This is a genomic window from Bradyrhizobium sp. TM239, assembly GCF_036247985.1.
GTDB lineage: Bacteria > Pseudomonadota > Alphaproteobacteria > Rhizobiales > Xanthobacteraceae > Bradyrhizobium > Bradyrhizobium ottawaense.
Genome location: NZ_BTIR01000002.1, coordinates 1 through 55,191, shown reverse-complemented (window position 1 = coordinate 55,191; position 55,191 = coordinate 1). Strand labels below are relative to the sequence as shown.

The 55,191-nt window shown below is 65.2% G+C and carries 56 protein-coding genes and 1 tRNA gene (1 of these 57 only partly in view); 26 read left to right on the top strand and 31 right to left on the bottom strand.

Going from position 1 to position 55,191, the window contains the following annotated elements; translation table 11 throughout:
- Together AABA84_RS04505 and AABA84_RS04500 are read left to right on the top strand one after the other, a co-directional pair.
- Window positions 1-124, top strand: the 3' end of a protein-coding gene (locus tag AABA84_RS04505; protein ID WP_212248959.1) for a hypothetical protein. It extends 344 nt beyond the left edge of the window; the window shows 124 of its 468 coding nt (coding positions 345-468); its start codon lies beyond the left edge, outside the window; it ends in the stop codon at window positions 122-124.
- A 159-nt stretch (window positions 125-283) separates the two neighbouring features.
- A tRNA-Arg gene (locus AABA84_RS04500) sits at window positions 284-360 on the top strand.
- 81 nt (window positions 361-441) lie between these two features.
- On the opposite strand, the gene AABA84_RS04495 is transcribed toward AABA84_RS04500, so the two are convergent.
- The 3 genes from AABA84_RS04495 to AABA84_RS04485 all read right to left on the bottom strand — a co-directional run bounded on the left by AABA84_RS04495 (window position 442) and on the right by AABA84_RS04485 (window position 2,466).
- Window positions 442-594: a hypothetical protein gene (locus tag AABA84_RS04495; RefSeq protein WP_166469028.1), complete on the bottom strand. Its 153-nt coding sequence runs from the start codon at window positions 592-594 to the stop codon at window positions 442-444.
- Between the two features lie 163 nt (window positions 595-757).
- Window positions 758-1,723, bottom strand: a complete 966-nt coding sequence (locus tag AABA84_RS04490) for an AraC family transcriptional regulator (protein WP_338311505.1) — start codon at window positions 1,721-1,723, stop codon at window positions 758-760.
- Window positions 1,724-2,175: 452 nt separating this feature from the next.
- Window positions 2,176-2,466 (bottom strand): hypothetical protein, encoded by a 291-nt coding sequence (locus tag AABA84_RS04485; RefSeq protein WP_212248957.1) that lies wholly within the window; start codon window positions 2,464-2,466, stop codon window positions 2,176-2,178.
- A 310-nt stretch (window positions 2,467-2,776) separates the two neighbouring features.
- On the opposite strand from AABA84_RS04485, the gene AABA84_RS04480 reads away from it, so the two are divergent.
- On the top strand, window positions 2,777-3,238 hold the full coding sequence (locus AABA84_RS04480) for a host attachment protein (RefSeq protein WP_338311504.1): 462 nt from the start codon (window positions 2,777-2,779) through the stop codon (window positions 3,236-3,238).
- 86 nt (window positions 3,239-3,324) lie between these two features.
- Here AABA84_RS04480 and AABA84_RS04475 read toward each other — a convergent pair whose 3' ends face one another.
- Window positions 3,325-3,588 (bottom strand): hypothetical protein, encoded by a 264-nt coding sequence (locus tag AABA84_RS04475; protein WP_212248955.1) that lies wholly within the window; start codon window positions 3,586-3,588, stop codon window positions 3,325-3,327.
- Window positions 3,589-3,881: 293 nt separating this feature from the next.
- Here AABA84_RS04475 and AABA84_RS04470 point away from each other — a divergent pair, with 293 nt between their 5' ends.
- The 3 genes from AABA84_RS04470 to AABA84_RS04460 all read left to right on the top strand — a co-directional run bounded on the left by AABA84_RS04470 (window position 3,882) and on the right by AABA84_RS04460 (window position 6,142).
- Window positions 3,882-4,328 carry a hypothetical protein gene (locus AABA84_RS04470; RefSeq protein WP_063195042.1) on the top strand — a complete coding sequence of 149 codons (447 nt, stop codon included), beginning with the start codon at window positions 3,882-3,884 and terminating at the stop codon, window positions 4,326-4,328.
- Window positions 4,329-4,425: 97 nt separating this feature from the next.
- Window positions 4,426-5,298 (top strand): DMT family transporter, encoded by an 873-nt coding sequence (locus tag AABA84_RS04465; RefSeq protein WP_338311503.1) that lies wholly within the window; start codon window positions 4,426-4,428, stop codon window positions 5,296-5,298.
- Window positions 5,299-5,395: 97 nt separating this feature from the next.
- On the top strand, window positions 5,396-6,142 hold the full coding sequence (locus AABA84_RS04460; protein WP_338311502.1) for a hypothetical protein: 747 nt from the start codon (window positions 5,396-5,398) through the stop codon (window positions 6,140-6,142).
- 61 nt (window positions 6,143-6,203) lie between these two features.
- On the opposite strand, the gene AABA84_RS04455 is transcribed toward AABA84_RS04460, so the two are convergent.
- The gene (locus AABA84_RS04455) at window positions 6,204-6,521 is read right to left on the bottom strand and encodes a histone (protein ID WP_338311501.1); all 318 of its coding nucleotides are present in this window, start codon (window positions 6,519-6,521) and stop codon (window positions 6,204-6,206) included.
- A gap of 66 nt (window positions 6,522-6,587) precedes the next feature.
- The gene (locus AABA84_RS04450; protein ID WP_338311626.1) at window positions 6,588-7,979 is read right to left on the bottom strand and encodes a cryptochrome/photolyase family protein; all 1,392 of its coding nucleotides are present in this window, start codon (window positions 7,977-7,979) and stop codon (window positions 6,588-6,590) included.
- A gap of 166 nt (window positions 7,980-8,145) precedes the next feature.
- Here AABA84_RS04450 and AABA84_RS04445 point away from each other — a divergent pair, with 166 nt between their 5' ends.
- Complete coding sequence (locus AABA84_RS04445; RefSeq protein WP_338311500.1) at window positions 8,146-9,876, top strand: methyl-accepting chemotaxis protein; 1,731 nt, start codon at window positions 8,146-8,148, stop codon at window positions 9,874-9,876.
- Window positions 9,877-10,008: 132 nt separating this feature from the next.
- On the opposite strand, the gene AABA84_RS04440 is transcribed toward AABA84_RS04445, so the two are convergent.
- Entirely contained in the window at window positions 10,009-10,668 is a 660-nt protein-coding gene (locus AABA84_RS04440) for a peroxiredoxin (RefSeq protein ID WP_212248949.1), read from the bottom strand.
- Between the two features lie 393 nt (window positions 10,669-11,061).
- Between AABA84_RS04440 and AABA84_RS04435 the strand changes: the two genes are divergently transcribed.
- Window positions 11,062-11,634, top strand: coding sequence for a hypothetical protein (locus AABA84_RS04435; protein WP_212248948.1), 573 nt, complete (start codon window positions 11,062-11,064; stop codon window positions 11,632-11,634).
- 84 nt (window positions 11,635-11,718) lie between these two features.
- On the opposite strand, the gene AABA84_RS04430 is transcribed toward AABA84_RS04435, so the two are convergent.
- From AABA84_RS04430 to AABA84_RS04410, 5 genes are all read right to left on the bottom strand, one after another.
- Window positions 11,719-13,572 carry an alkaline phosphatase family protein gene (locus tag AABA84_RS04430; RefSeq protein ID WP_212248947.1) on the bottom strand — a complete coding sequence of 618 codons (1,854 nt, stop codon included), beginning with the start codon at window positions 13,570-13,572 and terminating at the stop codon, window positions 11,719-11,721.
- Window positions 13,573-14,793: 1,221 nt separating this feature from the next.
- Window positions 14,794-15,105 carry a response regulator transcription factor gene (locus AABA84_RS04425; protein WP_212253759.1) on the bottom strand — a complete coding sequence of 104 codons (312 nt, stop codon included), beginning with the start codon at window positions 15,103-15,105 and terminating at the stop codon, window positions 14,794-14,796.
- Window positions 15,106-15,156: 51 nt separating this feature from the next.
- On the bottom strand, window positions 15,157-16,380 hold the full coding sequence (locus tag AABA84_RS04420; RefSeq protein WP_338311499.1) for an ABC transporter permease: 1,224 nt from the start codon (window positions 16,378-16,380) through the stop codon (window positions 15,157-15,159).
- Window positions 16,377-17,102, bottom strand: a complete 726-nt coding sequence (locus AABA84_RS04415) for an ABC transporter ATP-binding protein (RefSeq protein WP_338307273.1) — start codon at window positions 17,100-17,102, stop codon at window positions 16,377-16,379. Before AABA84_RS04415 ends, AABA84_RS04420 begins: the two co-directional genes overlap by 4 nt.
- Window positions 17,099-18,526 (bottom strand): efflux RND transporter periplasmic adaptor subunit, encoded by a 1,428-nt coding sequence (locus AABA84_RS04410; protein ID WP_338311498.1) that lies wholly within the window; start codon window positions 18,524-18,526, stop codon window positions 17,099-17,101. The genes AABA84_RS04415 and AABA84_RS04410 overlap by 4 nt, the downstream gene beginning before the upstream one ends.
- A gap of 632 nt (window positions 18,527-19,158) precedes the next feature.
- Between AABA84_RS04410 and AABA84_RS04405 the strand changes: the two genes are divergently transcribed.
- The 7 genes from AABA84_RS04405 to AABA84_RS04375 all read left to right on the top strand — a co-directional run bounded on the left by AABA84_RS04405 (window position 19,159) and on the right by AABA84_RS04375 (window position 22,845).
- A complete protein-coding gene (locus tag AABA84_RS04405) occupies window positions 19,159-19,806 on the top strand; it encodes a response regulator transcription factor (RefSeq protein WP_212253763.1) in 648 nt (215 codons plus the stop codon).
- 179 nt (window positions 19,807-19,985) lie between these two features.
- Window positions 19,986-20,387, top strand: a complete 402-nt coding sequence (locus tag AABA84_RS04400; protein WP_212253764.1) for a curlin subunit CsgB — start codon at window positions 19,986-19,988, stop codon at window positions 20,385-20,387.
- A gap of 121 nt (window positions 20,388-20,508) precedes the next feature.
- Window positions 20,509-20,901: a curlin gene (locus AABA84_RS04395; RefSeq protein WP_338311497.1), complete on the top strand. Its 393-nt coding sequence runs from the start codon at window positions 20,509-20,511 to the stop codon at window positions 20,899-20,901.
- Window positions 20,902-20,927: 26 nt separating this feature from the next.
- A complete protein-coding gene (locus tag AABA84_RS04390; RefSeq protein ID WP_212253766.1) occupies window positions 20,928-21,338 on the top strand; it encodes a curlin in 411 nt (136 codons plus the stop codon).
- Between the two features lie 67 nt (window positions 21,339-21,405).
- Window positions 21,406-21,846, top strand: coding sequence for a curlin (locus AABA84_RS04385; protein WP_283814301.1), 441 nt, complete (start codon window positions 21,406-21,408; stop codon window positions 21,844-21,846).
- A 12-nt stretch (window positions 21,847-21,858) separates the two neighbouring features.
- Entirely contained in the window at window positions 21,859-22,152 is a 294-nt protein-coding gene (locus AABA84_RS04380; RefSeq protein WP_212253768.1) for a hypothetical protein, read from the top strand.
- 234 nt (window positions 22,153-22,386) lie between these two features.
- Window positions 22,387-22,845: a hypothetical protein gene (locus AABA84_RS04375; protein WP_338311496.1), complete on the top strand. Its 459-nt coding sequence runs from the start codon at window positions 22,387-22,389 to the stop codon at window positions 22,843-22,845.
- On the opposite strand, the gene AABA84_RS04370 is transcribed toward AABA84_RS04375, so the two are convergent.
- Window positions 22,842-23,684, bottom strand: a complete 843-nt coding sequence (locus AABA84_RS04370; RefSeq protein WP_212253769.1) for a GNAT family N-acetyltransferase — start codon at window positions 23,682-23,684, stop codon at window positions 22,842-22,844. The genes AABA84_RS04375 and AABA84_RS04370 overlap by 4 nt on opposite strands.
- Window positions 23,685-23,799: 115 nt before the next feature.
- Here AABA84_RS04370 and AABA84_RS04365 point away from each other — a divergent pair, with 115 nt between their 5' ends.
- Window positions 23,800-24,504, top strand: a complete 705-nt coding sequence (locus AABA84_RS04365) for an SDR family oxidoreductase (protein WP_212253770.1) — start codon at window positions 23,800-23,802, stop codon at window positions 24,502-24,504.
- A 258-nt stretch (window positions 24,505-24,762) separates the two neighbouring features.
- Window positions 24,763-25,587, top strand: a complete 825-nt coding sequence (locus AABA84_RS04360; RefSeq protein ID WP_212253771.1) for an outer membrane protein — start codon at window positions 24,763-24,765, stop codon at window positions 25,585-25,587.
- Window positions 25,588-25,667: 80 nt separating this feature from the next.
- On the opposite strand, the gene AABA84_RS04355 is transcribed toward AABA84_RS04360, so the two are convergent.
- Window positions 25,668-26,729 (bottom strand): serine hydrolase, encoded by a 1,062-nt coding sequence (locus AABA84_RS04355; RefSeq protein ID WP_338311495.1) that lies wholly within the window; start codon window positions 26,727-26,729, stop codon window positions 25,668-25,670.
- Window positions 26,730-27,012: 283 nt separating this feature from the next.
- Between AABA84_RS04355 and AABA84_RS04350 the strand changes: the two genes are divergently transcribed.
- From AABA84_RS04350 to AABA84_RS04340, 3 genes are all read left to right on the top strand, one after another.
- Complete coding sequence (locus AABA84_RS04350; protein WP_028140935.1) at window positions 27,013-27,402, top strand: ArsR/SmtB family transcription factor; 390 nt, start codon at window positions 27,013-27,015, stop codon at window positions 27,400-27,402.
- Complete coding sequence (locus tag AABA84_RS04345) at window positions 27,402-27,893, top strand: SRPBCC family protein (protein ID WP_212253773.1); 492 nt, start codon at window positions 27,402-27,404, stop codon at window positions 27,891-27,893. The genes AABA84_RS04350 and AABA84_RS04345 overlap by 1 nt, the downstream gene beginning before the upstream one ends.
- Window positions 27,894-28,118: 225 nt before the next feature.
- Complete coding sequence (locus AABA84_RS04340) at window positions 28,119-28,385, top strand: hypothetical protein (RefSeq protein ID WP_212253774.1); 267 nt, start codon at window positions 28,119-28,121, stop codon at window positions 28,383-28,385.
- A gap of 31 nt (window positions 28,386-28,416) precedes the next feature.
- On the opposite strand, the gene AABA84_RS04335 is transcribed toward AABA84_RS04340, so the two are convergent.
- Genes AABA84_RS04335 through AABA84_RS04320 form a run of 4 tightly spaced genes read right to left on the bottom strand, consistent with a single transcriptional unit; the run spans window position 28,417 to window position 32,779 of the window.
- Window positions 28,417-29,637 carry an ABC transporter substrate-binding protein gene (locus AABA84_RS04335; RefSeq protein ID WP_212253775.1) on the bottom strand — a complete coding sequence of 407 codons (1,221 nt, stop codon included), beginning with the start codon at window positions 29,635-29,637 and terminating at the stop codon, window positions 28,417-28,419.
- 19 nt (window positions 29,638-29,656) lie between these two features.
- Complete coding sequence (locus tag AABA84_RS04330; protein WP_212253776.1) at window positions 29,657-30,643, bottom strand: Bug family tripartite tricarboxylate transporter substrate binding protein; 987 nt, start codon at window positions 30,641-30,643, stop codon at window positions 29,657-29,659.
- 53 nt (window positions 30,644-30,696) lie between these two features.
- Window positions 30,697-31,893: a CaiB/BaiF CoA transferase family protein gene (locus AABA84_RS04325; protein ID WP_212253777.1), complete on the bottom strand. Its 1,197-nt coding sequence runs from the start codon at window positions 31,891-31,893 to the stop codon at window positions 30,697-30,699.
- 1 nt (window position 31,894) lies between these two features.
- Window positions 31,895-32,779 (bottom strand): IclR family transcriptional regulator, encoded by an 885-nt coding sequence (locus AABA84_RS04320; RefSeq protein ID WP_212253778.1) that lies wholly within the window; start codon window positions 32,777-32,779, stop codon window positions 31,895-31,897.
- A 213-nt stretch (window positions 32,780-32,992) separates the two neighbouring features.
- Here AABA84_RS04320 and AABA84_RS04315 point away from each other — a divergent pair, with 213 nt between their 5' ends.
- Window positions 32,993-33,835, top strand: a complete 843-nt coding sequence (locus AABA84_RS04315; protein WP_212253779.1) for a hypothetical protein — start codon at window positions 32,993-32,995, stop codon at window positions 33,833-33,835.
- Here the strand turns inward: AABA84_RS04315 and AABA84_RS04310 are convergent, their stop codons facing one another.
- The 4 genes from AABA84_RS04310 to AABA84_RS04295 all read right to left on the bottom strand — a co-directional run bounded on the left by AABA84_RS04310 (window position 33,836) and on the right by AABA84_RS04295 (window position 38,334).
- Window positions 33,836-35,047, bottom strand: a complete 1,212-nt coding sequence (locus AABA84_RS04310; protein WP_338307287.1) for an ABC transporter substrate-binding protein — start codon at window positions 35,045-35,047, stop codon at window positions 33,836-33,838.
- Between the two features lie 42 nt (window positions 35,048-35,089).
- On the bottom strand, window positions 35,090-35,941 hold the full coding sequence (locus AABA84_RS04305; protein WP_338311494.1) for a fumarylacetoacetate hydrolase family protein: 852 nt from the start codon (window positions 35,939-35,941) through the stop codon (window positions 35,090-35,092).
- A gap of 15 nt (window positions 35,942-35,956) precedes the next feature.
- Complete coding sequence (gene mhpA / locus AABA84_RS04300; RefSeq protein WP_338311493.1) at window positions 35,957-37,465, bottom strand: bifunctional 3-(3-hydroxy-phenyl)propionate/3-hydroxycinnamic acid hydroxylase MhpA; 1,509 nt, start codon at window positions 37,463-37,465, stop codon at window positions 35,957-35,959.
- Window positions 37,466-37,542: 77 nt separating this feature from the next.
- Window positions 37,543-38,334 carry a DNA-binding transcriptional regulator gene (locus tag AABA84_RS04295; protein ID WP_338311492.1) on the bottom strand — a complete coding sequence of 264 codons (792 nt, stop codon included), beginning with the start codon at window positions 38,332-38,334 and terminating at the stop codon, window positions 37,543-37,545.
- A gap of 144 nt (window positions 38,335-38,478) precedes the next feature.
- Here AABA84_RS04295 and AABA84_RS04290 point away from each other — a divergent pair, with 144 nt between their 5' ends.
- Window positions 38,479-39,462: a VOC family protein gene (locus AABA84_RS04290; protein WP_212253784.1), complete on the top strand. Its 984-nt coding sequence runs from the start codon at window positions 38,479-38,481 to the stop codon at window positions 39,460-39,462.
- Between the two features lie 21 nt (window positions 39,463-39,483).
- On the opposite strand, the gene AABA84_RS04285 is transcribed toward AABA84_RS04290, so the two are convergent.
- Both AABA84_RS04285 and AABA84_RS04280 read right to left on the bottom strand, forming a co-directional pair.
- Window positions 39,484-40,146, bottom strand: coding sequence for a response regulator (locus AABA84_RS04285; protein WP_038972910.1), 663 nt, complete (start codon window positions 40,144-40,146; stop codon window positions 39,484-39,486).
- Window positions 40,143-41,525 (bottom strand): sensor histidine kinase, encoded by a 1,383-nt coding sequence (locus AABA84_RS04280; protein WP_338307292.1) that lies wholly within the window; start codon window positions 41,523-41,525, stop codon window positions 40,143-40,145. The genes AABA84_RS04285 and AABA84_RS04280 overlap by 4 nt, the downstream gene beginning before the upstream one ends.
- Before the next feature lie 191 nt (window positions 41,526-41,716).
- On the opposite strand from AABA84_RS04280, the gene AABA84_RS04275 reads away from it, so the two are divergent.
- Window positions 41,717-42,631 (top strand): DUF3280 domain-containing protein, encoded by a 915-nt coding sequence (locus AABA84_RS04275; RefSeq protein ID WP_338311491.1) that lies wholly within the window; start codon window positions 41,717-41,719, stop codon window positions 42,629-42,631.
- Here AABA84_RS04275 and AABA84_RS04270 read toward each other — a convergent pair.
- From AABA84_RS04270 to AABA84_RS04260, 3 genes are read right to left on the bottom strand one after another with little or no spacing between them, the layout of a single operon-like run.
- Window positions 42,621-43,652: an L-idonate 5-dehydrogenase gene (locus AABA84_RS04270; protein ID WP_338311490.1), complete on the bottom strand. Its 1,032-nt coding sequence runs from the start codon at window positions 43,650-43,652 to the stop codon at window positions 42,621-42,623. The genes AABA84_RS04275 and AABA84_RS04270 overlap by 11 nt on opposite strands.
- A gap of 24 nt (window positions 43,653-43,676) precedes the next feature.
- Window positions 43,677-44,444 carry an SDR family oxidoreductase gene (locus AABA84_RS04265; RefSeq protein WP_338311489.1) on the bottom strand — a complete coding sequence of 256 codons (768 nt, stop codon included), beginning with the start codon at window positions 44,442-44,444 and terminating at the stop codon, window positions 43,677-43,679.
- 12 nt (window positions 44,445-44,456) lie between these two features.
- On the bottom strand, window positions 44,457-45,656 hold the full coding sequence (locus AABA84_RS04260) for a mandelate racemase/muconate lactonizing enzyme family protein (protein WP_338307296.1): 1,200 nt from the start codon (window positions 45,654-45,656) through the stop codon (window positions 44,457-44,459).
- 182 nt (window positions 45,657-45,838) lie between these two features.
- Here AABA84_RS04260 and AABA84_RS04255 point away from each other — a divergent pair, with 182 nt between their 5' ends.
- Window positions 45,839-46,606 carry a GntR family transcriptional regulator gene (locus tag AABA84_RS04255; protein WP_212253791.1) on the top strand — a complete coding sequence of 256 codons (768 nt, stop codon included), beginning with the start codon at window positions 45,839-45,841 and terminating at the stop codon, window positions 46,604-46,606.
- 24 nt (window positions 46,607-46,630) lie between these two features.
- Window positions 46,631-47,995 carry an MFS transporter gene (locus AABA84_RS04250; RefSeq protein WP_338307297.1) on the top strand — a complete coding sequence of 455 codons (1,365 nt, stop codon included), beginning with the start codon at window positions 46,631-46,633 and terminating at the stop codon, window positions 47,993-47,995.
- 68 nt (window positions 47,996-48,063) lie between these two features.
- Here the strand turns inward: AABA84_RS04250 and AABA84_RS04245 are convergent, their stop codons facing one another.
- The 4 genes from AABA84_RS04245 to AABA84_RS04230 all read right to left on the bottom strand — a co-directional run bounded on the left by AABA84_RS04245 (window position 48,064) and on the right by AABA84_RS04230 (window position 53,682).
- Window positions 48,064-48,300, bottom strand: coding sequence for a hypothetical protein (locus AABA84_RS04245; RefSeq protein ID WP_338311488.1), 237 nt, complete (start codon window positions 48,298-48,300; stop codon window positions 48,064-48,066).
- A gap of 127 nt (window positions 48,301-48,427) precedes the next feature.
- Window positions 48,428-49,678 carry an arsenic transporter gene (locus AABA84_RS04240; RefSeq protein WP_338311487.1) on the bottom strand — a complete coding sequence of 417 codons (1,251 nt, stop codon included), beginning with the start codon at window positions 49,676-49,678 and terminating at the stop codon, window positions 48,428-48,430.
- Window positions 49,679-49,703: 25 nt separating this feature from the next.
- A complete protein-coding gene (locus AABA84_RS04235) occupies window positions 49,704-50,978 on the bottom strand; it encodes an MFS transporter (protein ID WP_338311486.1) in 1,275 nt (424 codons plus the stop codon).
- A 226-nt stretch (window positions 50,979-51,204) separates the two neighbouring features.
- Window positions 51,205-53,682, bottom strand: coding sequence for a hybrid sensor histidine kinase/response regulator (locus AABA84_RS04230; protein WP_212253796.1), 2,478 nt, complete (start codon window positions 53,680-53,682; stop codon window positions 51,205-51,207).
- A 223-nt stretch (window positions 53,683-53,905) separates the two neighbouring features.
- Between AABA84_RS04230 and AABA84_RS04225 the strand changes: the two genes are divergently transcribed.
- The gene (locus AABA84_RS04225) at window positions 53,906-54,988 is read left to right on the top strand and encodes a zinc-binding metallopeptidase family protein (RefSeq protein ID WP_212253797.1); all 1,083 of its coding nucleotides are present in this window, start codon (window positions 53,906-53,908) and stop codon (window positions 54,986-54,988) included.
- Window positions 54,989-55,191: the final 203 nt, after the last annotated feature.

Sequence of the window (55,191 nt, the reverse complement as noted above, 5' to 3'; positions counted from 1 at the left end):
CGCCAAGCCTCCGGTTCAGCCCAAGCGCAAGGTCGCCAGGGCGCATCCGGCGCCGCAGCAGGGACGACCGATCATGCTGGTTGCCCAGCAGCCCCATTTCGGGCTCTTCAACACGACCTGGTGACAGCAGCCTTCGATCCGTCTCGAAACGAGGCGGGGAGGGCTTTTTATTGGTCGGCCTCTCTGCTAATTCGAACCCATCCCGAACCGCCGTCCGGTGCGCTGGCTCGTCAGCCGCCGGTCCGGCAAGTCTCGGTTTGTGGCCCGGTACCCCCGGGCCAGGGCGCTCGTAGCTCAGCTGGATAGAGCATCGGATTTCGATTCCGAGGGTCGGGAGTTCGAATCTCTCCGAGCGCGCCATTACCTTTGATGCTGATGCGGACCATGGAGCTCGACACTGGAGACTTCATGGCCTGGACTTGAGCTAACGTGTAGCGACGTCTATTTGCCCTGGATCTTCAGCCCGTTCGGTCCGACGTTGATTTGCAGTCCGTCCGGCTGCTTCTTTTCCTGGTAGAGATTGTAGCCAAGTACGCCCGCGGTGACGACCAGAGCGCCAATAATCAGAAACAGCACATTACGGTTGATAGACATTCTTTCCCCTGCACCACTGCGTCTACGGCGAGAAAAACCCCGCGCGTCGTCGTGCGGGGTGCTTCAGCTCGCCCCCGGTCTGGCTAGCGGCGAACTACTCTGACGGGGTAACGCAGTTTGACGGAACCGGTTCCCCTGGCTGCTGGGGTGCGCAGGGCGTCCGTCAGCCGGACGAGACACCGCCGTGCCGGCCCCGTGCCAGCGTGTCGGACGGCGCCTCGTGGAACGTCGCGCGGTAGGCTGCGGCAAATTCACCGAGATGATGGAAGCCCTGCGCGCGCGCACACGTGGCGACGGTGGCGCCGCCGCCCTTGAGCAGGCGGGCGCGGGTCGCCCACAGCCGCTTGAGGCGAATGTACTGGTGCAGGCTCATGCCGCGCACCTTGCTGACCGCGCCGCCGAGCGTCCGGATCGAGACGCCGAACTCACCGGCGAGATCGGCGGTATAGATCGGCACGGTCGGATGGGCTGCGACGTAATCGTCGATCCGCTGCACGAGCTTGATCGAACGCTCGCCCTGGACCGAGGCGCTCCGATCCGACATCGAATCGATCCGAAACAGATCGTCCAGTGCGAGCAGCAGGCCCTCCTGCAGATGGGCCGCCGCCTCGGTGGTCTCGAACAGGAGCGGCTGCATTGAGGCGGTTCGCAGGATGTCGAGCAGGAGTTGCCGCGTGTGGAGCAGGGCGGGCCGGTTCGCGACATGAGCCCGCAAATCGTCGGCGTGATCGAACCAGCCCCGGTCTCTCAGCTCGGGGGAGAAGATGATCATTGCATGATGATTGGTCTGAGGCTCGACGAAATGACATTCATCGTTGCCGCGGAGCGTCACGAAGAAGCGCGCGTCGAGATCCAGGCCCTTGAAGTTGACCTGGAGGTCGTCGGTCATGGACAGGATCACCATCCCGCCCGGCATCCGATAGGCGGTGTCGAGGATGCGCGCGAATGATCTCATCATGATGATGCGGCACGCCGGCAGGGAGACGACGGCACGGGCCGCGGCGAAGTTCGGGATGTCGAGCGGGATGCTCCTGGCGTCCTCCATCGTCTCGATCGGCCAAAACGCATCGACGTCGGCGAAGCCGATCAGTTGAAGGGCGGAGGACGGAGCGAGGGCGTCGAACAACATGGGGCTGGCCGGCTGCTGAAATGTGACAATCAAATGAACGTCGATACACCGCCATCAATGGCGAAACATCGCGTTTCAGTAAACCGAATTTCAGGCCGTAGTATTGCGGACATCATGCCATGACGTCCGTCCAGATCGATGTGACCGTCAACGTTCCCGGCTCATCGGTTGGCCGGAGGCGAGGTCGATGAAATGCAGCCGCGTGCAGGCGGGACAGGGGAAGGATGCAAAGCTCCGTCTCTCCTGTCTCAGCTGCTTCTCGAGATCCGTCTGTACGTTCATGCCCGTCTGAGGGCATCGAAAAACGATCAAATCCGCCATCACCGTAGAATGACGGTGCGGGCCGATTTCATCCTTGATCCAGATCAGTTTTGGAATGGCTCCAGGCCGGCGATGACCGCGCAAGCAATGATTTCGCAAAAGCGAAGGGGCCCCGAGGGCCCCTTCAGATGTCACCAGCGGCGATAGCGTGGGCCATAATAGCGTGGACCGTAACCGTAATAGCGCGGCCCATAATAGCGGGGGCCGTAATACGGCCGCGGCGCGTAATACCCATAGTAGTTCGGACGCCAAAAGCAGCGCCCCCAGGCGTCGCAGACCATGCGGACCTGCTCGACGCCGGACGCCTGCGGCGTCGCAGGCGCGGGCGCGATGGGCATGGCAGACGCCGCCGGCGATGTCGCCAAAGCACCAAACATGGCACCGAACAGGGCTGCGGCGACGAGGCCGATCTTGAGATTCATGATGTCTTCCTCCGCTTACGCGATCCAGGATATCGAACTTGTTCTGATCAAATTGTGGCGGAACCGAAATGTAATGCTGATGAACAAATCTTCAGCCGGTCCCCCGCAGGCCTGACCTCAACCTCGCCAGACTAGCCTAGGTTCGCGCGAGTGACCAATGCTGCGCCTGCGCAGCGATGGCCTCGCTGGACATCGATACCGTTCTTGATCCTGCGCAATCCGCCGTCGGGGCTTCGTTCGTAGTCTTGTTGCGTGGCCAGTCCTTCGACGAATTCGAAGGGCAAGCTCACAGGTTGCTTGGAGCTGTGCAATGGACAAGATGAGACTAGACAAGGGTGACTGGTTGGTCGTGTGCGATGGGCGCAAGGCGCTCATTCTGGAAAACCTCGGCGACGAGATGTTTCCGAACCTTCACACCAGGGAGGTGCACGAGCAGCCCAATCCCTCGACCAGCGCGCAAGGGAGCGACGCGCCGGGCCGCCTGCATGCCGCTGCCGGCGGCGTGCGCAGCTCGGCCGAGCAGACCGATTGGCACGATGAGGCCGAGCGCGCCTTCCTGCGCAGCCTCGCCGGCCGGCTCGATGCTGCCGTCACCTCGGGCGAGACTGCGGCCCTGACCATGGTCGCCTCGCCGCGCGCGCTCGGGATGATCCGCGCCGATTATTCGGACGTCATGCGCAAGGCGCTGCGGGGCGAGGTCGGCAAGGACCTCGTCAAGCTGCCGGTCTACGAGATCGAGAAGCAATTGCTGCTGTCGGGCGCCGCCAAATAGAGGCGCCCGCAGAGGCCGCGCCAGCACCCCCGGGGACGCGGTAGCGCCCCGGGGACGCGTAGCGCTCCGGGGACGCGTAGCGCCCCTCAGTAGCAGGGGTGTCGGCGGCGGTCCTGGCCGACATAGGCGGCCGCGCTCTGGTAGCAATGGTTGGTCGACGGGCCGTCATAAAAGGCGAAGGTGCCGGGGGTGAAGCCGGGGCCGTAATTGTGCAGATAGCTGATCGGGTAGGGCAGCGGATTGGCGTAATGGCGGTGGTGCCGGTGATGTCCCCGCGCCTCCGCGAGGCCAGGGGCTAGGATTGCGGCCGACAGGGCAGCAACCGCGGCTACAAGCGTCAACTTGCTCATCTCGATTCTCCGGAACCCGCGCGAAGTGGTCAGCCATCTATAGCCACTTCGCACCTCCAGGGCACCCGTCCGGCGCCCGGAAATCCGGGCCAATCCCGCAGATTCCCGGGTGGGTGTGACAGAATTGCCGGACATGTGGTCGAAGGCTGCCCATTTTTGGCCTTTTCGGGATGCTTAACGAATTCCCCACACAAGTATGACCAAAGAGTATTCGGTTAAGAATCCTGTCGCCGGCCTTTTGGGGCTCCCTTCGAGGCCGGTCCATTCCTGAAGGCTTTCGCCGTCACGCCGCCATGCGCATCACGCTTCTGAGCCTGCTGTTGCTCTGCCTCGCCGCCGCCACGCCGGCGCGGGCCGAGCTGCATATCACCCGCGACCACGGCGGCTATGTCGAGGAATACAAGACCAAGTACAAGCGGGTCCGCGAGAAGGGCGAGCGCGTCATCATCGACGGCATCTGCAACTCGGCCTGCACGCTGGTGCTCGGCATCGTGCCGATGAACAAGATCTGCGTGACGCCCCGCGCCAGCCTCGGCTTCCACCAGGCCTACTACGACAAGGCCTTCACCTTCGGCATCAAGGTCACCAGCTCCGAGGGGACGTCCGACCTGATGTCCTACTACCCGGATACGGTGAAGGACTGGATCCGCCGCAATGGCGGGCTCACCACCGACATGAAGAAGATCAAGAACGGTGTCGAGCTCTGGAAGATCATCGACCCCTGTCCGGAAGAATGGTGAGCGGCTGAGCTGAGCCGCCATCGTCCGTCGCAGCGCAGCATCGGCCGCACCAAATTCGCATTGCCGCATAGCCCCCGGTGGGGCAATGAGGGCGGCAATGAACCATAATCAAGAATCCTTTCCCGCCCGCGCCGCGCCGATCCTGTTCGTCCTGCTCTGGAGCACCGGATTCATCGGCACCAAATACGTCGTCGACAATGCCGATCCCTTGACCTACCTCGCCATCCGCATGGCGATCGTGGTCGGCCTGATGGCGATGATCGCGGCGATCGCGCGGCCGAAATGGCCCGATCGCACCGGCATCGCGCATAGCGCCGTCGCCGGCATTCTGGTCCACGGTTTCTATCTCGGCGGCACCGCGATCGCGATCGCGCATTCGATCCCGGCCGGGCTCTCCGCGCTGATCCCGGGCCTGCAGCCGATCCTGACCTCGACGATTGCCAACCGCTGGCTCGGCGAGAAGGTGACGCCGGTGCAATGGGCCGGGCTCGTGCTCGGCCTCGGCGGCGTGGTGATGATCCTGCACAACCGTCCCATGACGGGTGAAGCCGGGCTCGGCTGGCTTGCCTCCGTGGTCTCGCTGATCAGCATCACGCTCGGCACGCTCTATCAGCGCCGCTACTGCAACCAGATCGACTGGCGCGCCGGCAATCTCGTGCAATATGTGTCCGTCACCATCTTCTTCGCGATCGGGGCCTTCCTGTTCGAAGACCGCGTGGTGCACTGGACGCGGGAGTTCGTACTCGCGCTCGGCTGGCTCGCGGTGGCGCTCTCGATCGGATCGATCGGGCTGTTGTACTGGCTGATCCGCCACGCTGCGGCGACCTCGGTCGCGAGCCTGTTCTATCTGGTGCCTGCCGTGACCGCGCTGATGGCTTATCTGCTGTTCGGAGAGAAGCTCGACGCGCTGGCGATTGCCGGCATGGGGATGTGCGCGGCCGCGGTGTTCGTCGTCAACCGGCGCTTCTAGGCGGATGGAGCGGGGCGTCGAATACATCCCTGACGTGCGCGGCACGTTCGTGTTAGGCTGAACGAATTTCAGTTTCACCTTCAGAGCGGTGATTTCCATGAAGAAGGCGAGGCGCGCGCTGCTCGGCAGATCGTTGAAGCCGGTCCGGATTGCCTGCATCAACTACGCGGAGGAGATGATGAGCGACCGGATGATGGCCAAGCTCACGGCCGCGCTCCAGAAATGCTACGACGAGCATTTCCTCCCCGTCTGGGGCTACCCGGTCGATCTCGACGTCACCCGCAAGCCGAAGCCGACGGACTGGCAGCTCGTCTATTTCGACGACGCCAGCCACAAGAACTTCCTCGGACGGCACGAGCTGACGCATCGGGGACAGCCGATCTCGAAGATATTCCTGAAGACGCTGGGTGAGGACGATCCCGTCAGCCTGGCGGCATCGCACGAGCTGTTCGAGATGGTGCTGGACCCCATGGCCAATCTGTGGGCCGACAGGACCCGCCACACCCAATATGCCTACGAGGTCTGCGACGCCGTGGAGGAGGACTCTTTCCTCGTCAACGGCTTCCCGATGTCGAACTTCGTCTATCCGTCCTGGTTCGAGCCCTTCAAGCATCCCCGCGGCACCAAGTTCGACCATATGGGATCGCTCAAGGCGCCGTTCTCGATGACCGAGGGTGGCTACGTCATCAAGAAGGTCAACGGCAGGCGGCTGATCAAGCAGTTCGGCTCACTGGAAAAGCGGCGGCGCTTCAAGGCCGAGGACCGCCGCGGTCATCGCAGCGAATTCCGTGATCCGAAGGGAGAGCATCACCCGGGCCGGCGCGCATCCAAGCCGCGAGGGTAGGGTATCCCGGGAAGCTGTCTCCGGGCGCGCCCGCACCCGGAGACCTCTTTGAATGTTGCGATCAGCGCTTGGCCTTCCGAGCCTTCTTTTTCGACTTTGTGGCTTTCTTGGCGGTCTTCTTCGCGGACTTCTTTGCAGTTTTCTTGGTCGCTTTCTTGGCCGCTTTCTTCGACGACTTCTTTGCAGCCTTCTTCGAACTCTTCTTCGAGGCTTTCTTGGCCTTCTTCTTGGAAGCCTTCTTCGGCGCTACTTTCTTCGCGACCTTCTTGGCGGCTTTCCTGACCTTCTTGACGGCGATGACCGCCGCGTCCTTGGTCGCTTCCACGGCTGTGGTGATCGTCTCCATCGCCTGTTCGGTAATCGGCTTATCGTCGTCCATATCGTCCCCCGCGGTTTGATTGGAGCGATGACGATAGCGGGTTTCGAAATTGTGTCAAAGCAGCGCTCAACTTCTGCGGATCTTTGCGTAGGCGGCGAGCGCGCGCTCGCGTCCCCTGGCATGATCGACGATCGGCTGCGGGTAGGTCTTGCCGAGCGTGATGCCCGCGCTCGCGAGCTCGATCGGCGTGGCCTGCCAGGGCCGGTGGATCAGCTTGGTTGGCATGTCCTTCAACTCCGGCACCCAGCGCCGAACGTAGGTTCCATCCGGATCGAACTTCTCGCCCTGGAGCTGCGGGTTGAACACGCGGAAATAGGGTGCCGCGTCGGCGCCGCAGCCGGCGACCCATTGCCAGTTGGCGGGATTGCTGCCGGCATCCGCATCGACCAGCGTGTCCCAGAACCAGGCTTCGCCATCGCGCCAGTCGATCAAGAGGTGCTTGACCAGGAACGACGCCACCACCATCCGCACCCGGTTGTGCATCACGCCGGTGTGCCAGAGCTCGCGCAGTCCGGCATCGACGATCGGGTAGCCGGTGTGCCCGCGCTGCCAGGCCACGAGCGCTTTCTCGTCGCCTTTCCAGGGGAAGCCGTCGAAGCTCGTCTGCAGATTTTCGGTGGCGAGGTCGGGATGGTCGTGCAGCAGGTGACGGCAGAATTCGCGCCAGCCGAGCTCGCTCAGGAACTTTTCGATGCCGGGCCCGCGTGACGGATCCTCGGCCGCGGCGAACCGCGCCGCGTGCCAGACCTGGCGTGGGCTCAGCTCGCCGAAGCGCAGATGCGGTGACAGGCTTGAGGTGCCGTCCCGATCCGGCCGGTCGCGATCGCCGACATAGCGGCGCGCGGTGTGCTTGAGGAAATCGCGCAGGCGCGCCCGCGCGGAGGATTCGCCCGGGGTCCACGTCTCGCGCAGGCCACCCGCCCAATCCGGCCCGGCCGGCTCGAGCTCCCAGCTTTCCAGCTCATCGCTCGCAAGCCTCGGCGCAGGGCGCAGCTGCTTCGGTGCGGGCAAGGGCTTTGGCGGATCGCCGAGCGACAGCACCCGCCGCCAGAACGGCGTGAATACGCGCAAGCCCCGGCCTTCCTTGTTGCGGATCGCCGAGGGCTGGACGAGGAGGTCGCCGGGGAAGCTTTGCGAGTCGATGCCGAGCTTTGCCAGTGCGGCTTCGAGCTGCCTCTCAACTGCCTGATGCGGCGCCTGCGCAATTCCATTCCAGTGGACGGCGCGGGCACCGCTTTCGCGGGCCAATTCGGCGACGACCTTGGCCGCCGGTCCCCTGCGCAGGACGAGCGATCCGCCGCGCGTGGCGATCTCGGCGCCAAGCGCCCGCAACGACTGCGCCAGCCACCAGCGCGCCGCGCTGCCCGGCGGGCGCCCGGCGGCCTCGTCCAGCACATAGAGGCAGACCACCGGCGCGCCGGTTTTCACGGCAGCATGGAGGGCGGGATGGTCGGACAGACGAAGGTCATCGCGAAACCAGACGATGACAGGCGCGCTCGGCGTGGTCAGGGGCGTCCTCGTTTACACTTTGGAAAGCATGCCGCGTGCGGCGGTGTGAACCGTCGTTAATGGGACCGAAAGCGGGCTGCACGAATATGCAGGAATTACGGGGGTAGTTCCATCCATGTCCAAACTTTCGACGGCAAAGCGCCTGCCGCAATTCAAGCTCGGCACCAAGGCGGTCCTGTGCGCCGTACTGCTGATCGCCATGAACACCGCGCTCGTGGTCGGCGCCGGCTATTGGTCGTTGACATCCGCCTTCAACGATCGCGCCTTGCGCGACATCGAGGTCAATCTGCGCACGCTGGCACTGGCCTTTACCGAGACCGTCCCGGCCGCCAAGATCACGATGAGGGATGGCGCGGTGGCGCGCGCCGAGATCCCCAAGATGCCCGACTTCAAGGATCACGCCATCGTCGATCGCGCGGTGTCCTATGTCGGCGGCAATGCGACCCTGTTCGTGTTCGACGATGCGAGCGGGCAGTTCGTGCGACGCTCGACCAATGTGAAGAAAGAAAATGGCAACCGCGCCGTCGGCACCCAGCTTGCCGCCGACCATCCGGGGCAGGCGCCGCTGCGCCGTGGCGAGGCCTATAAGGGGCCGGCCACGCTGTTCGGCAAGTCGTTCATGACCGCCTATTTCCCGATCGTGGACGGGGCTGGCAAGGTCGCCGGCATCCTCTATGTCGGAATCCCCATGGCCCAGTACGAGAGCATGCTGGCCCAGGCGATCGAGAGCATGGCGGTGGCCGCGGGCCTCGCTGCGCTTCTGGTGCTGGTCCTGACCCTGCTGGTCGTCCGCCGCATCACCCGGCCGCTCACCTCGGTCACGCACTCGCTCACCGCGCTTGCCAACGGACAGAGCGACGTCGCGATCGAATGCGAGGATCGCGCCGACGAGATCGGCGAGATCGCCCGCACGGTCGCCGTGTTCAAGAGCAATTCGCTGGAGCGGGCGCGCATGCGCAGCGAGCAGGCGGCAGCCACGGCTGCGGCGGCCGAGCAGCGCAAATCCGACCTGCGCGGCTTCGTCGAGGAGTTCCGCGGCAGCGTCGGCGGCATCCTCGACAAGGTGCTGGCCTCGTCGGGCGAATTCGAGCGCGCGGCACGGCAACTGACCGACGTCGCACGCTCCACCGCCGATCTGTCGGCGCAGTCGGCGGGCGCGTCCGAAAACGCCTCCGAGCACGTGCGTTCGGCGGCGTCGGCCTCGGACGAGCTGTCTCAATCGATCTCCGAGATCACCCGGCGCGTGCAGGAATCCAACCAGATTTCCGCCGAGGCGGTGCAGCAGGCCGAGGCGACCGATCAGCGCATTGCGCAGCTCTCCGAGGCGGGCGCGCGCATCGGCGACGTCGTCAAGCTGATCACCTCGATCGCCGAGCAGACCAACCTGTTGGCACTGAACGCCACCATCGAGGCCGCGCGCGCGGGCGAGGCCGGTCGCGGCTTCGCGGTGGTGGCCCAGGAGGTCAAGACGCTGGCCGGCCAGACCGCCAAGGCAACCGACGAGATCTCGAACCAGATCGCCAGCATGCAGCTTGCGACCGAGGAATCGGTCGTCGCCATCAAGGCGATCAGCCAGACCATCGAGCGCATCAGCGGCATCGCCGGCTCGATCTCGGCTGCGGTCGAGCAGCAGAAAAGCGCGACCCACAACATCGTGGCGAGCGTTCGCGCCGCGGTCTCGGGCACGGCCGATGTCGCCGTCAATGTCCGATACGCCGCCAAGGGCGCCAGCGAGACCGGCGAGACTTCGAGCCGGATGTTTGCCTCGGCCCAGGCGTTGTCGGGCGAAAGCCTGCACCTGAAGGCCGAGGTCGACGGTTTTCTGGATCGCGTGCGGGCGGCGTAAAGCAGGGCTCGAAATTCACAGCGTCATTCCGGGGCGGCTCGCAGAGCCGAACCCGGAATCTCGAGATTCTCAGGTGCGCAAGTGCGCACCATAGTTCGGTGCTTCGCACCGCCCCGGAACGACAGTTCGTTGTTATTTCGGCTGCGGCACGATGCGGATGTAGGGCTTCGGCTCTTTCCAGCCCTGCGGATAGATCGTCTTGGCCTCGTCGTTGGAGACTGAGCCCGCGATGATCACGTCCTCGCCCTGGTTCCAGTCGGCCGGCGTCGCGACGCGATGCTTGGCGGTGAGCTGGAGCGAGTCGACGACACGCAGGATCTCCTGGAAGTTCCGCCCCGTTGTCATCGGATAGACCAGCACCAGCTTGATCTTCTTGTCCGGCCCGATGATGAAGACGTTGCGGACGGTCTGGTTGTCGGCGGCGGTGCGGGTGAGGGGATCGCCCGAGATCGCGGCCGGCAGCATGCCGTACAGCTTCGAGACATTGTAATCGGTGTCGCCGATCATCGGGTAGTTCGGAGCCGCGCCTTGCGTCTCCTTGATGTCTTCCGACCATTTGGCATGACGATCGACCGGGTCGACCGAAAGGCCCATCAGCTTGACGCCGCGCTTGTCGAATTCCGGCTTCAGCTTGGCGAGCGCGCCGAGCTCGGTCGTGCAAACCGGCGTGAAGTCCTTGGGGTGCGAGAACAAGAGCGCCCAGCTGTTGCCGATCCAGTCGTGGAACTTGATCTTCCCTTCGGTGGTCTCGGCTTCGAAGTCGGGTGCGGTGGTGCCGATCGGAAGTGTCATGGTTCTACCTCATCATATTGAATATACTGGAGAATTTGTCTCTAGCCGTCCCCCTCATTATAGGGGTCTTACAAGGCCAAGTGAACGCCAACTGAACCAGTTAAAGTAAAATGTGAATTCCTTCCTCGAAGGGCCGATTTTCTAGCAACTTATTGTTACACCGGCACCTGCGGCGAAACAGCCCCACCCGGGGTCACACGGTCTCGCTCGCCCCGATAATGCCTTTTATGACTTCCATCACGCTCGCCCGGCGCGTCCTAGAACCAAAATGGTCCTGACAGCGACCAATTGGCAACCATCTAGAAAAGTCGCGATCCCCGTATCGAATCGTTAACCACCCCTTTACGCCGGCATGAAAATGCTGGCCGATCAGAAGAAATCTGGAAGTGAACTATGTCTGCCGCTGCGCCTAAATCTGCTGAGTCGCCGTCCCTTGAACCGTCCTGCCGCGATACCGCGGCCCATGCACTCTCCATCGTGCGCGACGGCGTGATCACGGGCGAAGGCCCGACCACCAAGGGCCGGGTCCATTTCTCCCGCTCGCTCGATGCCGATGACACCGCCTGGTGCACGCGCATCCTGACCGCCACCGCCGTCAACGACCAGCCAATCAGCCGCACCGAGGCCGAGGTCCTGTTCGAGATCAACGAGGCCGCGACCGAACGCACCGATGGCGGCCGCTTCGACGACCTGCTCGCCAAGGCGGTTGCCCACTATGCCGCGAGCGCCTCTGGCCTCAAGGTGCCGCCGCGCAGCGTCGCGCTGTCGGCCGACACCGACATCGAGAGCTGGGCTCCGTCCTATGCCTCCAAGGTCAACAGCGAGATGCTGGAGTGGATCGCCGGCCAGATGCGCGGCAAGCGCCACAACAACCGCCGCCTGATGGCGATGGTGGCGACCTTCCTCGGCGCCACCGCGCTGCCCCTGGCGGGCCAATTGCCGAACGTGTTCGACATCGGCATGTAGAAGATCCGGGCATGTAAAAGATCCGGGCCTGTAACGACCGAGATGTTCTCGCGCCCCCTGCGGGGCGCGAGCGAAAGCGGCGGGTTATTTCCCCGCCGTTTTTTGTTTGCCCGCGTCGACCTCGAGCCCGAGCGTGCGGCCCGGGAAGCCGGCGGCGTCGAAATAGCGCTGGCTGCCGACGCGCTGGAAATTCAGCACGGTCATCAGGCCGCCCTCGGCAGGCCTGGACTTCTGCGTGCCAACATAGGCCTTCGGCACGATGCCGTTGGGCAGGGCCTCCGACATCACGCGGCCGACCAGGCCGCCGTTCTGTGCGCCGCGCAGACCCATGAGCTGGGCGGCCGTCATGCCGACGTCGGCATTGCTGACCGGCAGCTCGTCGACATAGCCGGCTTTGAAGTCCGGGCCGATCGCGGCCATGAAGTTCATGGTGTCGCCGCGGCTGAAGCTGCCATGCATGCCCTGGCCCTGGCGCAGCACGGTATCGGCGACCTGCACCGAACAGTTGGTCGGCGCCTCGCCGCAATTGCTGGCATAGGAGCGGAAGTTGACCACGATCGACGGCGTCGGCGTCGCTGCCTTGCCGCGCAGATTGATGCTCGACAGCGGCAGGGTGCCGGGGAAGCGGCCGAGCGAGTCCTCGACGAACAGGCCGGAAACATAGTCCTGCGCGAGCAGCGCCTTGATGGTCTTGGCCGCCAGCTTCTTGTCCTTGTTCGGGAGATAGACGAGGTCCGAGCCGCCATTGGTGGCGACGACGAGGTCGGGCTTTTCCGGATCCTTGCCGAGCACGCCGTTGCCGGCCTTGGGATGCTTGTTGCCCTCGATCTTCGCGTTCTTGTCGTTGGGGTCGAATAGCGGCAGGTCGAGCGCCTTGGCGAGGTCGAGCGCCAGGAAGCCCATCGGCAGGAAGTCCTTTGGCGTGTCGTCATAGCTGACCTTGGCTGAAGGGCTGGTCTTGCTCTCCTTGGAGATGGTGGAGAAGCCATGGTCGGCCGAGACGATGATGTTGGTCGAGGCCGCAAGCCCGAGCTCGTCCAGCGCCTTGCGAAGCTGGGCAAGGTTGGTGTCGGCGTTCTTGATGCCGGCCATCGAGGTCGGACCGTTGATGCCGGGCATGATCTGGTTGAGGCTGTCGCCGGTGTTGTGCTGGCTGCCATCGGGGTCGCGCGACCAGAACACCAGCACGAACGGCTTGTTGCGCGCCTTGAACATCGGCAGCACCACCTTGGCGGCGACGTCGGCGAAATAGGCCTGCTGCGGGACGTTGGCGGACGTCGTGCCGGGCGTCTTGGCATCGCCTGCCTTGGAATTGTCACCGCGCGGCGGCGTGGTGGTGGGCAGGCCGGCCTTGGTCAGGGCGTCCTTTACCTCGTCCGACAGCGCCACGCCGTTCTTGCCGCCGGTGGCGTCGTCGAACACGATCGAATGCAGGCCGGCTTTGTCAGGCTTGTCGGTGTGATCGAACTGATAGGTCGGACCGTGCTTGCCTAGCGCTGCGGTGCTGTACCCCTTGTCGCGGGCCAGCTTCAGGATGGTGTCCTCGTTGAGGTAGTTGCCCCTAAAATGCTCGTCGATGTCGCCGAGCACGGCGTCGTTCTCGATGAAGGGGACCACGGTGTCGCCGGCGGGGACGGAGGTGTAGTTGGTCCAGATCGTGTTGGAGAACACCCCGGTATCGCCGAGATAGTGACCGGTCGACATCGCCGAGCCGTTGGCCATGGTGAAGGTCGGGAACAGCGAGTGCGAGTTCTTGAAGTTGACGCCCTTGTCGCGGATTTCGGCCATGGCGGGCGCCGTGTCGGGGGTGACCTTCAGCGCGCGCAGACCGTCCGGAATGAACAGGATCAGATTGCGGGGCGTGTTGTTCTGGGCGGAGGCAAATCCGGTGGATAGCACTGTCAGTCCGGCGGACAGCAACACCAGTGAACGGCGCATCGAAATCTCCCTGCGAGGCGGCTTGGCCGCAACCCGCGGCCCCCGGGGCCGCAACCGCGGTCCCCGGTTCGTTTAGTTTCGCTGCATGACGGTTTTGTTACAAGGCCCGTCGCCGATGCAAGAGGGTTGGGGAGGGGAGCGGCCCCCACGCGAGTGTGAAGTACAGCATCCGCCACGCTCTTGTCCCGGACGCGCTGCAGCGTTCTTACGCTGCTGCGCAGAGCCGGGACCCAGGAAGCCACGGCACGTGCTGCTACATGGGCCCCGGCTCTGCAGCGCACCGCTAAACCGGACGATGCTTTGCATCGCCGGGAGAGCGCTGCGCTGCGTCCGGGGCACGAGACCTTGGTTTCGGCGCGCGAAGTCCAGCCATCCAGACTCTTTCCGCACGGACAGTATCCATTCCGTCATCCTGAGGTGCGAAGCGCGCGATGCGGATGCATCGCATGCTGAGCCTCGAAGGATGAGCGGCCGAGCTGGTGCAGCCGGGCCGTCGCCCTTCGAGGCTTGCTCTGCGACGCGGTCGCGCCGCAGCGCGCGCACCTCAGGGCGACGGTGACGGATAGAGCTTGCGGCGGCATTCGGCACTCGCATTCCACTTTGCAGACACACCTTCGCATCCTCGCGGCGCATTTCGCCCGAGCTTTGCTTGATCGCTTCACCCTCCATTGAAAGAGGGCGCAGGGAAGGCCGGGAGCCGGTTGGCTCCCATTGACCGCCATGCCAAGAGCAGACTGCGTGTGCTTCATGCATAGCGGGTAACAGGGCAACCGGAGCATCCCGGCCTTCCCTGCGCAGTGGGCTTACGGCTTATGTCGTGATCTCCCCGGGGAGCGTTGCACTATTGCCCCCGTCGCCTTGCGGATGGCTGACGGATGCGTCCGGTTGGACGACACCCATCACCACAAGACTTGGCGCACAGACCCCGGGCGCCAGGACCACACGATTTTGCCGTACGCGGATCACACCGGTCGTGTGCGCGATACTTTCGCTCACGGTTGCCCGCCCTGCGAAGTCCTTCGCGCCGATGTCACCCACGTCCACCGCCGCCCAGCCCGCGTTCGTGACGATCGCGATACGCCCCTCTTCCTTGGGCCGAGTTGCGCGACACATACGTTATTTCCGAAGTTCGGTAAAGTAGAATATTTTCGGCCGGGCGCGTTGACCGATACCTTGGGTGTTTTGCCCGTCGGGCAACGCAAGGGATTGTGGCCGGGACATTCAATCCGTCGCGGTCTGCACCCGTGGTGCAGGGGCTTGCGCGGGCTTTGTTGCCGTCGGATGGCGGTCGACCCGGGCAAGATCGCGGCGTAGCGAGGATGGCGCGGCGTGCAGGGCAAACACGATCGCGATCTGCGTCCGGTTCGAAAGCCGGTACTTGCGCATGATGTTGCCGATATGCGCCCGCACCGTATTCTCCGAGATCTTGAGCTCGTAGGCGATATTCTTGTTCTGCATTCCCCGTGCGATCAACATCATCAGCTCGCGCTCGCGCGGCGTCGGTGTAATCGAGTCCTGCGGATCTCGGCTCATGGCTGGCTCCTCCCTGGACTGCGGGTTGATGTGGCGACTCCCGGCATGTTGTCACTCCGTCTTGAGCGCCTCGATCGGGCTGAGCTTGGACGCCTTGTGGGCGGGATAGAAACCGAAGACGAGGCCGGTCGCGATCGAGAAGGCGAGGGCAAGGCCGATCGCTTGACCGTCGACCGAGGTGACCCATCCTGCCATACGGGCCACCGTCATCGAGAGCGTGACGCCGCCGGCGACGCCGATGGCGCCGCCGAGCAGGCAGAGCACGAGCGCCTCGCAGAGGAACTGCAGACGGATGTCCCGCATCCGCCCGCCCAGCGCGCGGCGGATGCCGATCTCCCGCGTGCGCTCGGTGACCGACACGATCATGACATTCATGATGCTGATGCCGCCAACGAGCAGCGAGACCGAGGCGATGGCGACGAGCAGGAGCGCGACGGTGCGGATCGCACCCTGCTGCGCTTCCATGGCGGCGGCCGGATCCTGGACCTTGAAATCGTCCTCCAGGCCGTCGGGAATGCGGTGGCGCTGCCGCAACAAATTCTCGATCTCCGATCGGGCCCCCGCCATCTGGCCGTCGCCGGCGACCTTGGCGATGATGTAGGCAACCGAATCCCGGTTGATGTTGCTGGCACTGCCGAGAAAGCGCAGCTTGGCGGTGGCGAGCGGCACGAAGGCCACGTCGTCCTGCGCGGGTCCCTTGCGATCGAGAACGCCGATCACTTCGAGCGGGACCTTCATGATCCGGATCTGCGCACCGATCGGGTCGTCGCCGGGGGCGAACAGCTCGCGTGCAACCGTGCTGCCGAGGATCACCACCTTGCCGGCTCCGGCCTCCTCGGTGCCCGAAAAATAGCGGCCGGTCGCGAGCTGCCAGTCGCGCACCATGAAGTGCCCCGTCGTCGTGCCGTTGATCGTCGTATTCCAGTTCTTGCCTTCGTGGATGACTTGTGCCGTTCCGGCGATCGAGCCGGCCGCGGCTTGCACTTCCGGAATCTGCTCGAGGATGGCCTGCACGTCACTCTCCGTCATCGTCAGCTTGCTGCCGTCCTTGAGACGCACGCCGCCCTGGTAGATCGCGCCGGGGGTGATCATCAGCACGTTGGCGCCGATCGAGCGGATCTGTTCCTGCAGGCGCAGCTGCGCGCCGGAACCGATCGCAAACACCGTCACGATGGAGGCGACGCCGATCACGATGCCGAGCATGGTCAGGAAGCTGCGCAGCGGATTGAGCCTGAGGGCGTGCAGGGCGATCTGGAATCCCTGGAGCATCGTCATGGCGCAGCGCTCCGTTTCGGCAGAGCCGGAGCCGGCGTCTCGTCAGCGACGAGCTCGCCGTCATGCAGGTGGATGGTGCGGCGGCACTGCGCCGCGATGCCGGGATCATGCGTGATCATCACGATGGTCTGGCCGGTCCGGTTGAGCGCGGCGAACAGCGCCAGGATCTCGGCGCCGGTACGGCTGTCGAGCGCGCCGGTCGGCTCGTCGGCAAGCACGATCAACGGGGAGGCGATCAGGGCGCGCGCAATCGCGACGCGCTGCTGCTCGCCGCCGGAGAGCTGCCGCGGAAAATGATGGGCCCGGTGCAACATGCCGACGGCCTGAAGGCTCGCTTCCGCGCGCGCCAGGCGTTCCCTGCGGCCGACACCGCAATAGACCAGCGGCAGCGCGACGTTCTCGATCGCATCGTGGCGCGCGAGCAGATTGTAGGACTGGAACACGAAGCCGATGCTGCGGGCGCGCAAGGACGACCGGCGATCTTCCGAGAGATCGGCGACATCGGCCCCTTCGAGATAGACCGCGCCCTCGCTCGGCAGGTCGAGCAGCCCGATCATGTTCATCAGCGTCGACTTGCCGGAGCCGGACGGTCCCATCACGGCGACGATCTCGCCTTGCGCGATGTCGAAGCTGACATTGCGGATGGCGGCGACCGCCACTCCGTCGGTGCGATAGGTCCTGCCTACCGACTGGAGGCTGATGAGCGGCGGGGAAGCGGTCATGATCCGAACCTGATTCCGAGAAATTCCATGCCCGCCGGACGGATGGCCTGGCCGACGGCAACCTGGCTGCCCTCGTCGAGATCTCCGCTCTTGAGGGCGACTTGTTCGGTGCCGGCCGCGCCGACCGTCACCGCGATGCGCTGAAGCGAGCCGCTTGCGGTGCGCAGCCACACCCCGCTGCGTGCAGCAGGATCCTGCCGCGCGCCGGAGGGCTGGAAGCGCAGTGCGGCGAGAGGCACCTTCAGAACGTCGTCCTGCCGCTCGATCACGATCTTCACCAGCGCAGTCATTCCGGGGAGCAGCGCGCCGTCGAGATTGGAGGTTGCCAGGACCACGGTGTAGGTGACGACGTGCTGCTGGGTCTGCGGCGCCTTGCGCACCTGCCGCACCACCGCCTCGAAGCGGCGGTCGGGGTAGGCATCCACCGTGAAATGGGCGCGCTGGCCGGGGGCGATGCGGCCGATATCGGCTTCGTCGACCTGCGCGTGAATCTCCATGTCCTCCAGGCGGTGGGCGACAACGAAGGTGGTGCGCGATTCCAGTCCGACCGCGAGCGTCTGGCCCTCGTTGACGAACCTGCCGACGACGACGCCGTCGATCGGCGAGCGGATCATTGTGCGGTCGAGATCGGCCTGGGCCGCGGCGAGAACGGCGGCCTTCTCCGGCACCGCCATGCGCGCCTGTTGCAGCTCCGCCTCGATCCTGCGGACGTCGGCCTGCGCGCCCTCTACCGAATAGGAGTTGAGGGACATCTGGACCTCGGCCTCGCGCTCCTGGGCGAGACGTGCGGTGAACTCGGTCTGCGCGTCGTCGACCGTCGTCGTCGCCACCACGTTCTGCGACTGCAGCGCCAGCTTCCGTTGCAAGGTCTTCTGCGCCGAGGTTTTGACCGCCTGCGCGCTCTCGAGCTTGGCGGCGAGCACGTCGCGGCTGCCTCTGGCGTTTTGCAGGTCGATCCTGGCGCGATCGAGCTTGGCCCTGGCGATGTCGACGAGCGAATTGGAGACGGCAAGGGCGGCCCTGGCTTCGTCGACCTTGGCTGCAAAGCTGCGCGGATCGATCAAGGCGAGCGGCTGATCCTTGGCGACGGTGTCGTTGAAATCGACATAGACCCGGGCGAGCTGCCCGGACAGCTGGGAACCGACCTCGATCGTCTTGACCGGCTGCAGGGCACCGGTGACGGTGACGGTCTGCTCGATGCTGCCGCGTTGAATCGAGGCATAGCGGAACACGGGCGAATCGGACCCGAATGTCTGAGCTTCACGCCCAGTGGGCACGAGCAGGCGCCTGGTCGATTCCAAGGCGTGCGCCGCCTTGTCCGCAGCCCTCCCGGTCGCGCCGGTGATGACAGCCGGCCCCACGGTGGTGACCGCGGCGAGGCTGCATGCAGTTCCAAGCAAGGCAATAACTGGCACAAATCGCATATCAAAACCCGCCTCGTTGAAATGGCTTCGTTGCGGCAGGAAAAAATGGCAAGCTCGCTATGGTTGTAAATCATCTAAGGTAGTATCGATCGTCAGTATGTCGTTCTCGTCGGGGCGTCGGTCGGGTGCGCCTGATGATCCAGTAGTAAAGGCGCAGGGGTGCGACTTTTCGTGATTTGCTGGAGATGCATACGAAGCGTATCGATATGACGCGCGCGGTATCGAACTCGATAAGCTGACTGAACGTCCCGTCTGCTCCGGCCGAAAGCGGCCGGCGCCCGGCGTTCAACTCGGCACATGAGTGATGATGCCATGATGCAGTTGGCGAGACCGCGATCACGCGACCGGACTCCACGCGACCGGACTCCACAACACCGGATTGCCGCATTCCCCGATATCGCACGCCGTCGCGACGCGAACGGAGGCGAGCTCAATTCCCTCCGATCACGAAGCCCGATGTGTGAACGCCTTCACTCGTCACGAGCGGGTGTTGGCTCTAAGACGTCGAACCGGTGGACCGATGCGCTTCGCCCGGACCCCGCGAATTCATCCAAGCACCTTGTCTGCGCTTGCAAGAAGAATGGATGGCTCGATGCCTGCTCATCGAGCCCCAAGACGAGGAGTCCGTTGCAATGGGTTCAGATCAAGCCATAGTTTATGTTGTTGACGACGAAATTCAGATTCGAACCGCGATCGGAAATCTCTGCGAGGAGACCGGACACCGGGTGAAGTTGTTCGCCTCGACGGAAGAGTTCCTCGCGGAAAGTATTTCGCCCGGGCCGTCGTGCCTCGTGCTCGACGTCCGCTTTCCCGGCACCTCGCCGACCGGCCTCGAGCTTCAGCGCCGGCTCGCCGAGACGGGCGTGCCGATTCCGATCGTCTTCATCAGCGGCCATTCCGACGTCCGCGTCTCGGTCGAGGCCATGAAGCGCGGCGCGGTCGAGTTTCTGCCAAAACCCTTTCGCGAGCAGGAGATCCTCGATGCGATCAGGCATGGCATCGAGCGCGACCGCAGGCGGCTGGAACGCGAGGATGTGGTGCGTGAAGCCCGCCAGCGCGTCGAGACGCTGACGGCGAGAGAGCGCGAGATCATGCTGCTGATGGCCGAAGGGCTGGTTGCCAAGCAGATCGCGGCCAGGCTCGGCGTGAGCGAGGTGACGGCAAAGGTCCATCGCGCCAGGATGATGCGGAAGCTGGAGCTGCGTACGCCGATCGAAGTGGTGCGGCTGATCGACAGCATGGGGCGCGAAGCGGAGACGATTCGCGCCGGCACGGGCTAGAGGCCGCTCTTGCGCTTCGATGCGCCGACATTTTTGCGCAATGTCTAGTCCGTACCGATTAGCATGAACTGCAGTCTGTCGCGCAGGCCACGATCGGTTCACAGTATTCCTACGATGTCGGCCTCTTCCAAGACGGCATCCGAACCCAGTCAGACAACTTGGCCAGAAAGGAATACTCCATGCGCAAATTGCTTATTGCTTCCGTTGCATTGTTTGCCCTGTCCTCCGCGGCGCAGGCCGCCAACACCTCGACCACGGTGCAGGTCGGCGTCGTGAACGGTTCGAGCGTCTCGCAGCAGGGCCTCACCAATGACACTTCCTCGACCAGCCAGCTCGGCATCGTGAACACTGCGACGACGATGCAGGGAACCAGCTCTGCCTCGCTCAACAACGGCAGCACGGTCAACCAGATCGGCGTGCAGAACACGGCGACCACCGGCCAGGTGGCGTTCGGCAACAACGGCAGCGCGATCACCCAGAACTCGTTCGGGCCTCCCGCGCTGCAGAACAACTCCGCCGCCGTCGGCCAGCTCAGCGTGTTCGGCGTCAACGGCAGCACCGTCTCGCAGACGGCGCACTGACCCAACGTACTCGTCGGCCGGGCGCACCCAGTTGCGGTGCGTCCGCGCCATTCTCGAATGCACCGCAATCCGGCCGGCTGATCAATTGCGATAGCCCGCCCATTGTCGCGGAGGAAATGACATGCGGATCACCTATTTCATTGCAACGGTCGTGGCGCTCGGTGCGCTGACGGCCGCCGATGCAAACGCCGGCAACACCGCCAGCGTGCTGCAATTCGGAACGACCAACACTTCGTTCATTTCGCAGAGCGGCGGCACCAGCAACAGCGCCACGACGATGCAGTTCGGCGCCACCAATACGGCGACCACCTTGCAGATGGGCTCGCTCCTGACCGTCAACAATTCGGTGATCGGGCAGGGCGGCACGACCGCGACGGCGTCCAACACCGCGCTGGCCGGCCAGGTCGGCGGCTCCAATTCGAGCCTGATCGGCCAGATCGGTGCGAACAATGCCGCCGGAGTTGGCCAGCTCGGAATCCTGAACGGCTCGACGATCATCCAGCAGGCTCCGTGAGCCGACCCGAAGTGACGAGGCATGTCATGAAACATCATTTGGGACGCGCGGGCGCCGTCGTGCTCGCTCTGTGCTCGGCGGGCACCGGATCAGCCGGTGCCCAGACCGCCGACATCAAGACCATCGTCTCTGTCGGCGGGCCGCCCGTGGTGCTGAACCAGAACAGTCAGCTCAACATGGCGGGCGTGTTCATGATCGGCGGCAGCACCAGCGCGACAGTGACGCAGAACGGCACCAACAATGCCACCGGCGTCCTGCAATTCGGCGGAACGAATTCCGCATCGATCGGGCAGGCCGGAACGAACAATCTCGCCTTCGTCGGTCAGGCCGGCCAGTCGACGGCGAGCCTGATATCGCAGCTCGGCACGATGAATGCGGGCACGGTGGCGCAATTCGGCGCGATCAACGCCTCGACGATCGTCCAGACCGGCCCGTAACAGGCGAAGCGAACGCGCCGGTGCCGGGAACGAACGGGGAAGCGCAATGCGATGCGGCGGACAAACCTTGAGGCGCACCTTGGCCCTGGCGGCGATGCTCGCCGCCATCGGCACGGCGACGCAGGCGAGCGCCGGGTCGATCCAGCGCAGCGTGACGAACCGGAACGTGACCATTGAAACGGTCGTGCAGTTCGGCGACAATGTTCAGCCCGTGACGATCGAAGAGAACAGCCGCATCAATATCGCGCGGGTGATCCAGATCGGCGGCACCGGAACGGTGGATGCGACCATCATCCAGAACGGCACGCGCAACTATGCCAATGTGATCCAGGTGGGCGGCACCACCAATGCGATCATCGGTCAATCCGGTGCGAGCAACACCGCCGAGATCACCCAGGTCGGAAATTCCACCAACGCGCTCCTGCTCCAGATCGGAGACATGAATACGGGAGCCGTAAGGCAGTTCGGGCGTTTCAACTGGCTGGCGATCTTTCAGTTCAGCCGATGATGGAGGTGTGACATGAGATTGCTCCTGCTCGCATCCGGAATAGGACTCATGAGCGTGGTCGCGATGGCGCCGGCCGGCGCCGGCGACGGTCACACCACGGTGGTCCAGGACGAGAACGGCACGTCGGTGATCACGCAGAGCGGCGATCCGGCGCAGGCCGAGGTCAAAATCGAGAAGGAGCCCGGGCGCACGACGGTCTACCGGCGCAGCGGCGGCAACACCGCCATCGTGACGCAGGGCACCGGCAGCGCGCCGGAAAACTTGCAGGACATGCTCGATTGGCTGCGCAAGCAGCAGGGCCGCTGACGCACGTTCCGGACGCATTCGGCTGGAACGATCAACTCGTCATGAAGCCGACACGCTGTGGAACGAAGTGTCTGAAATCAGCACAGAATCCCGGGCGTTCTGCCGCACCTGCTCCCCGGTTAATCCCGTGCCTTAACCAATAATTAATTATACGTTTGCGGGTGGGCGACGGCCGGGCCTAGCGTAGCTTTCGGGGAGCCGCTGTCGCTTAAGCCAAAAGAGTTGGTGCGTATCATGATGTCCAGATCCAATGGCAGATCAGTTGGGGCGCTATTCGCCTCGCTCAGCGCAGCCGCGCTGCTCCTTAGCCCCGTTGACAGTTTTGCCAGACCCGGCGGCGCCGCGCCGCACGGGATGACCGCCGCGCCTCCCGGCGCCATGGCGCGTGCGCCGATTGGGCCGGGAGCCCGATTCCATCGGCGGAATAGCCCTTTCGTCTACTGGCCGGGCGGCGGCGGGTTCTTCTACGACGGCGCCGGCTACAGCCAGCCCTTCGGCGATGCCGGGCAGCCGGTCTCCACCGATGTGCGCTACACCTACACCTATGATGTCCCGTGGGACTGGTCGCATCGCTTCCCGCCGAACGTGGTGCCGTCCGACCGGCCCTATGTGCCGAGCTGCCCGACGGAGCAGGTGACGGTACCCGGCCGCGGCGGCAGCGAGCATACCGTCAACATCACGCGCTGCTACTAACCCAACTCGAAGCTGGTCACGCCGAAGACGCGGTCGATGCGCAGCGGCGGGATCGCTCCCGTGTACATCCGCGCGGTCTCGAACACCGGCTTGAGGCCAAGCGCTTCCGCGAGCGCAATCGCCTCGCGATTGACGGCGGGGACGTCGAGGAAGATCTCGCCGACATCGGTGCTCGCAAGCAAAGCCTGCACGACCGCCTCCGCCGCCGCGCGGTCGTCGGCGACGAGCGGGCCGATCTTGCGGCCGGTCCGGCAAGGCCGGATCACGCCCCATGCTTCGAGCTTGCCGTCCCGCACCAGGGCGCGGCCGACATGGCCTGATGTGTCGAGCCAGGCGCGCAGGAAGGCGCTACGCCGGGCCGGGAAGACGGTGGCATCGTCGGCTTCCACAAGCGCAAACGGAATCGCGTCGAGCGCAACGACGTCAATGGGCGGCTTCGGAGGCACGGCGACGCTGCCGCCATAGCGGATATTGGCGTAGGCCAGCTGGAAACCGGATTTCCTGTAATTGTCCTGCTGCGCCACGACGCCGTCGAGCCCGATCACGCGCGCGCCCGCATGTGCGATCGCCGCGTTCCAGATGCGCAGGCCATGGCCCGCGCCGCGAAAGCCCGCGCGCACGATGTAGAAGCCGAGGAAGGCGAAGCGATCATCGTAATTGACGCAGGAGACGGTCGCCACCGGCTCGCCATCGATCTCGCCGACGAAGAAGCCCTGTGCGTCGGGAACCGCGAAGCAGGCGGCATCGGCCAGGCCCGGATTCCAGCCCTCGGCCGCGGCCCAGCCAATGGCGAGTGAGATCTCCTCGGGGCGCAAATTGCGGATCAGCAAATCACTCATCTCGGGTTGCTCATGACGGATGCCCTCGACCATGGACCTGCCGACAGGTCAGGCGGTAGAAGGCCTCATGATAGGCCGAGCCTGCGGCTCGCCTCAACTGAAGGGATGATCGGTCATGGCAGCAGAGAAGGTTGCGCTCGTTACCGCCGGCGGCAGCGGCATGGGGGCAGGGGCTGCGCGGCGGCTGGCGGCGGATGGGTTTCGCGTCGCGATCCTGTCATCCTCCGGCAAGGGCGAGGCGCTGGCGGCCGAGCTCGGCGGGCTCGGCGTCACCGGCTCCAACAAGGAGAATGACGATGTGAAGCGCCTCGTCGACGGCGCCATGGCGAAGTGGGGACGCATCGACGTGCTCGTCAACAGCGCCGGCCACGGGCCGCGTGCGCCCATCACCGAGATCACCGACGAGCAGTGGCACACCGGCCTCGACACCTATTTGCTGAACGTGATCCGTCCGACCCGGCTGGTGACGCCGATCATGCAGGCGCAAAAGGGTGGCGCCATTATCAACATCTCGACGGCCTGGGCGTTCGAGCCCAGCGCGATGTTCCCGACCTCGGCGGTGTTCCGCGCCGGCCTTGCCGCCTTCACCAAGATCTTCACCGACACCCATGCCGCCGACAACGTCCGCATGAACAACGTCCTGCCGGGCTGGATCGACAGCCTGCCGCAGCTGGACGCGCGCCGCGACAGCGTGCCGATGAAGCGCTACGGCAAGGTCGAGGAGATCGCGGCGACGATCTCGTTCCTGGCCTCCGACGGCGCGGCCTACATCACCGGCCAGAACATCCGCGTCGATGGCGGGCTGACGCGCTCGGTCTGAAGCGCGGTCTGGCGAGCTTGTCGTGGTGCGACACGGGCGTGTGCTGCGCGCCGCCGGTCGTGGCTGATGCGTGGCTCCTCGGCCACACCCGTCATCCGTTCGCACGATCCGAGGCGCACACTACGTCACAGTCCTTGCGAACTTCGCCGCAGCCCAAGACGAGCCGTGGCGCACGCCCTATGCCCTAACTGCGCCGGTTGCCTCTTACCCGCGCGCATTCGAAACGCGAGGTCAATCGCGTGGGGCAAGGAGACTGGAATGAACAAGTTTTTGCTGGCGATCGCTTCTGTGGTCTTGGGTACCGCATCCGTTCAGGCGGCCGACCTCGCGGCGCATTACACCAAGGCGCCGGTGGCCGCGCCAGTCTATAACTGGACCGGCTTCTACGTCGGCGGCAATGTCGGCGGGCAGTGGGGCAGCGCGAACCCCGCCACCACCACGCTGTTTCCGGTGGCCGCCTATTTCGCGGATTCGAGCGTGCCCGCCATCGCGGCGGCCGGCGCCCAGCACATCAACAGCTCCGGCGTGACCGGCGGCTTCACCGCCGGCTACAACTGGCAGGTCAACAACGCCGTGCTCGGCCTCGAGGGCGACATCAACTATTTCGGCTTCAAGGGCAGCGCGAGCAGCACCGCCGTGTATCCCTGCTGCGCGCCGACCACCTTCACGGTCAATTCGTCGGTCTCGGCCGATTGGCTCGCCACCATTCGCGGCCGCATCGGCTTCCTCGCGACGCCGAGCTGGCTGATCTACGCCACCGGCGGCGCCGCCATCGCCGAGGTGAGGGGCAACTTCAGCTTCACCGACACCTTTGCTGGCGCGACCGAGTCCGGAGCGATCCGCGACACCCGCGTCGGCTGGACAGCAGGCGTCGGCGGTGAGTACGCCGTGGGCAACGGCTGGTCGCTTAAGGCCGAATATCTCTACGTCGATCTTGGCCGTAGCAGCATGACCAGCAACAATTTCAACGTCGGTGTGGCGTTGCCGGCCCAGACCTTCACCCATTCGGTCGATCTCAAGTCGAACATCGTGCGCGTCGGCGTGAACTACAAGTTCGGCGGACCGGTCGTCGCCAGATACTGAGCATCCCGTTCCGATTCTGGTGTGGAAAGCCCCGGCTCGGCCGGGGCTTTCTGTTGTGAAAAGGCTTTCTGTTGTGAAGCTCAGCCTGCGTGCGATGCCAGCAGATGCGCCAGCGCGGGCAGGATCTTGTAGCGCGCGATCTCGTGCGGGTATTCGGCGCGGTTGGCGAGCAGGACGATGGCGATCCGCCGCGCCGGCACGAGCCCGATATAGCCGGACGCGTTGTTGAGGCCGCCGGGCTTGTCGATGACGGTGACGCCCGGCAGACGCACGGTCTCCCAGGCCATGCCCTGTCCGAACCTGTCGTCGACGCGGAAGACCTCGCGCTGTGTCATCCGCAGCGCCTCGCGCAATTGTGGATCGATCGTCCGGCCGTCGACGCAGGCCGCCGCGAAGGCGGCAAGATCCCGGGCGGAGGAGAACATCTGGCCGGTGCCGGGAAAGTCAAAATAGCTCTGCTGGTCGCCGATTGGGCCGATCGCCGTGCCCTGGTCGGAATAGCCCTGGACCACGCGCTGCATCCAGGCCCCGTCCATGACGGCGCGATTGTCCGCGCCGCGCTCGGGGATGAAGCTGGCTTCCATGGCGAGGGGGCGGAGAATGTGGCGCTGGATCAACGCGCCGATCGGCGTGCCGTAGCAGCGCTCGAGCACGAGCTGAAGCAGCACGTAGCCGGCATGGCTGTAGATGCGCTGCCGGCCGGGTGCGACGCCGGGTGCCGGCGCGAAGCCGTTCAGCATCGCGATGAACTGCTCGCGCGTGAACTGATCGTTCGGCCAGGGCGGATGGTCGGTCGGCAGCAACAGCCCCGAGGTGTGGGTGACCAATTCGCCGACGCTGACGCGGCGGATGTAATCGCCGTCGAGCTCGGGAAGATATTGATGGACGCGGTCGTCGAGCCGCAGCTCGCCGCGGAGCGTACCGAGAGCGACCAGCGTCGCTTCGAACGGTTTTCTTACAGACGCGAGGTTGAACAGCGTGTCCGGCGTCACCTTCCGTTTGGTGGCACCATCGGCAAGACCGTAGTTGAAGAACTCGACATGGCGTCCGGCATAGAGGGCGGCGGCAAGGCCGCCCGCATGGTCCGGCGTTACGGTCGGCGCCAGCTCGCTCGCGACGATGTCGCGCATCTGCGCGATCATGTCGGAATCCGCCAAGGCGCGGCGCGGCCGGCCGAGCCCGATCGCGAGGGGAACAAGCGCGGCCCGGGCGAGCGCCCGCCGGGTGAGAGATGATGATGTGACAACAGACGGCACGGACCCTGCGAATGATGCAATGGTGCCCCAGTCTCGTTTAGCGCGAAGCGTCCGGCGGCCCAATTCACGATTGCGCGTCTCAGGTTCCGCTTCCCGCCTGCGATTGAATTACTTAGCCTATAAGCTAACAATTATTGACATGCGACCTGGCGGCTCTATAGTTAGCTTCATGGCTAACCAATCGCCCCGCCTCGATCAGGTCTTCGCAGCGCTCGCCGATCCCACCAGACGGGCGATCGTGATGCGGCTGTGTGCCGGCGAGGCCTCCGTCGGCGAGCTCGCCGATCCGTTCGCCATGGCGCTGCCGAGCTTCATGAAACACATCCATGTGCTGGAGACGAGCGGGCTCGTGCTGTCGGAGAAATCCGGCCGCGTGCGCACCTGCCGTCTCAGCCCGGATGCGCTGCTCGGTGCGGAGGACTGGTTCCAGCAACAGCGCGCGATCTGGGAGGCGCGGCTCGACCGGTTCGAAGCCTATGTGATGAAGCTCAAGAAAGAGAAGGAGAGGGCGGCCGCCAGGCGGCCGTCCCGAACAACCAAACGGAAAGGTTCTGAGTGATGACGAATTCTGCCAATCCCGCTCTGTCGCAATGGTCGCTCGACCGTGAGATCGTGATGTCGCGCGTGATCGACGCGCCGCGCGATCTGGTGTTCGAGGCCTGGTCCGACCCGAAGCATCTGCCGCAATGGTTCGGGCCGAAGGGGTTCAAGGTCGAGACCTTCGAGATCGACGTTCGCGTCGGCGGTGTCTGGCGCTTCAACATGATCGGCCCCGATGGCACGGTCTATCCGAACCGCATGCGCTTCCGCCGCATCGAGCGGCCGCACCTGATGGAGATGGATCACGGCGTCGACCAGGACGAGGATCCCGGCATGTTCCGCTTCACCGTCACCTTTGCCGAGCAGAGCAACGGCAAGACCGTGCTGATGATGCGCCAGCTGGCCTCGAGCACAGCGCAGCGCGATGGCATGATCGGCTTCGGCGCCGTCGAATACGGCTATCAGACGCTCGACAAGCTGGCCGCCTATGTGGCGGGGATGAAGCGTTGAGGACCAAAGCGGTCCCGGCGAAGCGCATGGCCGCCTGGATCGACTCCAATGTCGAGAAGGTGACGATGGAGTTCCTGTCACGTCAGCGCCAGGCGGCGTAGCCGCGCGCAATCCTTGCCGACATGAACCACCGGCAGGCCAGGGCGGCCGGTGGTCTTTTTATGAACTCGGCTCGCCCAGGATGCTCGCCACAGGAACGATCGCGCTCCTGCGGCTTTGCCGGTGATGACGCACATTATCTTCAGCGACTACCGCAGCCCCGCCGCGGAGCAGGCCTACGAGATCGCCTGGAACTTTCTCGCGCGGACGGGCGTCATCGGCGACGAATTCGAGGCCTGCGTGTTCCTGGCGCAGCGTATCACCATGATGGTCGAGGAGGGGCAGACCAACCGGATCCGGATGGCCAATCGCGCGATCTCCGAATATCAGCGACATGTCGACCAACGCGCCGATGTCATCCGCACCGGCAGCCGCCTCGCCGGAGGGCAATGAGCGCCGCACCGGAATTGCGCCTCTCGTCGCCTCACTCCTTCGCTTCGTCCGTCACGATGTCCCCGAGCTTCTGCCAGCGCAGGCCGTCGAACTGCACCATCTGGAACTGCTTGTTGACGCGATAGTCGGTCGGCGAGGTCGTGACCGAGATGCCCGGCAGCGTCAGGTCGAGTTCGACGTTCTTGAGGTTGGCCGCCTGCCGCATCACATTCTCGCGGGTGAGGTCGTCGCCGCATTGCTTGAGCACCTGAACCAGCAGCTGCGCGGTGATGTAACCGTAGACGTTCAGGTTCGAATCCTTGTCGCCGTCGGGATAGTATTTCGCCATGAAGGCGAGATAGCGCTTCATGCCGGGATCGTCCTTCCATTCGGGATCGGCGGCATCCTTGACGTAACCGACGCTGATGACGCCCTTGGAATTGTCCAGACCTGCCGGCTTCAGCACGGCGCTGAGCGAGGAGGCGTTGATGTCGATGATGTGCAGCGGCTTCCAGCCGATCTCGGCGACCTTCTTGATCGCCTGCGCGGCCTGTTTCGGCGTCGTGGCGCTGAACAGCACATCGGCGCCGGCATCCTTCAGCCGCAGGATCTGCGAGTCGATCGTCGGCTCGGTGATCTCATAGGAGGTCTCGGCCACGACCATCTTCGCCTTGTCGCCGAGGCCGGCCTTGAGGCCGGCGAGATAATCCTTGCCGAGGTCGTCGTTCTGGTAGAGCACGCCGATCTTGGCGTTCGGGTGGTTCTTCAGCAGGTACTGCGCGTAAATGCGGCCCTCGACGAGATAGGAGGGGTTGAAGCCCATGGTCCAGGGAAAGTTCTTGGGATCGGTGAAGCGCGCAGCGCCGGTCGCGGCAAACAGCTGGGGGATCTTCTTGGCGTTGAGATATTTCTGCACGGCGACGTTCGGCGCGGTGCCGATGATCTGGAACGTCAGCAGCACCTCGTCGCTTTCGACCAGCCTGCGGGTCTGCTCCACGGTCTTCGGCGGCGAATAGGCATCGTCATACTGGATCAACTCGACCTTGCGGCCGTTCACGCCGCCCTGGTCGTTGATCATCTTCATATAGGCGGCCTGGGTCTTGCCGATCACGGCATAGGCCGAGGCCGGGCCGCTGAGCGGCACGGTCTGACCGACCTTGATCGCCGCGTCGGACGCGCCGGCATCGTATGTCTTCTGCGCCTGCGCTGCCGCGCTCGAGAGCGCGAGAAGCAGTGCGGAGGCCGCGATGTGTTTGAGAAGAGTGCTCGTCATGTCCGGTCCTTTCCGATTGCTATTCGCCCTTGAGACCGGCGTCGCGGATCAGCTTGGTCCATTTCTGCGTCTCGGCGTCGATGAACTGGCCGAACTCGGCCGCGGTGCCGGCACGCACTTCGAGGCCTTGGGCGGTCAGCTTGTCCTTGATCGCAGGCTCGGCGAGCGCGCGCAGGATCTCGGCCTGGAGCTTGTCGACGATCGCGCGCGGCGTCGTGGCTGGCGCCATGAAGCCGTACCAGCCCGCGGCAGCCACGTTGGGAAAACCCTGCTCGCGCAGTGTCGGCGCTTGCGGGTAGAGCGCGCTGCGCTCGGGCGAGGCGACGCCGAGCACGGTGAACTTGCCGCTCTGGATGTAGGGCAGGGCGGTCGGCAGCGCCGTCAGTGTGGCATCGACGCGCCCGGCGAGCAGCTCGGTGTAAGAGGCGGCATCGCCCCGGAACGGAATGTTCAGGCCTTTGACGCCGGCGTCGCGAAACAGGAGCTCTCCGGCAAGGTGCGGCTGTGAGCCGGCCCCGGGAGACGCGAAGGTCAGCCCGTCCGGTTTCGATTTGCCGTAGGCGATCAGTTCGGGGAGCGTCTTGAACGGCGCGTCTGCGCTGATGATGAGAAACAGCGGCGCGACCACGACCATTGCGACCGGCTGCAGATCCCCGCGGTCATAGGTCAGCTTGCCGAACAGCGCCTCGGCGGTCGCGTAGGGGGCTGCGACGTAGAGAATGGTGTAGCCGTCGCCCGGAGCATGGGCGACCATGTCGTTGGCGATGCGGGTGCCGGCACCCGGCTTGTTCTCGACGATGAACTGCTGACGCAGGCTGCGGCCGAACTCTTCGGCCAGCAGGCGCAGCGAGATGTCGTTGGAGCCACCGGGCCCGTAGGGCGAGATCAGCCGCACCAGGCGCGAGGGCCAAGCATCCTCGGCCTGGGCCGTCAGGCCCGAGCCGGCGGCGAGGCCGCCCGCGAGCGTGCCCAGCAGGGTTCGGCGTGTGACGTTGAATGATGTCACTGTTTTCTTCCTCCCTATTTTCTTGTCTATTTTTGTTGGTCTTCTTGTTACGTTCAGATCACCTTTCGCTCGGTGAGCCTTTCGATCTCCTGGTCCGAAAGGCCGAGCCAATTGCGAAACACCTCGTCATTATCCTCGCCGACGTCACCGGCGGCGTGACGCAATCGCGCGGGATCATTGGCGAAGCGCGGAACGACATTGGTCATGGCGACGGTGCCGAAATCCTTGTCGGCAACGCGGGTGATCACCTCGCGCGCTTTCACTTGCGGGTCGCCCGCGATCTGGTCGATCGAATAGATCGGGGCGAGCGTTCCTTGCGCGGCGTTGAATCGCGCGAGGACCTCGTCGAGGGGATGCGCGGCACACCAGGCGGCGAAGATGCTGTTGAGCTCGGGAGCGTGCTGGACGCGCCGGTCGTTGCTGGAAAAGCGCGGATCGGTGACCAGGTCGGGCCGCTCGATCGCGCGGCAATTCGCGGCAAAGAGCGCGTTGGTCGAACCTGCGAGCGTCACCCAGTGGTCGTCGCCGGTGCGGAACACGGCGGCCGGCGCCGAATAGCCGTTGGAATTGCCGATGCGGCTGCGAACGGTGCCGAGCTGATCGTGCTCGATGGCGAGGACGTCGAGCAGGCGGAAGGTGGCCTCAGTGAGCGAAAGATCGATCTCCTCGCCGGGCGCATCGGGGTCGCGCGCCCGTTTCCACAGCGCCGCGAGTATGCCGACGGCGCCGAACAGGCCGCCGATCGAATCCCCGATCGGGTAGCCCGGATGGGTCGGTTCGCCGTCGCTCTCCCCCGTGATGTAGGTGAGCCCGCCCATGGCCTCGAAGATGCGGGCAAAGCCGGGTCGCTCGCGATAGGGGCCATCCTGCCCGAAGGCGGTGGCGCGCAGGATCACGAGGCGCGGCTGGATCGACCACAGCACCTCCTTAGGCAAGCCCCATCGATCGAGCGTTCCGGGACGGAAATTCTCGATCAGCACGTCGAAGCGCGGAAGCAGCTGCTTGAACAGCGCAAGTCCTTCCCCGGTGCGCAGATCGAGCGTAGCGAACTTCTTGTTGCGGTTGGCCGCCTTCCACCACAGCGGCTTGCCGTCCTTGAACGGGGGAAACGACCTTACGCCGTCGCCGTGGCCGGGCATCTCGATCTTGAGCACCTCGGCGCCGTAGTCGGCCAGCAGCGTTGCTGCGAAGGGCGCTGCAATGATCGTCGCGATGTCGAGAACCTTCAGTCCCTCGAGCGGTCCAGCCATGTCACTTTCCGGCGCTTGTGATTTTCTTGGTCTTGCGCGGCGGCGCTGGCTCTGCCTGTCCGACGATGGCGCGGATGCTGTCGGCGAGTGCCGCGATGCGCGGACCGATCTCGCCCTCCAGCTGGCCCGGCTGGAGCCGGAAGGCGGGGATGCCGCAATTGATCGAGAACGACTGCTTCGATTCGCTCGCGTGAAACAGCGGCGCGGCGACGGCATGGATGGAGGCCATGTACTCGCCCCAGCAGGTGCAGAAGCCGCGGCTTCTGCATTGCGCGATCCCCGCCCGGTATTTGTCGCGAAAGGCCGACCACAGCTCGGGATCTTCGGCGGCGATGTTCCGTTCGAGCCGGTCTGCATCGGCCTGCGGCAAGGTCGCCGCCGCCGCGCGGCCCATGGCGGTCATCGCCACGGGAATCGGCATGCCGATGTCGGGCGCGTGCGGTCCGACGTCGCCGGAGCGTGCGGTCTCGACATAGATCATCGAGGTCGCGTCGAGCAGGCCGATCGAGACCGTGCCGCGGACGCTGAGCGCCAGCTCCTGCATCATGGGCCGTGCCATCTGGCGAAATTGCATTCCGGCCAGCAGAGGATGCGCCATCCGCAGCGCCCGCGCACCGACGCGGTACTTGGCGCGCTCGGCGTCGTAACGGAGGTAGCCGAGCTCGGCCAGCGTGTGCGTCAGCCGCGCCACCGTCGGGCGCGGGATGCCCGTCAGCGTCGACAGCTCCATGTTGCCCAGCAGCGTGTTTCCCGCCTTGAATGCTTCGAGCACGACAAGCCCCTTTGCCAGCGTCGTCGCGAAGGCGGCGTCATCGACACTGTCCGCCAGCACGGCGGCGGCGGAGGAGGGCGGATGTCGCGGTGTGGATGAATCTCTCGGGGCCATCCCCGAATATCAGACGGCGAAATCTCCTCTGTCCAATAGATTCAGCGATAATGGCAAAATTGTCCGATATGTGGACACAGAGATTGCGTCGACGTTTTTGTTGAAGGACGCACCGGGTCGGCCGAACACACGGATTTTTGTCGCGATTGCATGTCCTGTTGTGACAGGATTATTACGACGGCATGTCAGATTGATAATTTTGCGGAGCGGTTCATGTTGCAGTGGCAGGCGCGGTCAAATCCCCTCGCGTGGTGGTGGGGATCCCTCACGCTCGTGAGCGGCGCCAACATCCTGGTGTGGTTCATGCTGTACCGCGAATTCTACCCGACGCCTGCGGGCAGCCTCAGCGGCGGCTCGGACATCGGGCTGATGCTGCTGCTGTGCGCCGGCTACGTGTTCGGCTGCGCGTTCCGCTCCTTCCTGCCGCGCGCCGACGTGCAGCGCATCTGCCTGTTCGACACCTGGCTGTCGAGCGTCGTCGTCGGCCGAACGGTCGCGACCGTGGCCGAGCTCTGTTTCGTCGCGCAATGGGCCATCATCCTGCATCAGCTCGGCAAGATGACGGGCGCCGAGACCGCGGTGAACATCGCGCTCGTGATCGTGCCCATCATCATCATCGCGGAGTGTTTCTCCTGGTACGCGGTGGTGACGACCAATTTCCTCTACAACGCGATCGAGAACTCGCTGTGGGCGGTGACCTTCTTCCTCGCCGGCATCGCGCTGTGCCGCCTGATGCCGGAATTCCAGGGCGTGGTGCGCTGGGCGCTGATGTCAGGCATCGTCGGCATCGCCTGCTTCCTCGCCTTCCTCGTCACCGTCGACGTGCCGATGTATCTCAGCCGCTGGCGGGCCGGGCACGCCGAGGGCAACACGTTCCTGGGCTTCCTCGAAGGCCTGCACGACGTCTCGACGCGCTGGGTGGTGACCCACGACATCGCGCATTGGAAGGGCGAGCTGACCTGGATGTTCCTGTATTTCAGCGCCGCGGTGTGGTCGAGCCTCGCGCTCTGCGCGCTGTATGCGATGGAAGGCTATCTGGCGCGGTATCTCGCCTGATTACTTGCCGACGAGGCTGCACTTGCTGCGGTCGAGCGGACGGAAGGCCTGGTCGGGCGGGATCGTCGCGACCAGCTTGACGAAATCCCATGGGCCCTTGGACTCCTCGGGTGTCTTGACCTGCACCAGATAGAGATCGTGCACCATGCGCTGGTCCTCGCGGATGCGGCCGTTGGGCGTATACGCATCCGATACCGGTGTCGCCTTCATCTTCGCCATCACGGCGGCGCTGTCGTCGGTATCGGTGTCCTTGATCGCCTGCAGATAGTGACGCACGGCGGAATAGACGCCTGCCTGGATCTGCGAGGGCATGGCCTTGCGTCGCGCATAGAAGGCGTCGGAGAATTTTCGCGCGGCCGGCGAGACGTCCTCGAAGAACGAGGTGACGATGAGGTCGCCGCGGGTTGCCTTCAGCCCGACCGACTCGATGTCGACGTTCTGGAACGACATCGGCACGATCTTGATGCCCTGGTCCGCGAGGCCGAACTCCTCGGCCTGCTTGATGGCGGTGGCGTTGTCGCCGGCGACGTTGATGGCGAGGATCTTGGCGCCCGACGACTGTGCCTGCAGCAGGAATGAGCTGAAATCGGGCGTTCCGAGCTGCGCCTTGACGCTGCCGGCGACCTTGCCGCCGAGCTCCCCAATGCGGGCGCGTGCGGTCGCTTCGATCGAATGGCCGAAGGCGTAGTCGCCGGTGATGAAGAACCATGGCTCCTTGCTGGTCTGCATGATGCCGGAGACCACGGCGGTCGCGGTGGAATAGGCGTCCTGGGTCCATTGCACGCTGGTCGGCGCGCACGCCTCATCGGTGAGCTGGTTGGCACCGGCGCCGGAGACGAGGAAGATCTTGCCGTTGCTGCGCACCAGCTCCTGCACGGCGAGGGCCGCGCCGGAGCTGCCGCCGTCGGCGACCGCCTGGACGCCTTCGCTGAACCATTTGCGGGCGAGTGATGCTGCCAGATCCGGCTTGTTCTGGTGATCGGCCTGCAGGATTTCGATCGGCTTGCCGTTGATCTTGCCGCCAAACTCCTCCGCGGCCATCCGTGCCGCCTCGACCGAGCCCGGGCCCATCGCGGTCGCGAACACGCCGTTCATGTCGGTGAGCACGCCGATGCGGATGGCATCGGCCTTGATCTCGGCGCGCGCAGGCGGGCCTGCGAGCGCCAGCGTGATGAGCAAGGTGGAGGCGGACGTCGTGCGGAGGTTGGCCATGGCGTTTCCTGACTTGTCGTTTTTGATTGCTCGAAGGCGTGGTCAGGCCGGTTCGGCGACGACCGTGTTGCGCAAGGTTCCAATGTCCGAGATTTCGACCTCGACGGTGTCGCCGGGACGCATCCACAGCGGCGGCGTGCGCTTGGCGCCGACGCCGCCGGGCGTGCCGGTGACGATGACGTCGCCGGGAACGAGCGGGCAGATCGTGGAGATGTAGGCGATCAGCTCGGGGATGCCCGTGATCAGGAGATCGGTGGTGGTGTCCTGCACCACGGCGCCGTTCAGCCGCGTCTGCAAGGTGAGCTTCGACGGATCTGGAATCTCGTCCGCCGTCACCAGCCACGGGCCGAAGCTGCCGCTCTCCGCAAAAGTCTTGCCGGAGAGGAACTGGCTGGTGTGGCGCTGCCAGTCGCGGATGCTGCCCTCATTGTAGCAGGAATAGCCGGCGATGTGATCGAGCGCGTGGCCAGCCGAGATGTGCCGGCCTTGCTTGCCGATCACCAGCGCGAGCTCCCCTTCATAATCGAAATCGTCGCTCACCCTGGGCTTCACGATCGGCTGGAGATGGCCGACCTGGCTGCAGGGAAAGCGCACGAACAGCGCCGGCTTCTCGGTGACGGTGCGCCCGGTCTCGGCGACATGGTCGCGGTAGTTCAGGCCGACGCAGATGATCTTGCCGGGATCGGGGATCACGGGGGCGAAGGTGACTTTGTCGAGCGGATGATCGGGCGCAGCGGACGCGACGATCTTTGCCGCCTCGGCAAGGCGACCGGCTTCGAGCAACTGCCGCAGCGTGGTGCAGGGCGCCATGCGCGCGCCGAGATCGACGACGCCGTTGTCCTTGACGGCGCCGAAGGCGGCGCGGCCGCCGGCGACGAATGAGAGCAGCTTCATGAGGTATCCTTGAGATCAGGCCGCGGACGGCACAGGGTTGGGGGGAATGGCGGTAGCAGCGAGTCGGTCGAGCTCGATCTCGTTGCGGGCGGTGCCGCGGATGTAGCGGTCGGGACCAACCAATGCGGCGATGATGCCGTGTTCGCGCAGCCAGTCGCCGATGCCATCGGCATCGTCGGCGGTGAGGATCTCGATTCCGGCCCGCGCCAGAGCGGGGCGCGACGGCAGGGCGGCCGTGGTCTCGACGAGCAGCACGTGGTGGTAGCCGGTGCGGTCGTCGCTGCGCTCTCCATTGCCGAGCACGAATTGAGGAGCGAGATGGCGAGACAGCGGCAGATCCGCCGGCGCCAGTCCAGGGCCGAGCAGAGGCTTCTTCACCTCCAGCTTGGCCGGCGCATTCGGACGCGCTTCGCCCACGGCAAGGCCGGCCTCGATCGCCCTTGTGTTGATGATGCCGCCGAGGCGGATGGCGAGCTCGATGAACTCGCGCACATGCGGCTGGCGCTCGCTCTGGTAGGTGTCGAGCAGATCGGGTGCGGCGCCGCCCTGGATGATTGCGGCGAGCTTCCAGGCGAGGTTGGCGGCATCGCGGATGCCGGCGCACATGCCCTGGCCGAGGAAGGGCGGGGTCTGATGCGCGGAATCGCCCGCGAGCAACAATCGGCCGCTGCGCCATTGCTGTGCTATGACCGAATGAAAGGTGTAGACCGCGGCGCGCTCGATCTCGGCATCGTGGGGCGTGACCCAGCGCGACAGCAGCTCCCAGACCTTTGCCGGTTGCGCGATCTCCTGAGAATCCTCGTCCGGGAGAACCGTGATCTCCCAGCGCCGCCGCGTGCCGGTGCCGCGCACATAGGTCGCCGGCCGCCTTGGATCGCAATGCTGGAGACTGTAGTCGCCGAGATCGTCGCGCGCGCGCTTGAGCAGCACGTCGATCACCAACCAGCGCTCGTGGAAGCCGAGATCGTCCATGCTGGAGCCGATGAAGCGGCGGACCAGTGAGCGGGCGCCGTCGCAGCCGATCACATAGCCGGCCCTGACCTCGGTGAGCTTTCCGCTCGCCAGGTCCTCGTAGCGGACGCGCACGCCGTCTTCGTCCTGGTCCAGCGCGAACACGTCGCAGCGGCTGCGCAAGGTGACGTGCGGCCAGCGGGCGAGGCCGCTGATCAGCACGTCCTCAAGATCAGGTTGGTGAAAGCGGTAGCTGAGATGCCAGCCCATCGGCGTCAGCGTCTGCGGGCGCGACCAATCCAGCAACATTTTGCCGTTGGCGTCGAGGAAGAGCATGCCGGGGCTCAGGATGACATGCGGCAGGATCGCGTCGGCAAGGCCGACGGTCTGGAATACGCGCATGCATTCGTCGTCGAAATGCACCGCGCGCGGCAGATGATAGGTCTGCGCCTCGCGCTCCAGCACCAGTGTCCGCACGCCGCGGAGGCCGAGCAGATTGGCAAGCGTCGCACCAACCGGCCCGCGGCCGACGATCACGACATCAAATTCTTCGGGGGCGGATTTATCTTGCATGGGGCTATCTCTTCCCCAAGCCGCGCCGCAGCATCAACGCCGCCGCGCCAAGTGTCCGCCCAGCGGACGGACGGAGCCTAGACCTCGACCGGGATGGCCGCGGCCGTCTCCTGAAGCTGCGCTGCAAATTGCGCAATTGCCTCCTCGATCCCCAGTGCCGAACGAATCCAGATGATGGAGATGCAACCGAACACGACGCCGCCTCGAACGATGGGTACGGCGATCGAGGCAGTCTTGGGATTGTACTCCCCCTCGCTGCGGATCGCGTAACCTCGCGCGGCAGTCTCGGCAATCATGCGGTCGAGGCGGGCTTCGTCGAGAAAGGGGCGGTCGTCGGCCTCGTCGATCCGGCGCAGATGATTGACGATGAGGTCGCGCTCGCGCGCCGGGCAGGCGGCAAGATAGGCGCGGCCCGCCGACGTCCGCAGCATCGGCAGGCGCTTGCCGATCATGCCGCGGTCGATCGAGAGCGGGCTGCGCGAATGGGTGGTTTCCTGCACCACCATCGCGGCGTTCTCATAAGTCGAGAGATCGACGGGCCAGACCAGGGTCTTGCCGAGTTCGGCAAGATAAGGCGCTGCCGCCTGGCAGATCACCACGCCGGGGTCGTAGCCATCGCCGAGGCTCAGCGCGCGCCGGGTCACGCGAAAACGGTCGTCGCTGGCGCTGCGGGCGATATAGCCAAGTTCCTCCAGGGTTTCGAGCAGGCGATAGACGGTCGGGCGGGGCAGGTCGAGCGCGCGAGCAACGTCGCCGGCACGGATGCCGCCCGAGCGGTTGACCTCTCGCAGCACGTCAAGTCCGCGCTTGAAGGCGCGGACGCCTTCCGACTGCCGTGGTGCGCCCGTCCCCGTCCGCTCCTTGGACACTTCGCATTTCCTCCCTTGTGGCGCACGGTCCCGCGATTATCGTTGCGAACGCGAAGCGATTGCGGAACGCCACCGTAGAATCGTGCGCAGCCGGTATCAAGTTCGCCGCATTGCGGCACACGCGATGGGTTCGGGAGGAATTCGATGGAAATCACCGCGCTCGGTTATATCGGGATCAACTCATCGCAGCTCGATCAGTGGGGCCGGATGGCGACGGGGCTGCTCGGCATGCAGCAGGTCGATCGCGGCGGCAAGATGCGCGCGTTCCGCATGGACGATCGCAAGCAGCGGCTGATCGTCGACGGGAGCAGCGATGCCGGCCTTGCCGTGATGGGATGGGAGGTCTCCTCGAGCGCCGAGCTCGACCGGCTCGCCGGCCGGCTGGAAGACCACGGCGTCAAGGTCACGCGCGGCTCGCGCGCGCTGGCCGATGAACGACATGTCGCCGAACTGATCACGTTCGCTGACCCCGCCGGCAATCGGCTCGAGGCCTTCTGCAAGCCGGAGCTTGCGAGCGAGCCGTTCAAGCCGGGTCGGCCGATCTCGGGTTTCCGCACCGGAGCGCTCGGTATGGGGCACGTCGTGCTCAACGTCGAGGACGTCGAGCCGCTGTTGCCGTTCTACCGCGACGTGCTCGGCTTCCACGTCTCGGACTTCGGACTCAAGCCTTACGGGCTGTATTTCTTCCACGTCAACGGCCGCCACCACAGCTTCGCGATGGTGGGCTCGGGGCGCAAGGCGATGCATCATTTCATGGTCGAGCTCGGCAGCCTCGACGATGTCGGTCAAGGCTACGACCTCGCGCAGCTGGACGAGGGCCGTATCGCCTATACGCTGGGCCGGCACACCAACGACCACATGACCTCGTTCTACGTGAATACGCCGTCCGGGTTCTTCATCGAATATGGCTGGGGTGCGCGCGTCATCGATCCCGAGACCTGGCAGCCGCACGAGACGTTCGACGGCCCGTCGCTGTGGGGCCACGAGCGGTTGCATATGCCGGAAGAGCAGCGCAAGCGCCTGCGCGACATGCGGCTCGATGCGGCAGCGCGCGGCGTTCGCGTCGCTGATCCCCGCGTGCCGCCGCTCAACTGTGCGTGGCTGGACCAGGTGGTCGCGCGCGAATAATCGGCCGCTTCTCGGGGTCCATCAGGCTTCGCCGAGATCGGGCTCGGTCAACAGTCCCTGGCGCAAGGCGAGGCGGACCAGCTCGATGTCGGAGCCGACGCCGAGCTTGTCCTTGATCAGGGAGTGCAGGTTGGCCACCGTCTTCGGGCTGACGTGCAGCGTTTCCGCGATCTCCTCCGTCGTCCGCTCCGCGAGCAGCAGCCGCATCACCTCGAACTCGCGCGCGGTGAGGACGTCGGCGGCCGAGCTTTCGCCGCCGAGCCGGCTCAGCGCCAGCTCGTGGTCGATGTCGGGGCTGATGGCGATCTTGCCGGCGAGCACGTCCATCACGGCCCGCACCAGCGTTTCCGGCGGGCTGGTCTTGGTGACGTAACCCCTGGCGCCGGCGCGGATCGCCTGCACGGCGAAGCCCGCATTCTGATGCATGGTGAAGATGAGGATCCTGGCGCCCTTGTCCCACTGCCTGATCCGCCTGACGGCCTCGATGCCGCCGATGCCGGGCATGCTCAGATCCATGATGACGAGGTCGGGCGCCTCGGATTTGTACAGCCGGTAGGCCTCCGCGCCGTCGGACGCCTCGGCGATGACGCGCAGGCCCGGCTGCTTCTGGAGCACGGAGCGATAGCCCTCGCGGACCACGGAATGGTCGTCGACCAGCAGGATGGAGGCATCGGCCGCGCTCATGCCGCATGCTCCAGCGCCTGCCGCTCGGCGGCTGTGAGCGGAATGACGACGCGCAGTGCCGAGCCGCCGTTGGCGCCGACTTCGAAGCTCATCCGGCCGCGCAAGGCCGCAACGCGCTCGCGCATGCCGAGCAGGCCCATGCCGGATTTGCTGGAGGCGTCGTTCGGCCGGCCGTCGTCGTCGATGGCAAGCGCGATCTCGTTGGCCGCCATCGTCAAATGCAGGTCCACCTTGGTGGCGCCGGCGTGCTTGGCGGCGTTGGTCAGCGCCTCCTGCACGATGCGGTAGAGGTTGGCGCTGATCGCGGCGGGCAGGGTCTCGACCGCGCCGTCGAAATGGATCGAAAAGCGGGTCTCGCCGCGGCTGCGTCCGTTCCAGCCGGCGACGAGGCCTTCCAGGCTCGCAACCAGCCCGAGCTCCTCGACGTCGGGCGGGCGCAGCCGGAACAGCGCGCCGCGCAGCGTCTCCATCATGCCGGTCGCGGTCCGCGCGATACCGTCGCATTCGCCGAGCAAAGCGGGGCAGTCCTGCGCGGCGGTCTGGCGGGCGGAGGAGGCGAGCGCGCGGATGGCGGCCAGCGACTGCCCGAACTCGTCGTGCAGCTCGCGCGCCAGATGGCGGCGCTCGTCGTCCTGGAGCGCGATCAGCTTGCGCGTCAGCTCGCTGCGCTCGGCGAGCGCGTTGTCGAGGCTTTCGGCGAGATGGTTGAAGCCGTCGCGGATCGCGGAGAGTTCGGCCAGATCGAACGGCGGCAGCCGCGCCGAGAGGTCGTTGGCGGCGATCCGTTCGAGGCCGGTGCGGATCAGACGGGTCGGGCGCAGCGCGCGCGCCAGCGCGGCGTAGACCAGCAAGCACAGCAGCGGCAGCGCGATCGCAAGCGCAATCATCAGGCGGCCGGCCTCGTGCCAGGCCTCCGCCGTCTGCACGGCCGGATCGACCGAGACCACGGTCTCGCCGAGCTTTGCGCCGCGCACGATCACGGGCCGTGCCGCTTCGCGGCCGGGGTCGAACAGGCTGCGATAGAAGGCCGCGAAGACCTGCGGCGACGGGCTCTCCGGGGCAGGCGCACCGCTGCAGAACCGCTGCAGCATCTCGCCGCTCGGGCCCCGGAATGCCAGACACAGGCCGGGCGTCATCACATAGGCCGCGACGGGATCGAGGTTGGGAAAGTCGCGCGGGCCGGCCACCCACTGGATCTTGCCCTGCTGCAGCTCCAGCGACTTCGCCACGATCGCCGCGATGCCGTCGATGCGCGCATGCACCGCGCGGTCGGCGGCGATCAGGAAATAGGCGGAGATTGCGGCGAAGCAGGCGGCCGTTATGGCGGCGACGCGCAACGTCAGACGGACCTTGAGATCGAATCTCGGGCGGTTCCACATCGGGCAGCACCTGGCGCGAACGGGTTTGTCGCCGCCGCATTAAACGGCAGAACGCCAGCCGCGCAAAGCGCCACGCGTTACCGCAGTGCAACGACGTGAAATTTTCCCGGCGCTGGCCGGGACGGCCCCCGTTGCAGGGTGTCGGGCTGCTGCCGAGATTTGCCGATCGCTCCATCTGCGAGGCTCCGCTCATGTACCTCTCCCGGTTGATCCTCCCTGCTTTTCTCCTGGCTGTCCTCGTGGGTGTCCGGCCTGCCGGCGCGGGCACCGAGGCGGCCGCCGCGGCACCGGCCGGCGTGTCGATCGAGGATTTCCAGTATCTGGATACGTCCGGCGAGCCGGTCGACCAGACCGCCGTCCACGAGAAGCGGCTGGGCGCGTTCATGGTCGCGCTGCGACGGGATGTCGGGGCGGACAAGCGCTACCAGCTCACGCCCGCAGGACAAGCCGACGCAAGATTCAAGGTCGTCGGCGGCGTCCAGAAGACGAGCACGCTGGTGCAATGGGCGCGGGTCGCCGTGATCGATACCGGGGCCAACAAGGTCCTGTTCGAGAAGCTCTACACGTTCCGCGGCGACAACGACGAAGCCTGGGACCGCGCCGAGGCGTTCCTCGCCCGCGAGGTCATCGCGGCACTCGGCACGCCCGCGCCGGTCGCGCTCGCCGTGTTCGATTTCGAGCTCGAGGACATGACGGCCGCATCAGGGGGCGCCTTGGCCGCTTCAGACACATCGTACCTCGCCGAGACCACCGGTGGCGTGCGTGACGTGCTTGGCCAGTCCGGCCGCTACCGCATCATCGATATCGGCAGCGCGAGCGGCGAGGCGGTCAAGGCGCACGCTTTACGCGACTGCGGCGGCTGCGAGGCCGCGATTGCGAAAGAGCTCGGCGCGGATCAATCGCTGATCGGCGTGGTGCGGCGGGTCAGCCGCACCGAATACACGCTCGGCTTCCAGCTGCGCGACGCCAGCACCGGCGCGGTGCTGGCGCGCGGCGACAGCGGCCTGCGCATGGGCGCGGATTATTCGTGGAAACGGGGCGCCGTGCGGCTGGTCAGCGACCGGCTGATCGAGAGCCAGCAGGCCGCCGACGCGGTTAGAAAGTAAGCTGCACCTTCATCGACTGCGAGCGGTCGCTGGCGAGCTCGAAGGCGGCGACCGCGTTTTCGAACGGCATGGTGGCCGTGATCAGCGGCTTGACGTCGATCAGGCCTTCGCCCATCAGCCGCACCGCCAGCTCGAATTCGGGATCGAAGCGGAAAGTGCCGCGGAGCTGCAATTCCTTGGCGACGATCGAATTGATCGGCAGCGTCATCTCGCCGCCGAGGCCGAGCTGTACCAGCGTTGCGCCGGGCCGGAGCACGTCGAGCGCGGTGCGTAGCGCCGCCTGATTGCCGGAGGCTTCGAACAGCGTGTCGAACACGCCCTTGCCGGCGCGCCAGGGATCGAGCGCCGTGGCATTCGCCGCAACGTTGATGGCGTGCGTGGCGCCGAGCTTCCTGGCGACCGCGAGCGGCGCCTCGGCGACATCGGTCACCACGATCTCGGCCGCGCCACCGAAGCGCGAGACCAGGATCATCAGCGCGCCGATCGGGCCGCAGCCGGTGATCAGCACGCGCTTGCCGAGCAGGGGGCCGGCCTGCTTGCCGGCATGCAGGCACACCGCCAGCGGCTCGGCGACCGCGGCCTCCGCCAGCGACAGCTTGTCCGCGATCGGCACCGCTTGCGTGGCATCGACCGTGATGAACTCGCGAAATCCGCCCTGAACATGAGGAAAGCGCATCGCGCTGCCGAGGAAGCGCATGTCGAGGCACTGGTTGCGTAGGCCCTCCTGGCAGTGCAGGCACCGGCCGCACGGCTTGCTCGGATTGACCGCGACGCGCGTGCCCGGCATCACGCTGGTGACGCCGTCACCAACGGCCGCGACCACGCCGGCGATCTCATGGCCCAGCGCCATCGGCTGCTGGATGCGCACGACGCCGAAACCGCCGTGATGGTAATAGTGTAGGTCGGAGCCGCAGATGCCGCCATTGGCGATCTTGACGCGGACCTCGCCCGGGCCGGGCGCCGGATCGGGATAATTGTCGATCCGCAGATCCTTCGGGGCGTGGATGACGACGGCGCGCATGGGCTTGTTCCTTGCTCTTTGCGATCACATCGCGGCGATCATGCCGCCATCGACATAGATGATCTGGCCGTTGACATACGTGGAGGCGTCGGACGCCAGGAAGATCGCCGCGCCGACCAGCTCGTCCGGCTTGCCCCAGCGCTTGGAGGGAATGCGACCCATCAGCCAGTTGTTGAAATCGGTGTTGTTGACCAGCGCCTCGTTCATGTCGGTCAGCATGTAACCGGGGCCGATCGCATTGGCCGTGATGCCGTGCTGGGCCCACTCCACCGCCATCGAACGGGTCAGGTTCTTGATGCCGCCCTTGGCCGCGGTGTAGGGCGCGATGGTGGGGCGGGCGAGCTCGCTGCCGAGCGAGCCGATATTGATGATCTTGCCGTGCTTGCGCGGGATCATGCGCTTGGCCGCCTCGCGGCCGATCACGAAGGCGCTGGTGAGGTTGGTCTCGATCACCTTGCGCCATTCGTCGGTGGTGAACTCGACCAGCGGCTTGCGGTGCTGGATGCCGGCATTGTTGACGACGATGTCGACCGCGATGCCCTTTTTGTCGAAGTCGTTGAACGCCGCGACGATCGCAGGCTCGTCGGTGACGTTGAAGGCCGCGCCTTCGGCCTGATGCCCGGCGGCGCGAAACTCGGCGACGGCCTGCTCGACTCGCTTGGGATCGACGCCGTTGACGATGACCCTGGCGCCGGCCCTGGCCATGCCTTCGGCGATGGCGCGGCCGAGGCCGCGGGAGGAGCCGGTCACGAGCGCGGTGCGGCCGGAGAGATCGAAGAGGGAGGTGCTCATGTCAGAAAGTCCTTAGACGTTGGAGCGGCGCACGGTGAGATCGGAGCGGTCGAATACGGCCGGCAGAAGATCGACGCCGAGGCCGGGGCCTTCCATCGGATAGACAAAACCGTCCTTGATCACGGGCATCGTGGTGACGAGCTCATTGTACCAGCCTTTGTAGAAGGCGCGCACCGATTCCTGGATCAGCGTGTTGGGCTGGCTGAACGACATGTGGATGGCGGCGATGAAGCCGATCGGGCCGATGCAATCGTGCGGCGCAAAGGGGCGGTGATAGGTCTCCGCCATCGCCGCGATCTTGCGGCCCTCGGTGAGACCGCCGGTCCAGCACAGATCCGCCATGACCACATGCATGGCGTCGCGGTCGAGCATGTCCTTGTAGGGGAAGCGCGAGCCCAGCGTCTCGCTGGCGCAGACCCAGACGTCGGTCGAGCGGGCGTATTCGGCGAGCGCCTGCGGCGAGTTCATCCGGATCGGGTCTTCGTACCAGGTCGGCTTGTAGGGCTCGAGCGCGCGCGCGATCTGTTTGGCGGTCGGCAGATTCCACAGCGAGTGGAGCTCGACCATGATCTCCATCTTGTCGCCGACCGCTTTACGGATCTTCTCGAACGGCTCGATCGCCTGCTTCATCTGGGCGGCGGTGATGTAGAGGCCCTTGTTCTCCTGTGCCGCCGGATCGAACGGCCAGATCTTCATCGCGGAGATGCCGCTCTCCAAAAGGCTTTCGGCCAGCGCATCGGCGCGGTGCATGAAGCCGTCGAGATCTTCATAGGGGCCCTTGGCGGCGCCGAGATTCCAGTTGGAGACCGGGCTGATGTTGGTGGAGCGGACATATTGCGTGCCGGCGCAGGTGTTGTAGATGCGCTGCTTGTCGCGGCAGAGGCCGCCGAGCATCTGGTGCACCGGCTGATTGCAGACTTTGCCGAACAGGTCCCACAGTGCGATGTCGATCGCGGAGGCCGCGCGATACTCGACGCCGGTGGAGGACTGCGCCATCGGCAGGTTCAGCATGTCGCGGTGGATCGCTTCGATGTGCAGGGGATTGCGGCCGAGCAGGCGGCCCGCAAAGGTGTCGTGGATCTGCGCCTCGACCGCGCCCGCGCCATAGAAGGTCTCACCGAGCCCGATCACGCCGGTGTCGGTGTGGATTCGTACCCAGATGACGTTGGAGAATTCCTCGGTGCGCAGGGTCTCGATCGAAGTGATCTTCACTGCAACAGTCCTCCCATGATAAGGCGCCTCGCGCCCGTCTTGTTGTTCGTGTCTATGCCGGTCAAAACCGGCGATCTCGGCGGGCAGTCATACGCCCGCTTGTAATATATCACAACATGTTTTAAGGATATCACAAATAAGCCGCCGCTCGACAGCGCGAGCCGGTGGCAGGGAGGACAAACATGGCACGGCGCAAGCGCGCGCTCGAAGTGGTGAGAAACGACGAGGACGGCGAGGGCAGGCCCTCCCGGCGCAACCGTCTCAACTTCTTCGAGCTGGCCTATCAGAAAATCGAGGAGCTCCTCGTTCATTGCGAGCTCAAGCCCGGTCAGTTCATGACCATGCTGGAATTGCAGCAGATCACCGGCTTCGGGCGCACGCCGGTGCACCACGCCGTCAATCGTCTCTCCGCCGATACGCTCATCATCATCCGCCCGCGCCACGGCCTGCACATTGCGCCGATCGATCTTGCGCGCGAACGCATGCTGCTGGCCTTGCGCCGCGACATGGAGCGTTTCGTGATCCGCCTTGCGGCCGATCGCGCCAGCCTCTCGCATCGCAATCAGGCGCTGCACATCGAGCGTCTCCTGCGCGAGCGCCGCGCCAGCCTCACCCTCGACGAATTCAACCACATCGACCGCCGCATCGACGCGCTGGTGCTGGAAGCCGCCGGCGAGCCGTTCCTGGTGCACACGCTGCGGCCACTGCACACGCTGTACCGACGCATCGGCTACATCCACCACCGCTTCATGCCGGGGCAGGCCGACCTGTCAGGCACGATTGATCGTCATCTCGCCATTCTCGCCGCGGTCGCCAGCCGGCGCGTCGACGACGCGGTGAAGGCGAGCGATGGGCTGATCGACTACATGGGCGAGATATTCACGGGCATGGAAGCGGGGATTGACCCGCGCCTGCTCGATTGCAGCATCGAGCCGCTGCTCGGCACGTAGCGAGTTTTGAAAAGAGGACCAAGCATGACAACGATGGCGATGCCACAACCGACCGCGAGCGAAGCTGCGGTCCGCTACCTCATCACGAACTACAGTCCCAAGGGCAACAAGGTCGGCTGGCTGATGATGGCCTCGATCCTGGTGGAAGCCTGGGACCTCTATTCGATCGCCTTCGTGCTGATCTTCATCAAGGAGCAGTACAATCCCTCGGCGCTGATGCTGGGCCTTGCCGCGGCGGGCACGCAGGGCGGCGCCCTGATCGGTGCGCTGCTGGGCGGCTGGCTGTCCGACAAGATCGGCCGCCGCGTCATGTTCCTGGTGACGATGGTGATGTTCATCGTGCTGGCGCTGGCGCAGGCCTTCGTGCCTGACGTCACCTGGCTCATCGTGATCCGCTTCCTGCTCGGCGTCCCGCTCGGCTCGGATATTTCCACAGGCTACACCTACATCATGGAATCCATGGCCAAGGGCGAGCGCGAGGTCATGGGCAACCGCTGGCAGTTCATGTTCGCCGTCGGCGAGGTCCTCACCATCGGCGTCATCGTGATCTTCCTCCTGATCGACATGAACCACGAGATGCTGTGGCGCGTGACGCTCGGCCTCGGCGCACTGCCGGCGCTGATCATCCTGGTGATGCGTCACGACGTGCCGGAAACGGCGGTCTGGCTGGTGCAGAAGGGACGCTACCGCGAGGCCAAGCAGGTCGCGCGCGAGATGTTCAACGACAATCTCGACATGCTGCCGGACCGGGACGTCGAAGTGCCGAAGGTCTCGACCCGCGCATTCCTCGCCGATCTCAGGAAGGATCCGGTCCGCTGGCGCGCGACGGTCTACGGCTGGATCGCCTGTTTCGTGCAAGCCAGCGAATTCTCGACCTTCGCGTTCTATCTGCCGGTACTCTTTGTCATGGTCGGCGTGTCGAGCGTGCTCGGCATCAATCTGGTGACGATGGCGCTGTTCTCCTTCGCCGCATTGTCGGGCTGGGTCGGGCCGCTGCTGACGCCGAAGATCGGCCACCGCGGCATCTCGATCGCCGGCTTCTCGATCGTGCTGGTCTCGCTGCTGGTCGCGGCCTTCGCGCTCTACACCGACAACAAGATCCTGCTGCCGTTCGCGGCCGCCGCCATGCTGTGGGGCCATTATTGGGACGCGTCGAACTGCATGACGATCCCGACCATGGTCGCCAAGCCGAAGTATCGCGGCACTGCCAGCGGCTTCGCCTACATGTTCGTGAAGCTGCCGTCGTTCCTGGCGATCTTCCTGTTCCCGACGGTGTTCGCCGCGATCGGGCAGGCGAATGCCACGCTGATGGTCGCGATCTTCCCGCTGATCGGATTGCTCGCCGCGATCTTCATCCTGCCGGAAGTCTACGGCTACGAGAACGACTGACGAAGCGCTCCCCGGTCGCGGCGTCGTCGCCGCGATCGGGACCGATTTCGGAACGCTGCGGCCAGCGACTACGGGCTCAGGAAGACCGGATCGATTCCTATCCCGTGGCCGAGCAGGCCGAGCGCCTGAAGCTGGGCGGAGTGGAGGTCGACCTCCACGATGATGAAGATGGTAAACAACGCCACTGCGGAGACGACCAGCAGCGGATGGGCCGTCTCCGCGCTGCTCTCGCCCGCTGCAGTGAGACTCCGAATCGCACGACGCAGAAAGGAGCTCTGCGGCAACGCCTTTGATTGAATCTGCATGATGAACCTTCCTTGCCGCGTCTTATCCGTCTGACTTGCGCGACATTGGAATTCTAGGCGCAGCGTCGCCGGCGGCATTGACGCACCGCAAATAGCTTGCACTCAATTTCGAAGGCCGCGGCCTGCCTTACCTGATTGCCGCTGCCAGCGCCGCGATCAAAGCGGGCGGCGTCACCAGCAGGCCGAGCTTGAGGAAGGGCCAGGCGCCGACCTCGATCTTCTCCCGCCGGAGCGCGACCAGCCAGAGGATGGTGGCGAGCGAGCCTGTCACCGACAAATTGGGGCCGAGGTCGACGCCGATTAGGATGGCGCTGACGACCGGGGCGGGCAAATGATCGCTGGCCGCGACCGAGCCGGCGACGAGGCCGACCGGAAGGTTGTTGGCGATGTTGTCGGCCAGCGCGGTTGCAATGCCGACACTCCAGGCCGCCTTCGGCACCGATTGCGCCACCGCCTGGTGGAGCAGCGCGCTGAGCTGCGCGATCACGCCGGTCTTGACCAGCGCCTCCACCATGACAAAGAGCCCGCCCACCAGCGGCAGCACGCTCCAGGACACGCCCCGCAGCACAGGCAAAGGCGACTGCCGGCTGATCAGCAGCACGATCGCGGCTGTCACGCCGCCGCAGATGAAGGTCGGCGGACCCAGCTGCTTGTCCAGCGCAGACGCCGTGACCAGCACGATTCCGATCGCGACGATGCCGATCGCCGTCAGCTTGCCGCCGCGGCCGAGCTTGGGATGCGGCACGCTGCGCGCAATCGTCTCCTGCTTCAGGGCCCGGTGCTGGGTCAGCCGCAGCACGATGTAGGTCATCAGGATGGAGGCCGCCGAGGGCAGGGCGAACAGGCGCAGCCATTCGGTGAGCTCGGGCATGCGCGCGCCGAACACGACGAGATTGGCGGGATTGGAGATTGGCAGCACGAAGCTTGCGGCATTGGCGATGAAGGCACAGACGAAGAGATAGGGCAGTGGTTTTGCGCCGGCTGCGCGCGTCGCGGCATAGACGGCGGGCGTCAGCACGATCGCGGTGGCATCGTTGGAGAGCAGCACCGTGACGAGCGTGCCGACGAGATAGATCAGCAGGAACAGCCGCTGCGGCGAGCCGGCCGCATATTCCACCGCAAGCGCGGCGAGGTAGTCGAACAGGCCCTCGAGGCGCGCGAGCTCGGCGATCAGCATCATGCCGATCAGGAAGAGATAGACGTCGACGCCCTTCTCGATGCCGACAAGCGCATCCTGCCACGGCAGCAGGCCTGATAGCACCAGGGCGCCGGCACCGATCACGGCCCAGATCGCCTCGGGCAGGCGGAACGGACGGATGATGACGCCTGCGGTCGCAGCGACGATGATGCTCCAGGCCAAGATGGCGTCAGACGGCACGGTCAATCCTTGACGTGAAATGAGTTCATTCCGCAGCGATAGCGGATGCCGGCGCCGCTGTCTCCCCCCGTGGGCGTGGGCCGCCCTGTCGTGTCTCGGGCAGCGCGAGCATGCAGATGACGGCGCCGATCGCAGCGACGATGCCGAGGGTGATGAACGCTGCGCTGTAGCCCGCGCCGACCACGACGAAGCCGGCCAGCGTCGTCGACAGCGCAGCGCCGATGCTCTGGGCGGTGATGACGGCGCCTTGCGCGACGTTGAAGCGGCCGGTGTTGCGCATGAGGTCGGCGACGATGACGGGAAAGATCGCGCCGAAGATGCCGGCGCCGACGCCGTCCAGCAACTGCACGCCGACCAGCCAGAACGGATTGTCCGAGAGCGTGTAGAGGGCGCCGCGGATCGGCAGGATCAGCAGCGCGGCGAGGAAGAAGCGCTTGTGGCCCCAGCGATCGGCCCGGGCGCCGACCAGCATTGCGAACGGCACCATCACCATTTGCGCCGCGACGATGCAGGCCGACATCAGGCTGGTGCCCATGTTCTTGTCCTGCAGCGCGAGTTTTTGTCCGACCAGCGGCAGCATGGCCGCATTGGACAGGTGAAACAGCACCACGCAGATCGCGAAGACGAGCAGGGGACGACAGGTCAGCAGCACGGAAAGGCCCGAAGGCCGCTCGGCCGCGCCGTTGGTATCAGCGTCGTGCAGCCCGCGCGCGAGGTCGTGATCGATGGCCCGTTCGGGGATCGCCAGGATGCTGACAAGACTCGCGATCGCCATCGCGCCGAGAAGGTAGAACACGACGGTCGGTCCGAACCAATAGGCGGAGAGACCGGCGAGAGCAGCCGCGACAGCGTTGCCGGCGTGATTGAAAGTCTCGTTACGGCCGATCCGCCGGGTGAAGGCGGCATGGCCGAAGATGCCGAGCGAGATGGCGGCGATCGCCGGCGGGAAGATCACCGCGGCGGCCTGGGCGACCCCTTGCGAGATCGCGACAGGGAGAAAGCCCGGAAACAACGGCAGCGAGAGCGAGGCCAGCGTCACCAGAATGGCGGCAATCATCATCGCGAGCCGTTTTGCCCGCGTGGCGTCCACCAGCGCACCGGCCGGTGTCTGCGCCACGATGCCGGCGATGGTCGCAATCGACATCACGAGGCCGATGCGCGCCTCATTCCAGTGTTGCTCGGTGAGGAGATAGACGGCGAGATAGGGCCCGAGCCCGTCGCGAACATCGGCGAGGAAGAAATTGGCCGCGTCCAGTGCGCGGCCGGCGCGCCTGTCCTGATCGGGATTTTCGCTGGGCATCGGTTACTCGATCGAGGCGGGGAATCGCTTCGGCAAAAACCGATCTCACGATAGCTTTGTTCCCGCCTCAAGACCTCACAACTGCGAGTTGGAACGGCGCAAGATCTCCGTCATTGCAAGGAGCGGAGCGACGAAGCAATCCAGAGTCTTTCCGCGAAGGCAGTCTGGATTGCTTCGCTACACTCGCAATGACAGAGCTTGCGACAGCTTCCCGCGCAATTCACTTTTACCTTGCCACCGATAGCTTCTCCGTGATCGCCTTGCGCAGAATGCGCGACAGCGATTCCACCGAATAGGGCTTCTGGATCAATTCGAAACCGCGATGGGCGTTTTCGGCGAGCACGTTGCTGTAGCCGGAGGTGAGCACGACGGGCAGGCCGGGATAGCGCTCACGGATGATGCCGGCGAGCTCGACGCCGTTCATGCCGGGCATGATCACGTCGGAGAAGACGAGGTCGACGGCGAATTCGTTCTCGCCGAGGATGGCCAGCGCCGCATTGGCGTTGGCGACGCGGCGGACGACATAGCCTAGATCTTCCAGCAATTCGGTCGAGAACTGGCCGACATCGTCATTGTCCTCGACCACGAGCACGCGGTAGCCGCGCCCGGTGGTCGCGGCCTCGTGGGTCAGCGCCGCGGCTTCCTTCTCGGCGGCCGGGCTCTGTGCCTGCGGCAGATAGATGGTGAAGGTTGCGCCTTTGCCCAGGGTGCTCGTCACCGCGACGTCACCCTCGGACTGCTTGGCGAAGCCAAAAGCCTGGCTGAGGCCGAGGCCGGTGCCCTTGCCGACCTCCTTGGTGGTGAAGAACGGCTCGAAGATGGAGTCGAGATGTTCCGGCGCGATGCCGCTGCCGGTGTCGGTGACGGAGATGGCGACGTAGTCGCCGCCGCGCGCCGATTGCGCCCGCAGGCTGGGAATCCCGGAGACCTTGCGCACGGCGATGATGAGGCGGCCTTCGCCGTTCATGGCATCTCGGGCGTTGATGGCGAGGTTGATCAGCGCGGCCTCGAACTGGGCGATGTCGGCCACCGTGAAGCAGTCGGCATCGTGAATCTCCACCGCGATTTCGATACGGCCGCCGACCAGCGGCCGGACCAGCTGCGCGACCCCCTCGACCTGGCTGCCGACGTTGAAGATCTGCGGCTTCAGCGGCTGCCGGCGCGCGAACGCCAGAAGCTGGGCAGTCAATTTGGAGGCCCGCTCGACGGTCTCGGAGATGGCATCGACATAGCGGCGGCGTCGCTCTTCCGGCAGCTCGCGGCGGCGCAGGAAATCGGTGGCCGAGCGGATGATGGTGAGGAGATTGTTGAAATCGTGGGCGACGCCGCCGGTGAGCTGGCCGATCGCCTCCATCTTCTGCGACTGCCGCAGGGCTTCCTCGCCGCGGCGGCGCTCGGTGATGTCGACGGCTTCAGGCACGGCTCCGGTGATGTTGCCGTGACGGTCGAGCACGGGGCGCATGCCGAAGTCGAAATCGCGCTCGCCGATGGGAAGGCGCAGGCGCATCTCCAGCCGCACGGCTTCGCCCTTGAGCACGGTGTGGAAGGCCTCGCGCACCAGCGTGCTCATGCCCTCCGTCGCGCTGAACCAGGGCGTTTCCCACAACGGCTTCCCGATCACATCCGAAGAGCTCGCCCCGATGCCGTCGAGTGCGGTCTTGTTGGCGTAAAGCAGCTCGCCCCGGAGATTGACCAGGCCTTGATACTGGTTGCTGGTCTCCAGGATCGCGCGCAGCCGCGCCTCGTTCGATTCGAGCTCGGCGGTGCGCTCGGCGATGCGCTCTTCCAGCGTCTCATTGAGCTGCCGCAGGTCGATCTCGGCCTGCTTGGCGACGGTGATGTCGTGGGCGACGCCGATGAAGCCGATATGCTTGCCGGTCGGGTCCCAGCGTGGCTGCGATTCCGAGCGCAGCCAGCGCCATTCGCCGGCGGCGTTCTTGTAACGCGCTTCGAGCACGAAGGGTTTGAGTGACGCTTCGCCCTGGACGGATTGCTGCAGCACGTGCGGCAGGTCGTCGGGATGCAGCACCTTGCGCCAGTCGAAGTCGATGGCCTGGTCATAGGGCAGGCCGACGAAGTCGACATAGGCCTGGTTGGCGAAGGAGCGTTTGCGATCGAGCTTGGTCACCCAGATCGGCACCGGCGCGCTGTCGGCGATCAGCCGAAAGCGCTCCTCGCTCTCCCGCAGAGTCTCGCGCGCGAGCATCTGGTCGGTGATGTCGATATGGGCGCCGACGAGGCGGATGGCGCGGCCGTCCTTGTCGCGCTCGATCTTGGCGACGACCCGGATCCAGCGGGTCTCACCGTCATTGGGACGGACGATGCGGTATTCGGCGGTGTAGTCTTCGCTGGTACCGGCGAGTGCATCGATGAAGTGCTTGACGGTGGCGTCGCGGTCCTCGGGATGGATGCGATTGACCCAGTCCTCGTGCGATTCCTCCGCAGCCTCCGGCGGCAGGCCGTGGATCATGAGGTATTCGGGCGAGCGGCGGTTCTTGAAGCCTTCGCGGAAATCGACCTCGACGCCGCCGACCTTGCCGATGCGCTGGATGCGCGCCAGCTCGGCCTCGCGCTCCTGGAGCGCGCGATAGGCGTTGTCGCGCTCGCGCGCGACGTCTTCGAGGTGTTGGCGCAGCCTTTCGGCGGCGACGGTCTCGGGCAAGGGATCGTTCAAGGCATCGGCCGTTGTCATGCGGGAGCGCACGTGCCGGACCGATATTCACACAGACGGAGCGTGATGGCCATTGTTTAGAGGAAATAGACTGTCTGGAAAGGCCAGCGGGCGAGCCGGAACGAGAAAAACTGCGGTCGGGCAACGCCCGGTCTGGCATTTTGTTCCTGACATTGGAACGATGCACCTGCGGATGCGTCGTCGCGAGGCGCCACAACGCCCATCGATAAGACTCTCTTCTCGAAGAGGATAAATCTTGAAGCTCTTTGTCTGCCAGTCCTGCGGCAACGTCCTCTATTTCGAGAACCGCGCCTGCGAACGGTGCGGCCACCGCGTCGCCTTCCTTCCCGAGAAGGAGACGATGTCGGCAATCGAGCCCGACGGAGAGGCCTGGCGGGTCCTGGCCGACAAGGGCGAAAGCCGGATGCTGTGCCGGAATGCCGAGTACGATGCCTGCAATTGGCTGACGGATCCGGGCGAGGGCAACGGCTATTGCCGCGCCTGCCGCCACAACGGCATCGTGCCGGATTTGTCCGACCCCGCCCAGCTTGCCGGCTGGCGCGAGCTGGAGGTGGCGAAACACCGTCTGTTCTATTCCCTGATCCGCTGGAAGCTGCCGCTCCAGACCCGGCAAGACGACCCCGGGCACGGTCTGATCTTCAATTTCCTCGCCGACGATCCGAACAGCGCAGAGAAGGTCATGACCGGCCACGACAACGGCCTGATCACGATCGCACTGACCGAGACCAACGACATCGAGCGCGAGCGGCGCAGGCTCGAGATGGGCGAGCCCTATCGGACGCTGCTCGGGCATTTCCGCCACGAAGTCGGGCACTATTTCTGGGACGTGCTGGTGCAGGGCGGCGGCAAGCTCGATCAATGCCGCGCGGTATTCGGCGACGATTCCGCCGATTACGGCCAGGCTCTGCAGCGTCACTATGCCGAAGGCGCGCCCCCGGACTGGCAGCAGAGCTACGTCTCGGCCTACGCCACCATGCACCCCTGGGAAGATTTCGCCGAGACCTGGGCGCACTATCTTCACATCGTCGACACCCTGGAGATGGCCGCTGAGTTCGGCATGGAGGTTCGCCCCAAGGTCGACCGCGACGGGGAGTTGACGGCGCGTATCCGTTTCAACCCCTACGAGGCCAGGGACGTCGAGGCGCTGGTCAACGCATGGCTGCCCTTCACCTTCGCCATGAACAGCGTCAATCGCGCCATGGGCCTGCGCGACCTCTATCCCTTCATCCTGTCGCCCGCGGTGGTCGGCAAGCTGGGCTTTGTTCATGGCCTGCTCCGGGACGTCGCCAGGTCCGCGTCGAGGCCCGGCAAGCCGTAGGTCGTCCTTGTCAGCCCGGTTTCGGTCTTGCGCTGGTACGCCAGAAGCGGGCCGGATTTAGACCGTTGCCTCCGGCCCATTTTGATGTACCACGGGAGCCACACGGCCCGTCCCCCATAGGCCCCAACGGCCAGGGACGGGTCCCGCCCAAGGTCGAGACTCAAGAAAAGCATGTTCAAACGCATTCTGATCGCCAATCGCGG

Coding starts and splice junctions, on each gene's coding strand:
- AABA84_RS04465 (WP_338311503.1), top strand. CDS start 4,426: ATGAACCATAATCAAGAATCCTTTCCCGCCCGCGCCGCGCCGATCCTG.
- AABA84_RS04335 (WP_212253775.1), bottom strand. CDS start 29,637: ATGACGAGCACTCTTCTCAAACACATCGCGGCCTCCGCACTGCTTCTC.
- AABA84_RS04270 (WP_338311490.1), bottom strand. CDS start 43,652: ATGCGCGCCGTCGTCATCCACGCCCCGAAGGATCTGCGGATCGACAAT.
- AABA84_RS04470 (WP_063195042.1), top strand. CDS start 3,882: ATGCGCATCACGCTTCTGAGCCTGCTGTTGCTCTGCCTCGCCGCCGCC.
- AABA84_RS04485 (WP_212248957.1), bottom strand. CDS start 2,466: ATGAATCTCAAGATCGGCCTCGTCGCCGCAGCCCTGTTCGGTGCCATG.
- AABA84_RS04235 (WP_338311486.1), bottom strand. CDS start 50,978: ATGCCCAGCGAAAATCCCGATCAGGACAGGCGCGCCGGCCGCGCACTG.
- AABA84_RS04380 (WP_212253768.1), top strand. CDS start 21,859: ATGAGATTGCTCCTGCTCGCATCCGGAATAGGACTCATGAGCGTGGTC.
- AABA84_RS04395 (WP_338311497.1), top strand. CDS start 20,509: ATGCGGATCACCTATTTCATTGCAACGGTCGTGGCGCTCGGTGCGCTG.
- AABA84_RS04280 (WP_338307292.1), bottom strand. CDS start 41,525: ATGTGGAACCGCCCGAGATTCGATCTCAAGGTCCGTCTGACGTTGCGC.
- AABA84_RS04315 (WP_212253779.1), top strand. CDS start 32,993: ATGTTGCAGTGGCAGGCGCGGTCAAATCCCCTCGCGTGGTGGTGGGGA.
- AABA84_RS04430 (WP_212248947.1), bottom strand. CDS start 13,572: ATGCGCCGTTCACTGGTGTTGCTGTCCGCCGGACTGACAGTGCTATCC.
- AABA84_RS04375 (WP_338311496.1), top strand. CDS start 22,387: ATGATGTCCAGATCCAATGGCAGATCAGTTGGGGCGCTATTCGCCTCG.
- AABA84_RS04355 (WP_338311495.1), bottom strand. CDS start 26,729: ATGATCGCGCAGATGCGCGACATCGTCGCGAGCGAGCTGGCGCCGACC.
- AABA84_RS04415 (WP_338307273.1), bottom strand. CDS start 17,102: ATGACCGCTTCCCCGCCGCTCATCAGCCTCCAGTCGGTAGGCAGGACC.
- AABA84_RS04325 (WP_212253777.1), bottom strand. CDS start 31,893: ATGGCTGGACCGCTCGAGGGACTGAAGGTTCTCGACATCGCGACGATC.
- AABA84_RS04285 (WP_038972910.1), bottom strand. CDS start 40,146: ATGAGCGCGGCCGATGCCTCCATCCTGCTGGTCGACGACCATTCCGTG.
- AABA84_RS04340 (WP_212253774.1), top strand. CDS start 28,119: ATGACGCACATTATCTTCAGCGACTACCGCAGCCCCGCCGCGGAGCAG.
- AABA84_RS04255 (WP_212253791.1), top strand. CDS start 45,839: ATGGCACGGCGCAAGCGCGCGCTCGAAGTGGTGAGAAACGACGAGGAC.
- AABA84_RS04460 (WP_338311502.1), top strand. CDS start 5,396: ATGAAGAAGGCGAGGCGCGCGCTGCTCGGCAGATCGTTGAAGCCGGTC.
- mhpA (WP_338311493.1), bottom strand. CDS start 37,465: ATGCAAGATAAATCCGCCCCCGAAGAATTTGATGTCGTGATCGTCGGC.
- AABA84_RS04405 (WP_212253763.1), top strand. CDS start 19,159: ATGGGTTCAGATCAAGCCATAGTTTATGTTGTTGACGACGAAATTCAG.
- AABA84_RS04425 (WP_212253759.1), bottom strand. CDS start 15,105: ATGAGCCGAGATCCGCAGGACTCGATTACACCGACGCCGCGCGAGCGC.
- AABA84_RS04320 (WP_212253778.1), bottom strand. CDS start 32,779: ATGGCCCCGAGAGATTCATCCACACCGCGACATCCGCCCTCCTCCGCC.
- AABA84_RS04370 (WP_212253769.1), bottom strand. CDS start 23,684: ATGAGTGATTTGCTGATCCGCAATTTGCGCCCCGAGGAGATCTCACTC.
- AABA84_RS04445 (WP_338311500.1), top strand. CDS start 8,146: ATGTCCAAACTTTCGACGGCAAAGCGCCTGCCGCAATTCAAGCTCGGC.
- AABA84_RS04440 (WP_212248949.1), bottom strand. CDS start 10,668: ATGACACTTCCGATCGGCACCACCGCACCCGACTTCGAAGCCGAGACC.
- AABA84_RS04245 (WP_338311488.1), bottom strand. CDS start 48,300: ATGCAGATTCAATCAAAGGCGTTGCCGCAGAGCTCCTTTCTGCGTCGT.
- AABA84_RS04495 (WP_166469028.1), bottom strand. CDS start 594: ATGTCTATCAACCGTAATGTGCTGTTTCTGATTATTGGCGCTCTGGTC.
- AABA84_RS04350 (WP_028140935.1), top strand. CDS start 27,013: ATGGCTAACCAATCGCCCCGCCTCGATCAGGTCTTCGCAGCGCTCGCC.
- AABA84_RS04250 (WP_338307297.1), top strand. CDS start 46,631: ATGACAACGATGGCGATGCCACAACCGACCGCGAGCGAAGCTGCGGTC.
- AABA84_RS04410 (WP_338311498.1), bottom strand. CDS start 18,526: ATGCGATTTGTGCCAGTTATTGCCTTGCTTGGAACTGCATGCAGCCTC.
- AABA84_RS04490 (WP_338311505.1), bottom strand. CDS start 1,723: ATGTTGTTCGACGCCCTCGCTCCGTCCTCCGCCCTTCAACTGATCGGC.
- AABA84_RS04290 (WP_212253784.1), top strand. CDS start 38,479: ATGGAAATCACCGCGCTCGGTTATATCGGGATCAACTCATCGCAGCTC.
- AABA84_RS04360 (WP_212253771.1), top strand. CDS start 24,763: ATGAACAAGTTTTTGCTGGCGATCGCTTCTGTGGTCTTGGGTACCGCA.
- AABA84_RS04275 (WP_338311491.1), top strand. CDS start 41,717: ATGTACCTCTCCCGGTTGATCCTCCCTGCTTTTCTCCTGGCTGTCCTC.
- AABA84_RS04390 (WP_212253766.1), top strand. CDS start 20,928: ATGAAACATCATTTGGGACGCGCGGGCGCCGTCGTGCTCGCTCTGTGC.
- AABA84_RS04435 (WP_212248948.1), top strand. CDS start 11,062: ATGTCTGCCGCTGCGCCTAAATCTGCTGAGTCGCCGTCCCTTGAACCG.
- AABA84_RS04265 (WP_338311489.1), bottom strand. CDS start 44,444: ATGAGCACCTCCCTCTTCGATCTCTCCGGCCGCACCGCGCTCGTGACC.
- AABA84_RS04480 (WP_338311504.1), top strand. CDS start 2,777: ATGGACAAGATGAGACTAGACAAGGGTGACTGGTTGGTCGTGTGCGAT.
- AABA84_RS04345 (WP_212253773.1), top strand. CDS start 27,402: ATGACGAATTCTGCCAATCCCGCTCTGTCGCAATGGTCGCTCGACCGT.
- AABA84_RS04455 (WP_338311501.1), bottom strand. CDS start 6,521: ATGGACGACGATAAGCCGATTACCGAACAGGCGATGGAGACGATCACC.
- AABA84_RS04475 (WP_212248955.1), bottom strand. CDS start 3,588: ATGAGCAAGTTGACGCTTGTAGCCGCGGTTGCTGCCCTGTCGGCCGCA.
- AABA84_RS04310 (WP_338307287.1), bottom strand. CDS start 35,047: ATGGCCAACCTCCGCACGACGTCCGCCTCCACCTTGCTCATCACGCTG.
- AABA84_RS04420 (WP_338311499.1), bottom strand. CDS start 16,380: ATGACGATGCTCCAGGGATTCCAGATCGCCCTGCACGCCCTCAGGCTC.
- AABA84_RS04365 (WP_212253770.1), top strand. CDS start 23,800: ATGGCAGCAGAGAAGGTTGCGCTCGTTACCGCCGGCGGCAGCGGCATG.
- AABA84_RS04305 (WP_338311494.1), bottom strand. CDS start 35,941: ATGAAGCTGCTCTCATTCGTCGCCGGCGGCCGCGCCGCCTTCGGCGCC.
- AABA84_RS04400 (WP_212253764.1), top strand. CDS start 19,986: ATGCGCAAATTGCTTATTGCTTCCGTTGCATTGTTTGCCCTGTCCTCC.